Source organism: Saccharopolyspora oryzae, from assembly GCF_027853915.1.
In the GTDB taxonomy this organism is placed as follows: Bacteria; Actinomycetota; Actinomycetes; order Mycobacteriales; family Pseudonocardiaceae; genus Saccharopolyspora; species Saccharopolyspora oryzae.
Genome location: NZ_JAQGLA010000016.1, coordinates 56,150 through 112,820, shown reverse-complemented (window position 1 = coordinate 112,820; position 56,671 = coordinate 56,150). Strand labels below are relative to the sequence as shown.

Annotated in this window: 54 protein-coding genes and 2 riboswitches (1 of these 56 only partly in view); of the genes, 29 read left to right on the top strand and 25 right to left on the bottom strand. The window is 69.3% G+C overall.

Annotated elements, in window-relative coordinates; translation table 11 throughout:
• Positions 1-1,222, bottom strand: partial view of a transglycosylase domain-containing protein gene (locus OU415_RS13970; RefSeq protein WP_270949149.1) — the 5' portion only. The gene continues 884 nt to the left of window position 1, outside the view; only the first 1,222 of its 2,106 coding nucleotides appear in the window; it begins with the start codon at positions 1,220-1,222; its stop codon lies off the left edge, out of view.
• A 279-nt stretch (positions 1,223-1,501) separates the two neighbouring features.
• On the opposite strand from OU415_RS13970, the gene OU415_RS13965 reads away from it, so the two are divergent.
• Positions 1,502-1,882 (top strand): hypothetical protein, encoded by a 381-nt coding sequence (locus OU415_RS13965; protein WP_270949148.1) that lies wholly within the window; start codon positions 1,502-1,504, stop codon positions 1,880-1,882.
• Here the strand turns inward: OU415_RS13965 and OU415_RS13960 are convergent.
• Together OU415_RS13960 and OU415_RS13955 are read right to left on the bottom strand one after the other, a co-directional pair.
• Positions 1,875-2,273: a hypothetical protein gene (locus OU415_RS13960; protein ID WP_408641847.1), complete on the bottom strand. Its 399-nt coding sequence runs from the start codon at positions 2,271-2,273 to the stop codon at positions 1,875-1,877. The two genes, OU415_RS13965 and OU415_RS13960, sit on opposite strands and share 8 nt — an antisense overlap.
• A 108-nt stretch (positions 2,274-2,381) precedes the next feature.
• Entirely contained in the window at positions 2,382-3,533 is a 1,152-nt protein-coding gene (locus OU415_RS13955) for an MFS transporter (RefSeq protein WP_270949146.1), read from the bottom strand.
• A 146-nt stretch (positions 3,534-3,679) separates the two neighbouring features.
• Between OU415_RS13955 and OU415_RS13950 the strand changes: the two genes are divergently transcribed.
• Complete coding sequence (locus tag OU415_RS13950) at positions 3,680-4,924, top strand: M14 family zinc carboxypeptidase (protein ID WP_270949154.1); 1,245 nt, start codon at positions 3,680-3,682, stop codon at positions 4,922-4,924.
• A gap of 85 nt (positions 4,925-5,009) precedes the next feature.
• Here the strand turns inward: OU415_RS13950 and OU415_RS13945 are convergent, their stop codons facing one another.
• Positions 5,010-5,765, bottom strand: coding sequence for a DUF6319 family protein (locus OU415_RS13945; protein ID WP_270949145.1), 756 nt, complete (start codon positions 5,763-5,765; stop codon positions 5,010-5,012).
• An 82-nt stretch (positions 5,766-5,847) separates the two neighbouring features.
• Positions 5,848-7,344: a flavin-containing monooxygenase gene (locus OU415_RS13940; RefSeq protein WP_270949153.1), complete on the bottom strand. Its 1,497-nt coding sequence runs from the start codon at positions 7,342-7,344 to the stop codon at positions 5,848-5,850.
• Positions 7,345-7,428: 84 nt separating this feature from the next.
• Between OU415_RS13940 and OU415_RS13935 the strand changes: the two genes are divergently transcribed.
• Positions 7,429-8,040, top strand: coding sequence for a TetR/AcrR family transcriptional regulator (locus tag OU415_RS13935; RefSeq protein WP_270949144.1), 612 nt, complete (start codon positions 7,429-7,431; stop codon positions 8,038-8,040).
• Positions 8,041-8,196: 156 nt separating this feature from the next.
• Positions 8,197-9,000: a hypothetical protein gene (locus tag OU415_RS13930; protein ID WP_270949143.1), complete on the top strand. Its 804-nt coding sequence runs from the start codon at positions 8,197-8,199 to the stop codon at positions 8,998-9,000.
• 66 nt (positions 9,001-9,066) lie between these two features.
• Here the strand turns inward: OU415_RS13930 and OU415_RS13925 are convergent, their stop codons facing one another.
• Both OU415_RS13925 and OU415_RS13920 read right to left on the bottom strand, forming a co-directional pair.
• Positions 9,067-11,280, bottom strand: coding sequence for a 3-hydroxyacyl-CoA dehydrogenase NAD-binding domain-containing protein (locus OU415_RS13925; protein ID WP_270949142.1), 2,214 nt, complete (start codon positions 11,278-11,280; stop codon positions 9,067-9,069).
• Between the two features lie 14 nt (positions 11,281-11,294).
• Positions 11,295-12,509 (bottom strand): acetyl-CoA C-acetyltransferase, encoded by a 1,215-nt coding sequence (locus OU415_RS13920; RefSeq protein ID WP_270949141.1) that lies wholly within the window; start codon positions 12,507-12,509, stop codon positions 11,295-11,297.
• Positions 12,510-12,732: 223 nt separating this feature from the next.
• Between OU415_RS13920 and OU415_RS13915 the strand changes: the two genes are divergently transcribed.
• Together OU415_RS13915 and OU415_RS13910 are read left to right on the top strand one after the other, a co-directional pair.
• On the top strand, positions 12,733-13,290 hold the full coding sequence (locus OU415_RS13915) for a type IV toxin-antitoxin system AbiEi family antitoxin domain-containing protein (protein ID WP_270949140.1): 558 nt from the start codon (positions 12,733-12,735) through the stop codon (positions 13,288-13,290).
• 241 nt (positions 13,291-13,531) lie between these two features.
• Positions 13,532-14,020: a hypothetical protein gene (locus OU415_RS13910; protein ID WP_270949139.1), complete on the top strand. Its 489-nt coding sequence runs from the start codon at positions 13,532-13,534 to the stop codon at positions 14,018-14,020.
• A gap of 94 nt (positions 14,021-14,114) precedes the next feature.
• Here OU415_RS13910 and OU415_RS13905 read toward each other — a convergent pair whose 3' ends face one another.
• From OU415_RS13905 to OU415_RS13880, 6 genes are all read right to left on the bottom strand, one after another.
• Entirely contained in the window at positions 14,115-14,504 is a 390-nt protein-coding gene (locus OU415_RS13905) for an HIT family protein (protein ID WP_270949138.1), read from the bottom strand.
• Positions 14,505-14,709: 205 nt separating this feature from the next.
• A complete protein-coding gene (locus OU415_RS13900; RefSeq protein ID WP_270949137.1) occupies positions 14,710-15,312 on the bottom strand; it encodes an HAD family hydrolase in 603 nt (200 codons plus the stop codon).
• Between the two features lie 81 nt (positions 15,313-15,393).
• Positions 15,394-15,588 carry a DUF397 domain-containing protein gene (locus tag OU415_RS13895; protein WP_270949136.1) on the bottom strand — a complete coding sequence of 65 codons (195 nt, stop codon included), beginning with the start codon at positions 15,586-15,588 and terminating at the stop codon, positions 15,394-15,396.
• On the bottom strand, positions 15,585-16,433 hold the full coding sequence (locus OU415_RS13890) for a helix-turn-helix domain-containing protein (protein WP_270949135.1): 849 nt from the start codon (positions 16,431-16,433) through the stop codon (positions 15,585-15,587). Before OU415_RS13890 ends, OU415_RS13895 begins: the two co-directional genes overlap by 4 nt.
• A gap of 12 nt (positions 16,434-16,445) precedes the next feature.
• The gene (locus OU415_RS13885) at positions 16,446-16,976 is read right to left on the bottom strand and encodes a DUF6879 family protein (protein ID WP_270949134.1); all 531 of its coding nucleotides are present in this window, start codon (positions 16,974-16,976) and stop codon (positions 16,446-16,448) included.
• 2 nt (positions 16,977-16,978) lie between these two features.
• Complete coding sequence (locus tag OU415_RS13880; protein WP_270949133.1) at positions 16,979-17,179, bottom strand: hypothetical protein; 201 nt, start codon at positions 17,177-17,179, stop codon at positions 16,979-16,981.
• Between the two features lie 153 nt (positions 17,180-17,332).
• On the opposite strand from OU415_RS13880, the gene OU415_RS13875 reads away from it, so the two are divergent.
• From OU415_RS13875 to OU415_RS13855, 5 genes are all read left to right on the top strand, one after another.
• Complete coding sequence (locus OU415_RS13875; RefSeq protein WP_333777767.1) at positions 17,333-17,611, top strand: zinc finger protein; 279 nt, start codon at positions 17,333-17,335, stop codon at positions 17,609-17,611.
• On the top strand, positions 17,608-17,832 hold the full coding sequence (locus tag OU415_RS13870) for a hypothetical protein (protein WP_270949131.1): 225 nt from the start codon (positions 17,608-17,610) through the stop codon (positions 17,830-17,832). The genes OU415_RS13875 and OU415_RS13870 overlap by 4 nt, the downstream gene beginning before the upstream one ends.
• A complete protein-coding gene (locus tag OU415_RS13865) occupies positions 17,829-18,164 on the top strand; it encodes a hypothetical protein (protein ID WP_270949130.1) in 336 nt (111 codons plus the stop codon). Before OU415_RS13870 ends, OU415_RS13865 begins: the two co-directional genes overlap by 4 nt.
• 53 nt (positions 18,165-18,217) lie before the next feature.
• On the top strand, positions 18,218-19,267 hold the full coding sequence (locus OU415_RS13860) for a phosphotransferase family protein (RefSeq protein ID WP_270949129.1): 1,050 nt from the start codon (positions 18,218-18,220) through the stop codon (positions 19,265-19,267).
• Positions 19,268-19,451: 184 nt separating this feature from the next.
• The gene (locus tag OU415_RS13855; RefSeq protein WP_270949128.1) at positions 19,452-19,733 is read left to right on the top strand and encodes an HU family DNA-binding protein; all 282 of its coding nucleotides are present in this window, start codon (positions 19,452-19,454) and stop codon (positions 19,731-19,733) included.
• Positions 19,734-19,802: 69 nt separating this feature from the next.
• Here OU415_RS13855 and glcF read toward each other — a convergent pair whose 3' ends face one another.
• The 8 genes from glcF to OU415_RS13815 form a co-directional block, all read right to left on the bottom strand.
• The gene (glcF, locus tag OU415_RS13850) at positions 19,803-21,119 is read right to left on the bottom strand and encodes a glycolate oxidase subunit GlcF (protein WP_270949127.1); all 1,317 of its coding nucleotides are present in this window, start codon (positions 21,117-21,119) and stop codon (positions 19,803-19,805) included.
• Positions 21,119-22,351, bottom strand: coding sequence for an FAD-binding oxidoreductase (locus tag OU415_RS13845; protein WP_270949126.1), 1,233 nt, complete (start codon positions 22,349-22,351; stop codon positions 21,119-21,121). The genes glcF and OU415_RS13845 overlap by 1 nt, the downstream gene beginning before the upstream one ends.
• Positions 22,351-23,823, bottom strand: a complete 1,473-nt coding sequence (locus OU415_RS13840) for an FAD-linked oxidase C-terminal domain-containing protein (RefSeq protein ID WP_270949124.1) — start codon at positions 23,821-23,823, stop codon at positions 22,351-22,353. The genes OU415_RS13845 and OU415_RS13840 overlap by 1 nt, the downstream gene beginning before the upstream one ends.
• 229 nt (positions 23,824-24,052) lie before the next feature.
• Entirely contained in the window at positions 24,053-24,895 is an 843-nt protein-coding gene (locus OU415_RS13835) for an oxygenase MpaB family protein (RefSeq protein WP_270949122.1), read from the bottom strand.
• 1 nt (position 24,896) lies between these two features.
• Positions 24,897-26,045 carry an alkaline phosphatase family protein gene (locus OU415_RS13830; protein WP_270949121.1) on the bottom strand — a complete coding sequence of 383 codons (1,149 nt, stop codon included), beginning with the start codon at positions 26,043-26,045 and terminating at the stop codon, positions 24,897-24,899.
• A 288-nt stretch (positions 26,046-26,333) separates the two neighbouring features.
• On the bottom strand, positions 26,334-27,476 hold the full coding sequence (locus tag OU415_RS13825; protein WP_270949120.1) for an acyl-CoA dehydrogenase family protein: 1,143 nt from the start codon (positions 27,474-27,476) through the stop codon (positions 26,334-26,336).
• Positions 27,477-27,507: 31 nt separating this feature from the next.
• Entirely contained in the window at positions 27,508-28,638 is a 1,131-nt protein-coding gene (locus tag OU415_RS13820) for a CaiB/BaiF CoA transferase family protein (protein WP_270949119.1), read from the bottom strand.
• 372 nt (positions 28,639-29,010) lie between these two features.
• Complete coding sequence (locus tag OU415_RS13815; protein WP_270949118.1) at positions 29,011-30,186, bottom strand: MFS transporter; 1,176 nt, start codon at positions 30,184-30,186, stop codon at positions 29,011-29,013.
• Between the two features lie 345 nt (positions 30,187-30,531).
• Between OU415_RS13815 and OU415_RS13810 the strand changes: the two genes are divergently transcribed.
• From OU415_RS13810 to OU415_RS13790, 5 genes are all read left to right on the top strand, one after another.
• The gene (locus OU415_RS13810; protein ID WP_270949117.1) at positions 30,532-31,233 is read left to right on the top strand and encodes a flavin reductase family protein; all 702 of its coding nucleotides are present in this window, start codon (positions 30,532-30,534) and stop codon (positions 31,231-31,233) included.
• A gap of 108 nt (positions 31,234-31,341) precedes the next feature.
• On the top strand, positions 31,342-32,121 hold the full coding sequence (locus tag OU415_RS13805) for a hypothetical protein (protein ID WP_270949152.1): 780 nt from the start codon (positions 31,342-31,344) through the stop codon (positions 32,119-32,121).
• Positions 32,122-32,219: 98 nt separating this feature from the next.
• Positions 32,220-32,936 (top strand): MerR family transcriptional regulator, encoded by a 717-nt coding sequence (locus OU415_RS13800; RefSeq protein ID WP_270949116.1) that lies wholly within the window; start codon positions 32,220-32,222, stop codon positions 32,934-32,936.
• 220 nt (positions 32,937-33,156) lie between these two features.
• The gene (locus tag OU415_RS13795; protein WP_270949115.1) at positions 33,157-34,860 is read left to right on the top strand and encodes an AMP-dependent synthetase/ligase; all 1,704 of its coding nucleotides are present in this window, start codon (positions 33,157-33,159) and stop codon (positions 34,858-34,860) included.
• A 157-nt stretch (positions 34,861-35,017) separates the two neighbouring features.
• Positions 35,018-35,374 (top strand): VOC family protein, encoded by a 357-nt coding sequence (locus OU415_RS13790; protein WP_270949114.1) that lies wholly within the window; start codon positions 35,018-35,020, stop codon positions 35,372-35,374.
• Between the two features lie 35 nt (positions 35,375-35,409).
• Here OU415_RS13790 and OU415_RS13785 read toward each other — a convergent pair whose 3' ends face one another.
• The gene (locus OU415_RS13785) at positions 35,410-36,726 is read right to left on the bottom strand and encodes an MFS transporter (RefSeq protein ID WP_270949113.1); all 1,317 of its coding nucleotides are present in this window, start codon (positions 36,724-36,726) and stop codon (positions 35,410-35,412) included.
• Between the two features lie 286 nt (positions 36,727-37,012).
• On the opposite strand from OU415_RS13785, the gene OU415_RS13780 reads away from it, so the two are divergent.
• From OU415_RS13780 to OU415_RS13770, 3 genes are all read left to right on the top strand, one after another.
• Positions 37,013-37,423: an SSI family serine proteinase inhibitor gene (locus OU415_RS13780; protein ID WP_270949112.1), complete on the top strand. Its 411-nt coding sequence runs from the start codon at positions 37,013-37,015 to the stop codon at positions 37,421-37,423.
• Between the two features lie 75 nt (positions 37,424-37,498).
• Positions 37,499-37,891 carry a YidH family protein gene (locus tag OU415_RS13775; RefSeq protein ID WP_270949111.1) on the top strand — a complete coding sequence of 131 codons (393 nt, stop codon included), beginning with the start codon at positions 37,499-37,501 and terminating at the stop codon, positions 37,889-37,891.
• Positions 37,892-37,893: 2 nt separating this feature from the next.
• The gene (locus tag OU415_RS13770) at positions 37,894-38,226 is read left to right on the top strand and encodes a DUF202 domain-containing protein (RefSeq protein ID WP_270949110.1); all 333 of its coding nucleotides are present in this window, start codon (positions 37,894-37,896) and stop codon (positions 38,224-38,226) included.
• A gap of 18 nt (positions 38,227-38,244) precedes the next feature.
• Here OU415_RS13770 and OU415_RS13765 read toward each other — a convergent pair whose 3' ends face one another.
• The gene (locus OU415_RS13765; RefSeq protein ID WP_270949109.1) at positions 38,245-38,856 is read right to left on the bottom strand and encodes a TetR/AcrR family transcriptional regulator; all 612 of its coding nucleotides are present in this window, start codon (positions 38,854-38,856) and stop codon (positions 38,245-38,247) included.
• A 124-nt stretch (positions 38,857-38,980) separates the two neighbouring features.
• Here OU415_RS13765 and OU415_RS13760 point away from each other — a divergent pair, with 124 nt between their 5' ends.
• Both OU415_RS13760 and OU415_RS13755 read left to right on the top strand, forming a co-directional pair.
• Positions 38,981-39,721: an SDR family NAD(P)-dependent oxidoreductase gene (locus tag OU415_RS13760; protein ID WP_270949108.1), complete on the top strand. Its 741-nt coding sequence runs from the start codon at positions 38,981-38,983 to the stop codon at positions 39,719-39,721.
• Between the two features lie 17 nt (positions 39,722-39,738).
• Positions 39,739-40,056, top strand: coding sequence for a DMT family transporter (locus OU415_RS13755; protein WP_270949107.1), 318 nt, complete (start codon positions 39,739-39,741; stop codon positions 40,054-40,056).
• Positions 40,057-40,092: 36 nt separating this feature from the next.
• Here the strand turns inward: OU415_RS13755 and OU415_RS13750 are convergent, their stop codons facing one another.
• Complete coding sequence (locus OU415_RS13750; protein WP_270949106.1) at positions 40,093-41,445, bottom strand: L-serine ammonia-lyase; 1,353 nt, start codon at positions 41,443-41,445, stop codon at positions 40,093-40,095.
• A 26-nt stretch (positions 41,446-41,471) separates the two neighbouring features.
• Positions 41,472-41,843 (bottom strand): glycine cleavage system protein GcvH, encoded by a 372-nt coding sequence (gene gcvH / locus OU415_RS13745; protein WP_270949105.1) that lies wholly within the window; start codon positions 41,841-41,843, stop codon positions 41,472-41,474.
• Between the two features lie 56 nt (positions 41,844-41,899).
• A riboswitch (glycine riboswitch) is annotated at positions 41,900-41,997 on the bottom strand.
• Positions 41,998-42,092: riboswitch (glycine riboswitch) on the bottom strand.
• A gap of 97 nt (positions 42,093-42,189) precedes the next feature.
• Between gcvH and OU415_RS13740 the strand changes: the two genes are divergently transcribed.
• The 8 genes from OU415_RS13740 (at position 42,190) to OU415_RS13705 (ending at position 56,417) form a co-directional block, all read left to right on the top strand.
• On the top strand, positions 42,190-43,743 hold the full coding sequence (locus tag OU415_RS13740; protein ID WP_270949104.1) for a PucR family transcriptional regulator: 1,554 nt from the start codon (positions 42,190-42,192) through the stop codon (positions 43,741-43,743).
• A gap of 115 nt (positions 43,744-43,858) precedes the next feature.
• Positions 43,859-44,971: an alanine dehydrogenase gene (gene ald / locus OU415_RS13735; protein WP_270949103.1), complete on the top strand. Its 1,113-nt coding sequence runs from the start codon at positions 43,859-43,861 to the stop codon at positions 44,969-44,971.
• Between the two features lie 489 nt (positions 44,972-45,460).
• Positions 45,461-45,994, top strand: a complete 534-nt coding sequence (locus tag OU415_RS13730) for a hypothetical protein (RefSeq protein ID WP_270949102.1) — start codon at positions 45,461-45,463, stop codon at positions 45,992-45,994.
• A gap of 104 nt (positions 45,995-46,098) precedes the next feature.
• Positions 46,099-47,088, top strand: a complete 990-nt coding sequence (locus tag OU415_RS13725; protein WP_270949101.1) for an ABC transporter ATP-binding protein — start codon at positions 46,099-46,101, stop codon at positions 47,086-47,088.
• Positions 47,088-47,942, top strand: coding sequence for an ABC transporter permease (locus OU415_RS13720; protein WP_270949100.1), 855 nt, complete (start codon positions 47,088-47,090; stop codon positions 47,940-47,942). The genes OU415_RS13725 and OU415_RS13720 overlap by 1 nt, the downstream gene beginning before the upstream one ends.
• A 402-nt stretch (positions 47,943-48,344) precedes the next feature.
• Positions 48,345-51,986 (top strand): ABC transporter ATP-binding protein, encoded by a 3,642-nt coding sequence (locus OU415_RS13715; RefSeq protein ID WP_333777743.1) that lies wholly within the window; start codon positions 48,345-48,347, stop codon positions 51,984-51,986.
• A gap of 452 nt (positions 51,987-52,438) precedes the next feature.
• Positions 52,439-56,068 (top strand): multifunctional oxoglutarate decarboxylase/oxoglutarate dehydrogenase thiamine pyrophosphate-binding subunit/dihydrolipoyllysine-residue succinyltransferase subunit, encoded by a 3,630-nt coding sequence (locus OU415_RS13710; RefSeq protein WP_408641848.1) that lies wholly within the window; start codon positions 52,439-52,441, stop codon positions 56,066-56,068.
• A gap of 172 nt (positions 56,069-56,240) precedes the next feature.
• Positions 56,241-56,417 (top strand): DUF6104 family protein, encoded by a 177-nt coding sequence (locus tag OU415_RS13705; protein WP_270949096.1) that lies wholly within the window; start codon positions 56,241-56,243, stop codon positions 56,415-56,417.
• Positions 56,418-56,671: the final 254 nt, after the last annotated feature.

The following is a 56,671-nucleotide window of genomic DNA, read 5'->3' as shown; positions in this document are numbered from 1 at the left end:
AGACCGAGCCCGCGCCGAACGGCTGCACCCGGCTCACGATGTCGTAGGCGGTCTGCCCCTTGCTGGCGTCGTTGCCGTAGTCGCGGTTGGCGACCAGCGCCCGCACCTTGTGCTTGTCCTTGCCCGGTTCGACGACCGCCATCGCGTTGGCGATGCCTTCGGTCTGGGTCGGCACCTGGGCCTCGGCGGCGGCCTTGGCCGCTTCGGTGGACTTGCGGTCGAGCGTGGTGCGGATGGTGTAGCCGCCGGTCTGCAGCTGCTTGCTGTCGATGCCCATCCGGTCGAGGTAGTCGGTGACGTAGGTGCAGAAGAAGCCGTCGGTGGTGCCGTCGCCGACGCCGACGCAGCCGTTCGGCGGACGGCCCAGCGGGGACAGCGTGTTGAGCGGCTCGTTCTTGGCGATCTCGGCGTCTTCCTTGGTGATGAACTTGTTGTTCATCGGGTCGGTCATCAGGTCGATGACGAGGTCGCGCCGCCGCTTCGCGTCTTCCGGGTTGCTGTTGGGGTTCAGCGATCCCGGCGCGTTGACGATCGCGGCCAGCAGCGCGGACTGGGCGATGGTCAGCTTGTCCGGGGTGGTGCCGAAGTAGGTCTGCGAGGCGGCGCCGACGCCGAAGGTCTGGTTGCCGAAGGGCACCACGTTGAGGTATCCGGTGAGGATCTCCTCCTTGGTCATGGTGCGCTCGAGCTCGGTGGCGATCTTGGCCTCGCGCAGCTTCCGCGCGATCGTGGTCTCCTTGGCCTTCTCGGCCTCGACCGGGTTGTCGGAGCCGGCGACCACGTGCACGAGGTAGTTCTTCACGTACTGCTGGGTGATCGTCGACGCGCCCTGCGCGGCTTCACCGCTGCTGACGTTCTTGGCCAGCGCGCGGACCGTGCCGTGCCAGTCGACGCCGCCGTGGTCCCAGAAGCGCTTGTCCTCGACCGCGGTGATCGCGGCCTTCATGTACTCGGAGATCTGCTCGGGACGGGTGTCGACGCGGTAGTCCCGGAAGAAGTAGGCGATCGGTGCGCCGTCCTTGTCGGTGACCGTCGAGACCTGCGGCATGTCCTGCCGCGCCAGCGAACCCGACATCTTCGACATGGCGTCGCTGGTCTGGTTGACCATCGCCCCGGCGCCGGTCGCCATCGGCAGCAGCAACGCCGCCACCAGCACGCCGGCCAGGACGCACAGCCCGAACATCTTCAACAGCACGCCGCTGCGCACGCCTGCCCCAATCATCAAGTGTCCACCCGGCTCGACCACCGACCGCAGGTCGAAACCCCCACCTGGAATCCGTCTCGCCGGTTCACCGACCGGCCGGAGAACATCCCGTCGACGGCCGCATCAGCAGCACCGGACGACGCCTCGTTCTCTCCACGGCCAACCAGTTCCGTTGATATCACACCGCCCGGTTGGAGCGACGATGCACCGAACGGTCCAGCAGCCCGGATCACGCCCACCGCGAGGGCGCTGATCACTACACTTGGTGACCAGCCGAGCCGATCGCGTGGAGGAGAAATGACCGATCCTTTCCTGGATTCGCTGGCCACCGCACTCGCCGGGCAGGCGGCGACCGCGTTGGGCGCGGCGGGAAAAGCGGCGCTGGTGAAGGTCCGCGATCTGCTCAAGCGGAGGTCGGAACGCGATCCTGAGACGAAGGCCGCACTCGAAGCCGCCGAAGCGGACACCGCGGACCGACCGCAGATCAAGGCGCTCGCCGAGCGGCTGGACCAGGTGTGCGCGGAGGACGCGGAGTTCGCCGAGGAGCTGCGGTCGGAAGGCGCTGCGGTGCACAACGACGTCTCGGCTGCCGACGACAGCGTCGTCAACATCAACCACGGGCAGGTCAAGAACCTGGTTCAGACCCGCGAGTTCAACGGCAACATCACGTTCAACTAGCGCGGGAGTCGGATTCGTTCAGCTCGGCGAGGTACCTGTTGTACTCGGCGAGTTCCGGATCTTCGTCGGCCTCGACGCGCGGCGCCGGCGGCGGCACGAGCGGCCGCTTCCGGCGCACTTCGGGCTGCTCCGCGGGCTTCTCCTCGGCGACTTCGGGATCGGCTTCCTCGCGCTCCCGGGCGAGGTCCATGCGCATCACGCGGATCCACAGGAAGATCGTGAACGCGCCGAACAGCGGCCACTGCAGCGCGTAGCCGAGGTTCTGGAAGCTCCCGCCGGCTTCGTGCGCGCGATCCCACTGCCACACGGCCAGGAAGACGGTGCCGATGGTGGCCGCGATGAACAGGGCGTGCAGAAGCAGCCAACGCGGGGTCAAGAGGCTGCGGAACACACTTCGCATTCTAGGCGCTCGCGCCCCGCCGCAACCTCCGGCTTCATCACGCACCGCGCACGGCACCGATCCGAACTCCTTTCGGCACCACCGGGAATGTGCGCTCAATCACAACTGCTGGCGGCGGCCGAAGGCGAGCGGGGTGCAGAGCCCGATCAGCACGGCCATGATCACGAAGGTGACCGGATATCCGGACAACACGATCAGAACGCCGAAACCGAGCGAACCGAGCCCCTGGCCCGCGTCGTAGGCGATGTTCCAGGCGGTGCTGGCCACCCCGGAGTCGGTCCGGTCGAACATCATCACCAGCGTCGTGTTCTGCACCGCGCCGAACCCGCCGCCGAACGCTGCCGCACCGACCAGCGCCACCGGATCCGCGTTCGACGCGGCGACCGCGAGCAGCGCGGCACCGAGACCGGACAGCAGCACCGACGGGACCAGGATGCGGCGCTGGCCCAGCCGGTCGCCGAGCTGCCCCGCTCCCCATCGGCCGAGCATCGTGGCGGCACCGAAGGCCATCAGCGCTGCCGGCGCCAGCGATTCGTCGATGGCCAGCGGCAGGAAGGCGACGATGCCGCCGGCGCCGATGGCCACGGTGGTCATGACCGTCCAGGACGGCACCAGCGCGAGCGGGAAGGTCGTGGTGCGCGAGCCGCCCGCCGGTTCGCGCGACCGCACGCGGGACATGCCGAACAGCGCGGCCGTGGCGGCGACCGGCAGGGCACCCGCGATCCAGAACAGCGGAGCGAAACCGATCTGCTGGGTCAACCACACCCCCACCGGCAGGAAGGCGACGTTCGGCAGCCCGACCGACAGCCCGTACAGCCCGGCGGCCCGACCGCGCTGCTCGACCGGCACGAGCTCGGCCACCAGGGCGGCGCCGGTCACCGTGAGCAGCCCGAAGCCGATGCCCCGCACGCTCGACACCCCGAGCAGCAGCCACATGTCGCTGGACAGCGCGTACAGCGGCGTGGGCAGGCCGATGAACAGCGTGCCCAGGCCGAAGGCGATCCGGTGGTCGATGCGCTTGAGCAGCCACGGCATGCACAGCTGCGTGATGACGGTGATGAGCATGAACACGGCGTTGGTCGCACCCGCCGCGACCTCACCGGCACCGCCGGCCACCGCCCACAGCGGCAGCACCGGCATCAGCAGGATGTACCCGGCGAAACCACCGACGGTCGCTACCAGCAGCAGCCGGAACGAGCTGCGCTGCAGGGGTGTTCTGTTCCGCTCACGTGGTTCGACCGAGACTCGCACTGGTCTTTGATAGGCCCGGACCGCTCCCCCTGTCCAGCCTGTCCACTCCCTGCGCGGACGTCCGAGATGCCCACTGCTGGCCGATTGTCGCCTTTCGTCCGATCGGTTTGGCTGTGATCCGTTCCAGCAACGGCAAGGAGTCCTGCATGCACCGGATGCGAGTACTGGCACTGGCCGCCGTGGTCGCGGGGTCGGCGTTCATCCCCGCGACGGCCACCGCCCCACCGACGGCGGCCGCGCCACCGCCGTGCAGCGAGGAGCCGCGCGAGAACCCGATCTCGGAGTTCACCAGCTACGACGAACTGCTGGTCGAGCTCGACCGGATCGAACGGGTCAGCGCGGGCCGGGTCGCGGTGGAGAAGGTCGGCGAGTCCAACCGGGGACGCGACATGCTGGCCGCTCGCGTCGGCACCGGCCCGAAGGTCGTGCTGATCACCGCCGAGATCCACGGCAACGAGAAGACCGGCCCGGACGCGGCGCTGGACCTGCTGGACTACCTCGGCACCTCGGATTCCGCGCACGCCGAGCAGATCCGCGAACAGCTGACCGTGGTGGCCATGCCGAAGATCAACCCCGACGCGGGCGCCCTGGACCGGCGCGGCAACGACATGACCTGGGAGGAGGCGCAGTCGCGCTTCCCGCAGCTGGCGACCGCGGAAGCACCGTGGAACTACTACACCGGCCAGCGGCAAGGCGACGACTACTCGCAGCGCCCCGGTTTCGACGTCAACCGCGACTACAACCCGGACCTGGACTACCAGCCGCAACCGCAGGACTTCCCCGGCGCCAGCGAGAAGCCGGGCTGGTTCCTCAGCCCGGAGACGCAGACCGTGCGCGACGTCTACAAGTCGCTGCAGGCCGAGTTCGGCGCGGTCGACACCTACGTCGACCTGCACCACCAGGGCGCCTGCTACACGGTTCCGGGCACCGACCGCTTCGTGACGATGAGCCTGTCCGGCAAGTTCGTGGCCGACCCGAGCACCCCGGCGGGCGCGGCGCACGCCGACTTCGCCGACACCTTCCGGCCGGAGTACTCCAAGCAGCTCAACGTGGCGGCCTACAACGCGCTGCAGGAGGCGGCGAAGAAGAACCCCGACTTCGGCAACATCACGCTGTACCCGCAGGACATCGACCTGCCCGGCACGGGTTTGGGCGCGTTCCAGCTCAACGGCAGCGGCGCGGTGCTGTTCGAGGTGCGCGGCCAGACGCAGAACCTCGGCGAGCAGCACCGGGGAATGCTGACCCGGACCGTCTACATCGGACTGGACGGGATCCTGTCCTCGATCGCCAGCGGGCAGGTGGAGAACCTGGATCCGGCGGCGTACGACCAGATCCCGCCCACCGACCGAGGTCCGCAGACCAAGAGCTCGATCACCGAGATCGAGAACTGATCGACTGACGGAACGAGCGGAGTTCGCGCCGGGTCGTGGCGCGGACTCCGCTCGCCGGTTCAGCTGGTCGCACCGAGAAGTCCGCTCAGGAACGCAGGTCGTCCAGGGCGGCTTCGGCCGCGGCGAGCTCCGCGCGGAGCTGCTCGACCTTGGCCTTCTGCTGCTCCCGAGCAGCCTCGATCAGCGGCTCCACCGCTGCCGCGACGTCGTCGTGCAGGACCTTCGCCGCCTGCGCCACCGCACCGGCCTGCACCTGCGTCGGCTTCAGCACCCGCTTCTTCGGCGTGCTGACCTCGACGCTCCACTGGCCGTCTTCGTCGGCCGTGAGCGTCACGGTCGCTCCGCCGACTGCCTTCGGCGGGCGCGGCTTCCGCTTCGCCGCCGCCGTCCCGGCGCCCGGCTTCGCCGTGCTCGGCTGCGCTCCGCCTGCGCTCGGCTTCGCCGTCGCTCCGGACTCCGCGGCCGGCTTCGCCGCGGTCCCCGCGGGCTTCGCCGGGGAGGCGGGCTTCGCCGCCATCATGGCCGAGCTCCGCGGCAGCGTCGCTCCCGCTGGCTTGGGCTTGGGTTCCGGCTTCGCCGGTTTCGCGGGCTCCGCCGCTGCGCGCTTGCGCGGCGGTTTGACCTTCGTGACTTCCGCTGCGGAGAAGGACAGCACGTCCTTCGAACCGGCCGGCCGGACCTGGATGAAGTCGCCTTCGGCCGGTTCGTCGAGCGAGATCACCTTGCCCGAGCGCCCTTCCGGGACGCCGACGGCGGAGCCGGTGAACCACACCGTCGGCGTGGTCCCGGAGTTCAGCTCGTCACGGATCTCGCGCAGTTCGTCGGAAGTCAGCGGTGACATGGCCATTCCCTGCTCAAGGGTGAGCCCGGTGGGGGCTGCTCGGCAACAACGCCGCCACTATATCGAACGTCCGTGCGAACTCTCAACGACCCCGCGCGGCGGTGATCTCGAAATCCGCAGGATCGGCCTTTCGGGTGCGCAGCCAGTACTTCCACGTGAAACCGGGCCACACCGTGCGGTTGACGCCGTTCTCGTCGAGGTACCAGCTGCGGCAGCCGCCCGCCGACCACACCGCGTCGCCCAGCTCGGACTGGATCTCGCTGTTGAAGTCGTCCTGCACGGACTGGCGGACGTCGAGCTGCCCGATCTCGCCGCGGCAGATCTTCTTCAAGCACCCCACCGCGTAGTTGAGCTGCGACTCGATCATGAACACCACGGAGTTGTGGCCGAGCCCGGTGTTCGGCCCCAGCAGGAAGAACAGGTTCGGGAAGCCGGAGACCGTGATGCCCAGGTAGGCCTCCATCCCGTTGCGCCACACGTCCTGGAGCTTGCGGCCGTCGCGGCCGACGATGCTCAGGTCGTCGAAGGCGTCGGTGACGTGGAAACCGGTGCCGTAGATGATCGCGTCCACCGGGTGCTCCTCGCCGTCACCGGTGACCACCGAGTTCTTCCGGACCTCGGCCACGCCGCTGGTCACCAGGTCCACGTTGGACCGGTTCAGCGCCGGGTAGTAGTCGTTGGACAGCAGGATCCGCTTGCAGCCCATGGAGTAGTCGGGGGTGACCGCTTCGCGCACCTTCGGATCCTTGACCACCGAGCGGATGTAGCGCTTCGCCAGGTGCTCGGCGATCCTGCCGAGACGCTTGTTGAACACCGCGAAGTAGCGCGCTTCCAGCGTCCAGTAGAGCGCGTTGCGGACGGCCCGCTGCGCGAACGGCACGCGGCGGAAGATGCGCTGCACGGATTCGGGGACGGGGTGGTCCGGCTTGGGCTGGACCCACGGGGGCGTCCGCTGGAACAGGTGCAGCCGCTCGACCTCCTTGGCGATCTGCGGCACGAACTGGATCGCGCTGGCGCCGGTGCCGATCACCGCGACGCGCTTGCCGGCCAGGTCGTAGTCGTGGTTCCACTCGGCGGAGTGGAACACCTCGCCCTCGAAGTCCGCCACGCCCGGCAGTTCCGGGTAGCTCGGGATGTGCAGGGCGCCGACGCCGGAGACCAGCGCCTTGCCCAGGTACTCGGTGCCGTCCTTGGTGGTCACGGTCCAGGTCTGGGCGGACTCGTCGTACTCGGCGCCGGTGAACTCCACGCCGTAGTGGATGTGGTCGCGGACCCGGTACTTGTCCGCGCAGTGCTGCAGGTAGTCCTCGATCTCGCCCTGCCTGGCGAAGGTCCGCGACCAGTTCGGGTTCTGCTCGAAGGAGAAGGAGTACATCATCGACGGGACGTCGCAGGCGCAGCCCGGGTAGGTGTTGTCGCGCCAGGTGCCACCGAGGTCTTCGGCCTTCTCCAGGACGATGAAGTCGTCGATCCCGGCCTGCTTGAGCTTGATGGCCATGCCCAGGCCGGAGAACCCGGTTCCCACGATGACCACCGAGGTTCGGTAACTGCGCTGGTCCTTCGACTGCCGTTGCGCCATCAGGGCCTCCTCGGACACCGGCACGAGTGTATCTACTCCGCAGTAGGCTACTACGAGTAGGTTACTTGCGGTAGGGTTGTTTTCGTGCAGATCCAGCAGGCATCGACCCCCCGCCGCAAGCGGATGTCGCGGGCCGAGCGAGAGCAGCAGATCCTCGACGTGGCCGAAGGGGTGTTCGCCGCCGAGGGCTACCAGGCGACCTCCATGGACGACATCGCCGCGCGGGTCGGCCTGTCCAAGCCGATGCTCTACGAGTACTTCGGCTCCAAGGAGGGCCTGCTGCTGGCCTGCCTGCAGCGCTGCAAGCGCGAGCTGATCGAGGCCAGCACCGTCGCGGCCGCGGGAGCCGACAGCCCCGAGCAGCTCATGCACGACTGCCTGCTGGCGTTCTTCAAGTTCGGCGACGACCACGCGCAGTCCTGGGCGCTGCTGCGCAACGAGTCCGCCGTGCCGAGTGCTTCGGTGAACTCCGAGCTCGAGGGAATCCGCTTGCAGCAGCGGGACTTCACCGCGGGCCTGCTCGCGGCGGCCCGCCCCGACCTCGACCAGGAGCAGCTGGAGGCCTACGCCGAAGCGATCATCGGCGCCTGCGAACGGCTCGCGCTGTGGCGGGAACACCGCCCCGAGGTGACACCGGAGAAGGCCACCGAACACCTGATGGCCCTCTTCGCCCCAAGCCTCACCCCGGGCCCCTGATCAGCGCCTGAAGTCACTCGTTCGGGTCGTTTGTCGCTCGGCAGGGTCAAGGTCGTCTTTCTGATCTCCGATGACGATTCCGCCGTACCAACGCATCCGACCCTAGGAGAACAGACCTTGCGCCCCTGGACCACGCGCACAGTAAAGGCAGCCGTTGTGGCCGCGGGGTTCGCCGCAGTCGGTACCGGTGCCGCCTCCGCTGCGGAGACCACCGACCTGCCGAAGCCGGACCTGTCGTCGATTCCTGACCAGGTCGGTATCACCGCCCCGGTCAACGCCTGCCAGATGCAGAAGGGCCCCGGGTTCAGCCCGGTCAAGGCCCCGTGCGCGGACGCGCAGCTGCAAGCCACATCCCCGAACCTGATCAAGCAGGTCGGGACCGAGATCACCGAGGCCGGTCACGGCGTCGCCGGTGAGCTGCAGGACGGTCGTCCGCCGCTGGCCCCCGGCAAGGCGAACCGGGCGCTGAGCCACGTCTTCGCCGCCGGCAACGACGTGACCGGGAAGATGACCAAGGAGCGCCCGACCATCGGCGTTTCGGCCGCCCCGGAGAACATCGGCGTGCTCCACGAGAAGAACGCCGACTCCACCCTGCTGGACGCCGAGGTCGGTCCCCGCAAGCCCGACCACCAGGGCGTGTCCGCGGCCGACACCGCCGTCGACGTGACCGCCGCGCAGGGCTTCGAGTCCGAGCCGGTGGCCAGCCCGGTCGGCGTGGTCGCCCCGACGCTGCAGCGCAACCCGCTCAACGCGCCCGGCGAGGTCATGCCGCTGCCGAAGCCGGACCAGCTCGTGCCCGCGGTGGGCAAGATCCCGCCGCTGGCCGCGCTCGACCAGGGCCTGGGCAGCGGCGCCGACCAGCTCTCGGGCGAGCTCACCAGCCGCGTCCCCGCGAAGCCGGTGCACCAGATCACCGGTTCGCTGGACCCGGCGGTCCAGAAGGTCAAGAACCTCCTCTGAGACCGGCTGCTGCACGAAAGCGGCCCCGGATCAAACAGATCCGGGGCCGCTTTCTCTTGCAGCTGATCAGGCAGCCGTGGCGGAGACGATTCCGCTGTCCGGCTCACCGATGTCGAGCGGTTCGCCCGCCTCGGCGCGCTTCACCAGGGAAGCCGGCGGGTTGAAGCGGTCGCCGTAGCGCTCGGCCAGTTCCTTGGCGCGGGCCACGAATCCGGCCAGGCCACCGGGGTAGCCGTTGACGTACTGCACGACGCCGCCGGTCCAGGCCGGGAAGCCGATGCCGAAGATCGAGCCGATGTTGGCGTCCGGCACCGAGCGCAGCACGCCCTCGTCGAAGCACTTGACGGTTTCCAGCGCCTCCACGAACAGCATCCGCTCCTGGAGGTCCACGATGTCCACTTCGGACGGATCGCGGTCGGTGCCGAAATGCTCGACCAGCCCCGGCCACAGACCGGTGCGCTTGCCGTCGGCGTAGTCGTAGAAACCGGCGCCGCTGGAGCGGCCCTTGCGGTCGAACTCGTCGATCATCCGGTCCAGCACCTGCTCGGCCGGGTGCGGCGTCCAGGTGCCGCCCGCCGCCTCGACCGCGCGCTTGGACTCGTCGCGGATCCGGCGCGGCAGGGTGAAGGTCAGCTCGTCGAACAGCTGCAGCACCGGCGCCGGGAAACCGGCCTGCGAGGAGGCCTGCTCGATCGACGACGGGTGGATGCCCTCGGCCAGCATCGACACGCCCTCGTTGAGGAAGGTGCCGATGACCCGGCTGGTGAAGAAGCCGCGGCTGTCGTTGACCACGATCGGCGTCTTCTTGATCTGCTGCACCACGTCGAACGCGCGGGCCAGCGCCTTGTCGCTGGTGTGCTCGCCGCAGATGATCTCCACCAGCGGCATCTTGTCCACCGGCGAGAAGAAGTGCAGGCCGATGAAGTCCTCGCGGCGCCGCACGCCCTCGGCCAGGCCGGTGATCGGCAGCGTCGAGGTGTTCGAGGCGATCAGCGCGTCACCGTCGACGACGTCCTGGATCTCGCCGTAGACCTGGTGCTTGAGCTTGGTGTCCTCGAAGACCGCCTCGATCACCAGGTCGCAGCCGGACAGCGGCTCGACCTGGTCGGTGGGCGTGATGCGGGCCAGCAGCGCGTCGGACTTCTCCTGGGTGGAGCGGCCGCGGGCGACGGCCTTCTCCTCCAGCTTGACCGAGTAGTCCTTGCCCTTCTCGGCCGCTTCGAGGGAGATGTCCTTGAGCACCACCTGCATGCCGGCCTTGGCGCAGACGTAGGCGATGCCCGCGCCCATCATGCCGCCGCCGAGGACGGCGACCTTCTTGGCCTTCCAGGTCGGCTCACCGGACGGGCGGCTGCCGCCGGAGTTGATGTGCTGCAGGTCGAAGAAGAACGCCTTGCTCATGTTCTTCGCGGTCTGCCCGCACACGAGTTCCACGAAGTAGCGGCCCTCGATGGTCAGCGCGGTGTCGAAGTCGACCTGCGAGCCCTCCACCGCGGCGGCCAGGATGTTCTTCGGCGCGGGCAGCGGGGCGCCCTTGAGCTGCTTGCGCAGGTTCGCGGGGAACGCGGGCAGGTTGGCGGCGAACTTCGGGTTCGACGGGGTGCCGCCGGGGATCTTGTGGCCGGGCTTGTCCCACGGCTGGGCCGCCTCGGGGTTGGCCTTGATCCACTCCTTGGCGCGCTCCAGCAGCTGCTCGGGGGTGTCCACGAGCTCGTCGACGATGCCGACCTCGACGGCCTTCTCCGGGCGCAGCCGCTGCCCCTGCAGCAGCACGTTGAGCAGCGCGTCGGCGATGCCCAGCAGCCGGACCGAGCGGACCACGCCGCCCGCACCGGGCAGCAGGCCCAGGGTGACCTCGGGGAACCCGAAGCGGGCCTTGGGGTCGTTGAGCGCGATGCGGTGGTGGCAGGCCAGCGCGATCTCCAGGCCGCCGCCGAGCGCGGTGCCGTTGAGCGCGGCCACGACCGGCACGCCGAGGGTTTCCAGGCGGCGCAGCTGCTGCTTGACGCCGGCGGTGCTCTCGGCGACCTGCGCGGCGTCGGCCTTGCGGGCCTGGACGAGTTCGCGCAGGTCACCGCCGGCGAAGAAGGTGCTCTTCGCGGAGGTGATGACGACGCCGGTGATGTTCTCGCGCTCGGACTCCAGTCGCTGCAGGGTTTCGTCCATGCTGCGCTGGTAGCGCGTGTTCATGGTGTTGGCCTGCTGCTGCGGGTCGTCCAGGGTCAGCACGACGATGCCGTCGGCGTCGGAGGACCAGCGGATGGTGTTCTGCTCGCTCATGTGTCGTACGTCCTTCAGCCGATGCGTTCCACGATGGTCGCGATCCCCATGCCGCCGCCGATGCACAGCGTGGCCAGGCCGTAGCGCTGGTTGCGGCGTTCCAGCTCGTCGATCAGGGTGCCCAGGATCATCGCCCCGGTGGCGCCCAGCGGGTGGCCCATGGCGATGGCGCCGCCGTTGACGTTGACCTTGTCGTGGCTGACGCCGAACTCCTTCATGAACTTCAGCGGGACGGCGGCGAACGCCTCGTTGATCTCCACCAGGTCGATCTGGTCGATGCTCATCTCGGCCTTGGCCAGCGCCTTGCGCACGGCCGGGCCGGGACCGGTCAGCATGATCGTCGGGTCCGCACCGCTGAGCGCAGCGGAGACGATGCGGGCGCGCGGGCGCAGACCGGTGCGCTCGCCGAGCGATTCGCTGCCGATGAGGGCGAGCGCGGCGCCGTCGACGATGCCGGAGGAGTTGCCGGGCGTGTGCACGTGGTCGATGCGCTCGACCCAGTGGTACTTCTGCAGCGCGACGGCGTCGAACCCGCCGAGCTCACCGATGTCGGCGAAGGACGGCTTCAGGCCGCTGAGGCTGTCCACCGTGCTGCCGGCGCGGATGTGCTCGTCGCGGTCCAGGACGACCTGGCCGTTGCGGTCGTTGACCGGCACCACGGAGCGCGCGAAGCGGCCGTCGGCCCAGGCCTTCGCGGCGCGGGTCTGCGACTCCGCGGCGTAGGCGTCCACAGTGGTCCGGTCGAAGCCCTCGAGGGTGGCGATGAGGTCGGCACCGATGCCCTGCGGCACGAAGGCGGTGTCGAAGTTGGTCTCGGGGTCCATCGCCCAAGCGCCGCCGTCGGAACCCATCGGCACCCGCGACATGGACTCGACGCCGCCGGCCAGCACGGCGTCCTCCCAGCCGGAGCGCACCTTCTGCGCGGCGATGTTGACGGCTTCGAGGCCCGAGGCGCAGAAGCGGTTGAGCTGCACGCCGCTGACCGTCTCCGGCAGCCCGGCGGCCAGCGCGGACGTCTTGGCGATGTCACCGCCCTGGTCGGACACCGGCGAGACGACGCCGAGCACGACGTCGTCGATCAGCGCGGGATCCAGCTCGGGATGGCGGCGCTGCAGCTCCTGGATGAGCCCCACGACCAGGCTGATCGGTTTGACCCCGTGCAGCGATCCGGTTTTCTTGCCACGACCCCGCGGTGTGCGGATCGCGTCGTAGACGAACGCCTCGGACATGTGCGGCGTGCCTCCTCGTTGCGGCAGGTACTCCACCCAGAGTGTGACACCAAAGCTGTCACAGTCAATGGCCGAACCGCAGGCATCACGATCAGTTCCAGCCGACCGTGGCACGCCACCCCCGAGCCCAACCGCACAGAGTTGGCAGCGAGGACGTGGTGATACGAACCGTACACAGATATGATTAGCTGTACACATTTTGCCCCAGAGGGAGGTGGCGAAGGTGGAGACGCTGCGCCCGAAGGACGCGCAGGACCTGGGCATGTCCAAGAGCAGCCTCTACCGAGCGACCCAGTCAGGGCAGTACGAGCGCATCGCGCGCGGCATCTACCGACCGGCCGATGCTCCCGCCGCGGACTGGGACTGGATCGAGGCCGCGACCCGCCGCCCTGACGCGACGATCTGCCTGACCTCCGCACTGGCCTTCCACGATCTCACCGACGCCATCCCGGACGCCCTCGACGTCGCCATCCCGCGCGGCGCCCGCATCCCCGCCACCGAGGCCGCAATCAACTGGCACCTGTTCGCCAAGACGACGTTCGACCTCGGTCGCACCGAGATCCCGATCCCCGGATCCGACCTCCACATCGGCCTCTACTCACCCGAGCGATGCATCGCGGATGCGTTCCGCCTCCGAGGGGACCTCGGATACGAACTCGGCAGGGACGCACTGCGCGAGTGGATCCGCCGAGGGGGCAAGCCCGCCGAACTCATGGCGACCGCCGCCCGGCTCCCGCGAGCCAAGGGCCCGATCCTTCAAGCACTGGAGATGCTCACGTGACCGATCGCGATGCCCAGATCGACTGAGGCGCAGCAGTGCTCACGCCAGTGTTCAAGCGCAACTGAAGGCCGTCTCTCCACTGTGCACCTTTGACGCCTGGACAACTTCAACCACCCGCCGCAGGAGCGGTGGTCTTTGATGTCCGCCGCCATGCCGAAGCGGTACCGGAGGCAACCAGTGCGGTCCCCGGACGTCTTTCCGTTTGAGGAGTCGGAAAACTTCCCGATCGCAGGAGAAACGAATGCGCAAGATCAATCGCATGGCCGTTCTGATCCCTGGTGGGCTGCTGGCCGCAGCTGTGTTCGTGGGCGGGTGCACGTCCATGGCCGAGCAGCCGCCGCCCGCACCTGGATCGGCGGTGGGCGCCGCGAACGTCATGGACTCGAACGTCCACGCCGTCGACATCGCCGTCGATCTCGAGTTCGCCAGGAACGGCAGCAGTTGGATGGTCTCCTACGTCGAAGGCAAGTGGGACGACTCCACCAACGGGGCACCCCACACGGTTCCCGGGGGCGGGCCCACCCAAGTCGCCGCACTCGCTCCGGACGTCCAGTTCCTCAGCCCGTTCGCAGGTGGCACGCCGACCGCCGAGCCCCAGCTCGACTCGGAGGGACTGGGAGTAGTTCCGATCAGCAGGGACGACTTCATCCAGCAGCACAACCAGTCGGCCAAGATCTGGCTCGACGACAACGGCCAGGTCACCAAGATCGCCGCCCGCTACCAGCCCTGATCCGGACCTCACTCGGAGTCGACCACCAACCTGCACGACCGCCACTGCCGATCCGGGTCACCGCAGTCCTGCACTGAAACCGGCGGTGGCGGCGTCAGGAACCGAGAACCGCGCGGTACCGGTCGCAGATCGCCGCCACCGCAATTTCGTCCGGCACTTCGCCTGCGCCGAACATCGCCACCTGCAGCGCAGGCCCGTACGCGCCGAACCGAGCCATCAGATCACGGGTGGCGGGCTGCACCACGAAGTGGACGTGCCCCGGAACACCGCCCGAATGCGACCACAAGCACGTGTACACCTGCTCCGGGCGCACGACCTCCTCGACCGCCGCAGCCACGCGTTGCAACAGCGGCCCGAGCTCAGCGCTTTCCCCCGCGCTCACCTCCGCGAGGTGCAGAACATGCCGAAATGGCTTGACCAGCAACGTGCCCACCCCTAGCGGCCCGACGCAGTGCTCGACCACCCAATGCCGGGTCTCGTGCACCCGCCCGCCAGGAACCCGAACCGCCCCGGATGTCAGATCGCAGGCCAAACAACCGGATTCCCCTGCCCCACCGGCCAAAACCATCCTCCTCGCAACCTTTTCCTCACCGGGCTCGACGTGGACGCTACAAGTGCTGCTCGGTACTCATTCTCGGCTCGCGATGTCCAGGTGCCTCCGCAGCCACCCGACGGCTGACCGCGCGGTATCAGCCCGGCTGTACGAATTCCTGGATCCGGGCGAGGGTGTCGCTAGTGCTTGTGTGCACGTGTCCGGCCATGCCGAGCGACCTCGCGGTCGCGACGTGTCCTGGAGTGTCGTCGATGAAGAGGGTCTCCGAGGGACGGGCATCCAGGCGTTGGAGGGCAGCGAGGTAGCTACGCGGATCGGGCTTGGCGTACCCGATCTCACAGGACAGGACGATGGCGTCGACCACGTCGAGGAGGCCGGCGTTCGACATTCGGGTGCGCATCTGGGGCCAGGTGTTGCTGAGGATGGCAGTCTTCGCCGAACCGCGAAGGCTGCGCAGGCACTCCACGAGGGTGCCGTCCCACACCTCCCTGGACGCCAGGTCGCAACGGATCGCCTCGATCAGGTCAGGACCGATGCCGAGCCGGTCCCGGACGATGTCCCACCAAGCTTCCTCGCTGGTGCGGCCGATGAGCACCTGATCGTCGTTTCCACCGAAGAGCGCGGAGCGGAAGGCGGGTTGGGACACCCCGAGCCGGGTGCTCCACTCCGCAGCGGCTGCGGTCAGGTGGTCGGGGACGAGGACACCGCCGATGTCGATCAGGATCGCGGGCCGGTTCACCCGACCACCACCTCGGAACAGGCTTCGCGAGCATTACCGAAGCTGATCCCCATCACCGCCAGCTCTTCGCCAAACGCGCGTTCAGTAGCCGAACTTGTCCGTCTTTACCGCGGCGAGGAAATCCGACCACCGCTCGCGGTCAACGGTCAAGTGTCCCGCAGAGCGATCCTTGGTGTCCCGAACTGCAGCACCGTCGCCACACCGCCCGACTTCGACGCAGTTGTGAGTCCCGCTACGACTGGACTTCCGCCAGTTCGTGATCGTCACGCCGATCATTCCTCGATCTGGCGCCGGTACTCTGCGGCAAGCCCCTGCAGGATGGCGCGGGCGTCCTCGCCCTCGCAGGCCACCTGCCACAGTCGGTCCATGAGCCTGTTGTAGATGGCGACCTGTTCAGGGTCGTCGATGGTGAGTTCAGCGGAGACGTGCTCAACCTGAACCAGGTCGTCGAGCACGACGAATCCGTTCATCGTGATATTGGGCAGTCGTCGAAACTCGGGCAGCACTCCGAACCGCAGACCTGGAATGTCAGCGGCGGACCCAAGCCTGTCAAGCTGGCCGAGCATGGCATCCGGCGGCGCTACCGGGTGCCGCAGCGCGTGCGCGGACACGATAATTTCGATGTCTTTGCCCTGGTAGAGCACTTGCTGCCGTTGCAGACGAACCCGCACTGACGCCTCGACGTCTGAATCGGGTACCTGGAGGAGTTCCGCTTGAGTTCGGAACACCGCACGGGCGTAGTCGGCTGTCTGAAGCAGCCCAGGCACGACCCCGAATTCAACGTTGCGAATGCGAGTCGCGGCGTGCTCATTGTCGAAGCTTTGCTGCTGCCGTGCACGGTGACCGGCGCGCAGCTGCGCTCTCCACGCGGCTTTGCTGATCCGCAGTTCGGAGAGCGCTTCGAGCATCTGCTCAACCGAGGACTCGGACGCCCCAAGGGCATCGAGCCACTGGCGAACGTCCGAATCCTCAGCTGTCTGCTTACCGTTCTCCAGCTTGGAGATCTTCGAGTGTGGCCAGCCCAACGCCGACGCCAGTTCGCGGCCGGTCATGCCCGCTTCATCTCGGAAGCGGCGCAAGCGCTCGCCGAATTCCTGCCGTCGCTGCTCGAAACTGGTCACGTCTCCTCTTCCTCACTGCACCAGCACTGCCCATTCCTCAGCTGGCGCCGCAGCACTCCAAGCCCGGTCCCGCCACCGCTGATACTGCTCGATCCTGGCGGCATCAGTGATCATCTCAAGTCCGAGCATGCCCCGGTCCCCGAAATGCATCACGCCGACCTGCTCCTCATCGAACATCCAGAAGTCGGTTCCCAGGGGCAACCCGAGAGACTCGGCTTCTGACATCGACAAGCTTCGGATCTCCTCACCTGCCGGTAGGTTCGCGCGCAGCGCCAGATCCATCTCGAACCGCAGGTAGTCCGTCAACGGCTCGGTGAGAACCCGCACCCGTTGAAACCTGCGCCCTTCACTCGTCGCGGCACGGACGTTGTCGATCCACGGGGTCAACCACGCATCGTCCGGGGGTTCGCCGTTCAGAAAGCGCCGCAGCGGCTCGTCCTCGACCGGTTCCCGGTAGACGCCTTGGGTCTCCAAGCGGAATGCCGTGGCACGGAACGACTGGAACAGTCTGTCGAACTCCGAACCTGAAACAAGTTCCACCATGATCAGTCCCTCGCGAAACGCAGCAGGGCCTTGGGAATCTCGACTGCGGTTTCGTGGTCCGGCAGCCCGCGCTCGCGCAGCGCCGCCAACGCATCCGCGTCGGTGATCCGGGTTCCCTGCACGACGTAAGTGCCCCGGTCGGTTTCGTACAGCTCCGGGCAGCCTCCGCCGCCGCTCGTGGTGCCGAGGTGGGTCAGTCGCATTTCGGTCTCCTTGCCAGTGAGCAGTGAACCAAGTGCGCACCGTTCGCGCAAGCACTAGCTAACGACACGAACCATAGTCCTTGCTTGCCTCGCAAGGGTGGTCTTTTCGAGAAATCTTGCTTTTGTTTCTTGTTTGGTTCTCGAAACCTCGACATGCTCGCCGTGGCCAGATCACCGCAGGAGGTCACCATGAGCAACTACCAGCCTCACCCGTTCCACTGGGTTCCAGCTGAGGGGCAGCGGCACGCAAGCACTGACGAGCGTCCATCTGGCTCGTCGATCTATCCGGACGGCATCGAGGTCACGACCCTGTGCGAGCAGACCGTGATGGCATCTACCGGTGAGATGGCGTGGTTGTGGCCAACCTGTCCCGGCTGCAACGCGGCGGCTCGAGCGCGCGCAGGACTTCCGCCGATGGCAGGTGCGCGGTGACTCCACAAGATCGGCAGAAGTTCGCGACGCTCGCGACCATGATTCGGGGCGCGATCCTGGCTCTCGGGTACGCCGTCGACGACATCGAGCAAGGCCGTTGGAGCCCTGCTGAGCTGCGGAACTTGGCCGCTTCCGTCGACAAGCTCGGCGAGCAGCTGCGCGGCAGCACTGCCAGCGGGAACAACCGCGTTGTCGTCGACTCGGTGAGGGCTGACCGGTGATCGCCGCGTTGATCGCTACGGCCGTGCTCGGCGTTGGCGGAGTCGCGCTGTGGGCCACGTTCTACTTCGCACCGGCTCGCCACGCTGGCGGCGAGGGCGCGTTGACGGTCGCTTACCTGGTGGCACGGGTGGAAGCCGAGACACGCGGCCAAGGTCGGCACCGGTTGCGCGATCCCGTCGTGCTGCACGACAACTTGGCCGACGAAGCAACCCAACGCATACCCGTGGTCGAGCCCGAATCACCGGAAGACGACCGGGAACTCGAGTCGATGCAGCGACATCCGGTGATGCTGCGTCGACTTCTGGACGCGCTTCGCGACCTACCCGTCTGAACTCGGTGGGGACGCTGCTGCTTCCCCCCGACCAACGTCCCCACCGTCTCCACGTGCCTGAGCGCCATCGCCCCCAACGGCAGCCGGGCACGCAGGCGGGGCTGGGCTGCGTAACCCCTCCCGACACAGCCCAGCCCCGCCTCCTCAACCCGCGGATCAGCACGACCACTGGCGGAACAACCAACGGAGGTACGGCACATGACCGAAGTCGTTTCCGACTGCGTGCAGGCGCGGCCGTCGTGACCACCTTGATCGAGCTGCCGTCCGGGGTGCGGGAGGCGGTCGAGAGGCACGTCGGGCCCGTCTCAACCGCCACCGAGGTCACAACGGGTTGCAACAGCGATCTCGCCGCAGTGTTGAGCACCAGGGCTGGACAGGTTTTCGTCAAGGGAGTCGAGGGCGTTTCCCGGCGAATGCGGTTCCTGCGCAACGAAATCACCGCCGGTGAACTGGCCACCGGGCTAGCCCCCGAAGTGATGTTCTCCGAGGATGTCGACGAATGGCTGGTCGTCGGGTTCGAGTACCTGCCCGGTCGATCTGCCGACCTCTCCCCCGGTTCGCCCGACCTGTCGCGCGTTGCCGACGTCGTCCGCCGCATCGGCGAACTGCCGGCACCTGGACTGCGGCCGATCCGGGCGAGGTGGGGCGGCGTCGACTGGTGGGCCGAACTCGCCGCCGACGCACCCCAGCTCGCCGCCGGCTGGGACGTCGACGCGATGTCGGCACTTGCGTTGGCGGCGCCCGAACTCGCGGATGGCGACCGCCTGGTGCACAGCGATCTGCACGGCGAGCAATTCCTGCTCGGATCCGACGGGGATGCACACGTCATCGACTGGGGCTTTCCCGGCGCAGGCGCACCTTGGGTGGACCCCGCCTACCTGGTGTTGCGGCTGGTCGAAGCGGGACACGAGCCGAGCGGCGCCGAAACCTGGGCGCGCCGCGAGCTACCTGCATTCGCCGCGGTCGACGACCAGACCGTGACGGCTTTCGCCGCATACATCGCAGGCATGTGGACCCATTGGGCCGTCACCGACGACGAACCGGGCAAGCAGCACCGAGCTCGACTCGCACGCAACTACGCGACATGGCGTCTGCACCGCTGAAGCTGGTTGATCGAGCCTGGCCCGCGGCCGGGATGTGTCGGATTTGTGCGGTGGTTGATCGCTCGTTCGAATGAATCTGGGTGGTGTGGGCGCGGTTCGGGTTTGTTGGTGTTGGTCGGGGGCGGTAGGGATGTTGCGCGATCGGTGATCACCGGTCTGCGCAGAGCACGGAGGGGAAGAGGACATGGCCCTGACCAAGGACCAACTGGTCACTGACATCGCCGAGAACGTGGACGTCCCCAAGGCGACGGCCCAGCGCGTTCTCGAAGCCGTTGGTCTCATCGTCGGCGAGCAGTTGGAGAACGGTGACGAGATCGCGCTGCCCGGCATCGGGAAGTTCAAGGTCGCGGAGCGTCCTGCGCGGACCGGCCGCAATCCCTCCACCGGCGAGTCGATCGAGATCGCGGCGAAGAAGGTCGTCAAGTTCGCCCCCGCCAAGGCCCTCGGCGAAGCCGTGAACAAGTAAGCGGCACACCGCACGAACGCCCCGCACCCCACCGGGATCCGGAAGGGTGCGGGGCGTTTCGCTTGCAGGTCAGTCCAGCAGGGAATCCACGGGGAGGCCTCGGATCGAGGCGTCCAGGACCTGGACCGTGTGGGCCATCGACATGCGTTCACCCTGGCGTTCCAGGGCCGTGCGGATCTGCATCGAGCAGCCCGGGTTGGCCGTGACCAGCAGGCGCGCGCCGGTGGCCAGGACGTTCTCCGCCTTGCGGTCGCCCAGCTCGCGGGCCGGTTCCGGCTGGAGGAGGTTGTAGACGCCCGCCGAGCCGCAGCACAGCTCACCGCGGTTGATCTCGCGGAGCTCCAGGCCCGGGATCGCGCGCAGCAGTTCTCGCGGTTGGGAGCGGATGCCCTGGCCGTGCGCGAGGTGGCAGGCGTCGTGGTAGGCGATCTCCACCGGGAGCGGGTGGCGTTCGGCGACCGGCCCCAGCTCGACCAGCAGCTCGGCGATGTCGCGCACCCGGGACGAGAACTTCTCCGCCTTCGCCGCGTATTCCGGGTCGTCCTGCAGCAGCCGCGGATACTCCTTCAGCGTCGAGCCGCAGCCTGCGGAGTTGATGACCACGTAGTCCACGCTGGACCGTTCGAAAACGTCGAGCAGGTCGCGGGCGAACTTCACCGCTTCCTCCTCGCGGCCGGAGTGCTCGCTGAGCGCGCCGCAGCAGCCCTGCGACTGCGGGATCACGACGTCGCAGCCCTCGGCGGAGAGGATGCGGGCCGTGGCGGCGTTGACGTCGGGGAAGAACGCGCTCTGCACGCACCCCGTGATCATGCCGACGGTCGCGCGCCGCTTGCCCCGGGCCGGGACGCGGTGCCCGAGCTTCGGGGCGCGCTTGATCGGCGGCGCGAGGGATTCCATCGTCTGCAGACCCTCGGGCAGCTTCGCCATCAGACCGGACTTCTTGACCAGCTTGCCCAGGCCGAGGCGCTGGTAGAGGGCCAGCGGTCCGCGCAGGGCGTTGAGGCGCTTCGGGTACGGGAAGATCGTGAAGATCGCCGCGCGCATCAAGCGGTCCCAGCGGCTGCGCTCGTGGTGCCGCTCCACCTGCGCGCGGGTTTCAGTGATCAGGGTGCCGTACTGGACACCGGACGGGCAGGCCGTCACGCACGCCATGCAGCCCAGGCAGGCGTCGAAGTGCCCGACCATGGTGTCGGTCATGGGCTCGCCCTCGAGGCCTTCCTTCATCAGGTAGATGCGGCCGCGCGGCGAGTCCATCTCCTCGCCCCACAGGTCGTAGGTGGGGCAGGTCGGCAGGCAGAAGCCGCAGTGCACGCAGTCGTCGATGAGTTCGCGCTGCGGCGGGTGGTGGGCGTCGAAAGCACCTGGGCGGGCCGGGGTGTCGGTCATCAGATTCCTCCCACGTACCGGCCCGGGGCGAGCCGGTGCTCCGGGTCGAACTGGTCCTTGGTGCGGCGCATCAGGGTCAGCAGTCCCGGCGCGATCGGACCCCACGGGTCGATCTCGTCCAGGACGGGTCGCGGCGCGCGCTCCAGCACCGCGTACTCGCTACGGCTCCGCAGCGCGGTGACGAACTCCGCGGCGGCGGCCGGGTCGGTGTCGCCGGGGAGACCGACGTGCAGCACGCCCAGCCCGGCCGCGCCTCGGGTCGTCACCGGGAGGCCGTTGGCGGATTCTCGGATCGCGGCCAGCAGCTTCGGCAGGTCAGCGGGTTTGGCTGCCACGCGCAGGCCGATCCCGTCGGGGTCGAACGGGTGGCTCCCCCACCACGTCGGGGCCTGGTCCAGGACCTCGGCGCCGAGCACGGCCGCCAGTTCGGCGGCGCGGGCGTGGGTGGCTTCGGGGCGGCCTTCCAGCTGCCCGCACACCGTGATCGGGCCGTCCCCGACGCGGTTCAGCTCGATCGCGGTGGGCATCGCCTGGGAGTGCCGGATCGCATCGGCCACCGCGGCGGCGCTCGACGGATCTGTTGCGGTGGCCGAGATCCAGCGGTGCTCGGCCGAGACCGGGTGCAGGCGGAACACCGCCTCGGTGATCACCCCGAGCGTGCCGAAGGAACCCGTGTAGAGCTTGCCGATGTCGTAGCCCGCGACGTTCTTGACGACCTTGCCGCCGGCGATGGTGATCGTGCCGTCGGCGCGCACTACCGTGATGCCGATGAGCAGGTCGCGGACCCCGCCGAACAGGTGCCGGCACGGACCGGAGGTGGCCGTGGCGACCACCCCGCCCACGGTCGCGGTCGGCAGCGGCTGGTCGATCGCGAGCTGCTGGCCCGCCGCCCGCACGACCTCGTTGACCTGCGAGATCGGTGTTCCGGCCAAGGCGTGCACGACCAGGTCGCCCGCCGCGTGCTCGACGATCCCGGTGGCCGGCGACATGTCGAGCACCAGGTCCACCGCGGTCGGCGCGGCACCCCAGTCGAGCTTGCTGCCGGAGCCCTTCGGCACCACCTTCAGCCCGTGCTCGGCAGCGACCTCCATCGCCGCCGACGCGCTCTCCGTACCGTCCACAGTGGCCACCCACTGTGGACGGACGCCGCAGATCGCGTCGGATTCGTCGGCGTCGCGCACGTGTTGCTCGCCCAGTGCTGCGATCAGGGCGTCCTTGCTCGTGGTGGGCATCAGAACTGGTCCGCCAATCCCGCTTCGGTCAATGGGTGCACACCGCGCCGCGGCCCCGGGACCTCGCCGCAGAGCCTCGGCGTCGGGAAGACCTTGCCCGGGTTGCAGATCCCCACCGGGTCGAAGGCGCAGCGCAGGCGCTGCATGGTGTCCAGGTCGTCGGCGGTGAACATGCGGCCCATGTACTTGACCTTGTCCGCGCCGACGCCGTGCTCCCCGGTGATCGAACCACCGTGCTCGATGCACAGGTCGAGGATCGCGCCGGAGACCTGCTCGGCGCGCTCGTTGGCGCCGGGCTCAGAGTCGTCGAAGAGCACCAGCGGGTGCAGGTTGCCGTCACCGGCGTGGAAGACGTTGGCGACCCGCACCCCGGATTCGGCGGACAGCCGGGAGATGCGGCCGAGCACCTCGGGCAGCGCCGTCCGCGGGATCACCCCGTCCTGCACGATGTAGTCGGGGCTGATCCGGCCGACCGCGGCGAACGCGGATTTGCGGCCCTTCCAGATCATCGCGCGCTCGTGGTCGTCGGCGGCGACGCGGATCTCGAACGCGCCGTGCGCTTCGCAGTGCCGCTCGACCTCGGAGAACGTGTGCTCGACCTCGGACGCCGGGCCGTCCAGCTCGACGACCAGCACCGCGCCCGCGCCTTCCGGGTAGCCGCAGTGCACGGCCTGCTCGGCGGCTTCGATGGCCAGCGCGTCCATCATCTCGATCGCCGCCGGGGTGACGCCGTCAGCGATGATCGCCGACACGGCCGCGCCTGCCTCGTCGGTCGACGGGAACCCGGCGAGCAGGGTCTGCACGGACTCCGGTTTGCGCAGCAGCCGCACGGTGATCTTGGTGACCACGCCGAGCGTTCCTTCGCTGCCGATGAACGCGCCGAGCAGGTCGTAACCGGCGGATTCCCGCGCCGCACCGCCGAGTTCGACGACGTCGCCGTCGGGGGTGACGACTTCGAGGCCGAGGATGTGGTTGGTGGTGAACCCGTACTTCAGGCAGTGCGCGCCGCCGGAGTTCTCCGCGACGTTGCCGCCGACCGAGCAGACCTGCTGGCTGGAGGGGTCCGGGGCGAAGTAGTAGCCCTGGCCGGACACCGCCCGCGTGACGTCGAGGTTGATCACGCCCGGTTCCACCACGGCGCGCTCGTTAGCCAGGTCGATCTCCAGGATCCGCCGCATCTTCGCGGTCACGATCAGCACGCCGGACGCGTGCGGCAGCGCCCCGCCGGACAGGCCGGTGCCGGAACCGCGCGCCACGAAGGGAACTCCGTGCTCGGCGCAGATCCGGACGACGTCCCGGACCTGCTCGGCGGTCTCGGGCAGCACCACGACGGCTGGTACGACCCGGTGGCTGGCCAGACCGTCGCACTCGTAGGTGCGCAGCTGCTGCGGATCGGTGATCACCAGATCCGGCGGCAGCGCCGTGCGGAACCGCTGCGCGACTTCGTCGAGCGCGGTGCTGGTCGACTGCATTGCTCAGCCTCCCGAGATATTCCGTCGTGCGGAAAACCCGTTCCGTTCCAGCCGGAACGATATGTTGTTCACAACATAGATACAAGAGGTGGACAAGATGCCACCTCGTCGCACACGACCAGCATCGTCCGCCGCGCCTGCCGTGACCAGAGCAGGGAACCTCCTCGCCGGCCCGCCCGCAAGATGGCGGCCGCGAACGTTCCGTCGTTGATCAAGTGGTGACCGGGCGTCACCGGCCGGTGAGGGCCGCGGGGTTCGGCAGGGCTTCCCGGCCGAGGCGGTCGACAGCGCGTTGCACGTGGCCACCGGGGTAGCGGAAGCGCAGTTCGTCCGGGACCGCCAGCATCGCCGCGCGGAAGCTGCGCAGGCCCAAAGCGATCGCCGGCGGCGAGTACGCCGGGCGGCCGTGGATCCGGCGGGCCCAGTCCGGCAGCACCGAGTACGCCAGGTGCCCGAGCGGCAGGTAGCCGAGGTTCACCGGCAGCAGCCACCAGGGCGCGAACGGGCGGTGCAGGAAGCGGTAGATCAGGTCGGAGTCCTCGGTGCGGCGCAGCTGCGGGCGCATCCGGGCGAAGTAGGCCGCCATCTCCCGGCTCGATCCGGGAACCGCCGCGGGGTCCAGGCCGACGAGCGCGGCTGAACGGCGCTGCTCGTCGAAGTAGCGGTCCAATTGTGCTGCGGTCAGCGGGAATCCGGCGCGGCGGACGACACCGGCGAACGACGAGACCTCCGCGCAGTGCACCCACAGCAGCAGCTCCGGCTCGTCGAGCCTGATCTCCGCACCGGTCTGCCGGTCGGTCCCCCGCAGCTTGCGGTGCACGGCGCGGACCCGCTCCGCCGCCTTCTCGGCTTCGGCGGTGGTGCCGTAAACCGTTGTCCCGACGAAGTTCCCGGTGCGCATCAGGCGGCCCAGCGGATCGTCCTGGAACCGCGAGTTCTGCACCACCGCGGCAACGGCCCGCGGGTGCAGGGCTTGCAGGTAGAGGCTGCACACGCCGGCGATCCACATCGCCGGGTCGGCGTGCAGGTGCCAGGTGACGGTCCGCGGCCCGAACAACCCCTCGTCGCCCATCTCAGCCGCCCAGCACCAGCAACGGGATCAGCTGCTCGGCCGCGGTCAGGGAACCGTGCTGACCGCGCAGCGCGGCCTCCCCCGGCTCGGCCGCCGACCGGACCACCCCGGACACGCGCATGATCGCCAGCACGTCGCCGATGCGCGGGCGCACCGCGTCGGACACCACCGGGCCGAACCAGCCGTCGTCGATCGCCTGCTCACCGGTCAGCACCAGGCCGTGCTCGCCGATCCGCTCGCGCCACGCGGCGAGCACGTCCTCGCGCGCACCGGGTTCGACGTAGACGTGCCGGGCGCGGACTTCCCCGCCGAGGAGCCGGACCCCGCCGCTCAGCGCGGGATCGGTGTCGGCGTCGAACGCGGTGTCCGGATCGACTTCGACCATGCCGTGATCGGCGATCACCGCGAGCACGGCGCCGGACGGCAGTCGTTCGGCGAGCGTCGCCACGAGCCGGTCGAGCTGGGTGAGCTGCAGCCGCCACGGCAGCGAACCCGGGCCGTGCACGTGGCCCAGGAAGTCGAGGTGGCCGTGGTAGCCGTAGCAGAGGCCGGGCCCGTCGGCGTCGAGCGAATCCAGGATCTCGGCGGCCAGATCGCCCAGCGCGCGTTGCCCGCGGAACTCCCCGCCCCGCAGCGCGGCGCGGGTCAGGCCGCTGCCGGCGAACTCGGCCGGCACCGCGGTCCGGACGTCGACCCCGGCCGCCGCGGCCCGCTCCAGCACCGTCTCCGTCGGCTGCACCAGCTCCGGCGGCCAGCTCTCCAGCATGCTCGGGCGGTCCGGCAGATCGCGGGACGCCCAGGTCAGCGGGTGCAGCAGACCGCCGGACGGTTCGGCGAAGGTGTAGCCGACGATCCCGTGCTCACCGGCGCAGCGGCCGGTGCCGAGCGAGGTGATGCTGGTGACCGTGGTGGTGGGGAACCCGGCTGTCAGCGGCGGCCTGGTCAGCAGGCTCGCCAGGAACGGCGCGTCCGCGGCGTGCTCGCGCAGCAGGTCGCTGCCGAGCCCGTCGACGAGCAGCGCCGCCGCGCGCCGGGACTCCGGGAGCCCGAGCGTGTCGGTGAACCCGGCCACCCCCATCGAGCCCAGCAAGGACGGCAGGACGTCGGGCAGCGCCCGCCCGTTCCCGTCCGGAGCGACGATCCAGTCCATGCCACCGAACCTGCCACGCAAGTGCGCCGACGGCTAGAGCCCGACGGCGCACTCGCGGTCATTCAGCGCCGGTTCTTGTTCCTCGTTTTTGATCTTTTGTCTTGATGCGCCGCAGGCGCATAGCCCACCCTCGGCGCTGGCACCGCCGCGGGTTCTCAGACGTCGTCTGGCGAGGACAGCCCTTTTGCCGTGTATTGGCATACATAAAAAAGGGATCCCGCAGCCAGGCGGCGTCTGAGGTTCTGCCACCCGCACCGCCACGCAAAACGAGTTCTTCAGACAATTCTTTCAGAAGCCCATGGAGCGGCCGATGATCTCCTTCATGATCTCGGTCGTTCCGCCGTAGATCGTTTGAATTCGGGAGTCCAGGAACGCCTTGGCGATCGGGTACTCCGTCATGTAGCCGTAGCCGCCGTGCAGCTGGAGGCAGCGGTCCACCACTCGCTTGTTCAGCTCGCTGAGCCACCACTTGGCCATCGCCGCGTGCTCGATGTCGAGTTCGCCGCGCACGTGGTCCTGCACGCAGCGGTCGGTGAACACCCGGCCCACCTCGACCTCGGTGGCCATCTCCGCCAGCTCGAAGCGGACGTGCTGGAACTTGCCGATCGGGCGGCCGAACGCGGTGCGGTCCTTGCAGTACTCCTTGGTGATGCCCAGGACCTTCTCGGCGATGGCCGCCGAGCTGACCGCGATCGACAGGCGCTCCTGCGGCAGGTTCTCCATCAGGTAGATGAAGCCCTGGCCCTCCTCGCCGAGCAGGTTGGCGGCGGGCACCCGCACGTCGTTGAAGAACAGCTCCGCGGTGTCCTGCGACTTCAGGCCGATCTTGTCCAGGTTGCGGCCGCGCTCGAAGCCCTCCATGCCGCGCTCGACCACCAGCAGGCTGATGCCCTCGTGCCCGGCGTCGGGGTTGGTCCGGGCGACGACGATCACCAGGTCGGCGAGGATGCCGTTGGTGATGAACGTCTTCTGCCCGTTGAGGATGAAGTCGTCGCCGTCGCGCACCGCGGTCGTCCGGATGCCCTGCAGGTCGCTGCCCGCGCCCGGCTCGGTCATGGCGATCGCGCTGATGGTCTCGCCGGAGCAGAAGCCCGGCAGCCAGCGCTGCTTCTGCTCCTCGGTGGCGAGCTTGGTCAGGTAGGGCACGACGATGTCGTTGTGCAGCGGGGATCCGAAACCGGAGATGCCCGCGCCGACCAGCTCCTCGTCGAAGACGACGTTGAACCGGAAGTCGTCGACCCCGCCACCGCCGTAGCGCTCGTCGACGGCGAAGCCGAGCAGCCCCTGCGACCCGGCCGCCAGCCAGGCCTCCCGGCTGACCATCCCGGCCGCTTCCCACTCCTCGGTGTGCGGCACGAGTTCCTTGTTCACGAACGTGCGCACCGTTTCGCGGAACGCCTCGTGCTCGGGCTCGAACAACTCCCTGCGCATCCGGTTCACGCCTCCATTCGATCCGTGCTGGTCAGTGCTTCGCGCCGAAGGCGCCCGAGTCGAGCAGTTCGCGCGAGATCTTCCAGTCCCGCACCACGACTTCGGTGTCCGAACCCGGCGTGGCCACCGGCCCCGGCTCGGGGTTGGGGGTGCGGCTGAACCGCGGCGCCGGGGCGGGCTGCAGCACGCCGTCGCGGCGCACCAGTGTTTCGCGGGCGGCGACGTGCGGGTGCTCCTCGGCTTCGGTCATGGACAGCACCGGGGCCACGCACGCATCGGATCCGTCGAACACCTCGGTCCACTCCTGGCGGGTGCGCTGCCGGAACGTCTCGGCGAAGATCTCGCGCAGCCGCGGCCAGTTCGCCGGGTCGTCGCGGTCGGGCACCTCGTCGGCCAGGCCCAGCTTCTGCACCAGTTCGGCGTAGAACTGCGGTTCCAGCGCGCCGACGGAGACGTACTCGCCGTCGGAGGTTTCGTAGACGTCGTAGTAGGGGGCGCCGGTGTCCAGCAGGTTCGTGCCGCGCTCGGTCTTCCACCCGCCGCTGCCCAGGAACCCGAACAGCATCGCGCCGAGGTGCGCGGCACCGTCCACGATGGCCGCGTCGACGACCTGCCCGCGACCGCTGGTGCGCGCTTCCAGCAGCGCCGCCAGCACCCCGACGGCCAGGTACATCGCGCCGCCGCCGAAGTCGCCGAGCAGGTTGGCCGGCACCTGCGGCGGACCGCCTTCTCGACCGATGACGTGCAGCATGCCGCTGAGCGAGATGTAGTCGATGTCGTGGCCCGCGGTCGGCGCCAGCGGACCTTCCTGGCCCCAGCCGGTCATCCGCCCGTAGACGAGCTTCGGGTTGACCGCCCAGCAGTCCTCCGGGCCGACGCCCAGCCGCTCGGTGACGCCGGGGCGGAGTCCTTCCAGCAGCACGTCGGCCCGTTCAGCGAGGGCGAGCACTGCTTCGGCACCGCGCTCGTGCTTGAGGTCCACCTGCACGGACCGCTTGCCGCGATTGAGCAGGTCCCCTCCCCCACCGGACGCCGTCGGCCGGTCCACCCGCACCACGTCGGCGCCCAGGTCGGCCAGCAGCATCGCGCAGAACGGCGCCGGACCGAGCCCGGCGAGTTCCACGACCTTGACCCCGGCAAGCGGTCCACCTGTACGCGTCACGCCACACCTCTCCACGGCCTGTGTCGCGCAACACACGAAGCACGACGCTCTTAGTGTTACATCGCTGGTGTAACGCAAGTCAAGGTCGCCGGGATACCGACCGGCACCACCGCACTGCTGTACGTCGCTGCCCGCCTGCTGCGCCGCGCCGACATGGGCGATCACCCCGAACTCGCCGACCCACTACGCCGCCTGGTCGACGAGCTCGCACACTAGCCGGAAGCGACGAACGCGCCCCGCGCCGAACCCGATCAGGGGTCCGACGTGGGGCGCTCATGTTGAGCTTTCCGGACTGGGGAGTCATAACGCGGCTGGACGACGTGCGCGGGAGTTCGGCACTCCCCCGGCTGCGCGTGACCGGCAGAACGTCCTCTATGCGCCCGTGCTGAGAGCGGAATGCGACGTCACCCGGTGCGCGATCTCGGAAAGCCCCAACGCTACGAGCGCCATCGTCGACGCGAGAGCCCCGAGCCAACCAGTCCCCCAGGCTGTGATCGCGATTCCACCGATTACACCGGACAGCGCGATCGCGAGGTACAGCGCTGCACCGTTGAGCGCCACTGCGAGCGATGCCTGACCACCCAAGCCGAGGAGCCGATAGGTCTGCGGCGCACTGACTCCGAACCCGATAAACCCGTACGCGGCCGCAGCCAGGAGCGCAGTCGGAAACGTCGTACTCCAGTACGGTGCCAGAACGAACACGATCGCCAAGCCGACAAGAGCACCAGCGACAACCGGTCGCCCCCCGAGCCGATCCGCGAGCCGGCCAGCCATCAGGTTGCCAGCTATCCCAGCGACGCCGAGAACGGACAAGACGCTGGCCAGCCGGAGGCCGTTCCCATCCGTTGCATTTACCGCAACGACCGAGATGTAGGTGTAGGGAACGTAGATCGCGGTGAACGCGACCAATGTCGTTGCCAACAACGCCAGCACTCGACGATCGACCAAGGGGGACAAACGGTGCCGCAGGCCGACCAGCTCGTCCGATGTTGCCTGCGCGGGGGCGATCCACACCAGGGCAGCCGCTGTGACAAGCAGTGCGAGCACCGCCAGCGCGACCATCGTTGCCCGCCACCCCACCAGCGCCGCAAGCGCCGTGCCGAGAGGGGCACCCGCCGCAATCGCGACCGTCATGCCCGTCGTGACGGTCGCGACTGCCCGCCCCCGGCGTTCCGGTCCGGCGAGACTCGCCGCTGTCACAGTCGCAGTCGGCAAGAACAGACCTGCTCCGCAGGCTGCCAGCACCTGTGCCGCCAACAGCAGGCCGAATGTTCCAGCCACCGCGCTGATAGCCGTCCCTGCCAGGTACGCGCCGAGCGCCAGCAGCAGAACCTGGCGACGAGCCCATCGGACGGTCGATGCTGCCAGGAGCGGACCTGAAATTGCGGCGGTTACCCCGAACACCGTCACGATTTGTCCGGCCGTCGCGACAGAGACCTCCAACGATCCACCAATTTCGGGCAGCAGCCCCGCCAGGACCAGCTCACATGTTCCGACGGTGAAAGCCCCTACCCCCAGCAGGATGGATGCGCCCGCTGAACGTTGCATACGTCTCCCAGGACCGCAGCGTGCAAAGGCCATCGCAGTCGAACATCGTGAGTCAAGCTTGTCCAACGAGTTTTTCGCGCGCTAACAGCGCGTCGTTGAACCTGCACCATTGCGATTGGTTGGTGCTGAGCGTGATTCGGGCGCTGGAAGAGATCGCGTCGGACACCGCGACGTGATCCGCCGATTGTCCGGTACTTTTCGCGCTGCCGGCCGGGTCACTCGCTTTTCCCCTGCACTGCACCGCCGAACACCGGTACCTGCAGCGGGAACTCCGGGCCGCCGTCCCGGGACGAGAGGTCTGATTGCCGCCAGCCCGGGGCAGCATCCGTCACGAGGATGGATCGCATGACGGCAACGACCTCGACGCACACCCGGATCGAACCCGGCATCCTCTACTTCGGAACGCCGGTGGTGCTCATCTCCACGATCAACGAAGACGGATCCACCAACCTCGCCCCGATGTCCTCGGCCTTCTGGCTCGGCTGGCGGGCAATGCTCGGGATGAGCGCCCGCTCGAAGACGATCCAGAACATCCGGCGCACCGGCGAATGCGTCCTGAACCTGCCGTCCGATTCGCTCGCGCACGTCGTCGACCGCCTGGCGCTGACCACGGGTTCGGATCCGGTTCCGCCCTACAAGCAGGAGCGCGGCTACCGGTTCGAGCCCGACAAGTTCGGCCGCGCCGGGCTCACGCCGGTCGCCTCCGAAACGGTGGCGCCGCCGCGAGCGGCCGAATGCCCGGTGGCGATGGAAGCGGTCGTCGAATCGGAGCACCGGGTGGCCGAGGACGACGAGGCGCAGCGCGGCGGGATCGTGGCCGTGGAGGCCCGCATCCAGCGCGTTCACGTGCACGAGGAGATCCGCATGGCGGGAACCGCCGACCGCATCGACCCGAACGCCTGGCGGCCGCTGATCATGAGCTTCCAGAAGTTCTACGGGCTCGGACCGCAGGTGCACCCGTCCAGGCTCGCGCAGATCCCGGAGGACTTCTACCGCGGCCCGGACATCGAACGCGGACGAGAAGCGCCCACCCGGCAAGCCGGCTAGGCCCGCGGATGCGGGTGGCCTGCCCCGAGAACAGGCCATCCGCGTCCAGTCGGCCGTTCGGCGGCTCCCAGGTGGCGGTCAGCCCTGGCAGACTGCTGGCAAGTGGGAATGCTGCTGCTGAAGTTGTTCCTCTCGCCCGCCCTGGTCGTCTCGTCGACGTTGGCAGGCCGCCGTTGGGGACCCGAGATCGCGGGAATCCTCGTCGGGCTTCCCGTCGTCGCCGGGCCGATCCTGTTCATCACCCACCTGCAGCACGGCGCGGACTTCACCAGCCGCGCAGCCGCTTCTTCGCTGCTCGGACTCGTGTCGATCGCCGTGTTCGCGGTCGTGTTCTCGCACGTCGCCGGCCACTTCGGATGGCTCGTCACGTTGATCGCGAGCTGGGCCGCCGTGCTGCTCTCGGACTTCGCGCTGTCGTTCGTCGACGTCACCGGGCCCGCCGCGCTCGCGTGCACGCTGGCGGCAGCCACGGTCGCGATCGTCCTCCTGCCGGAAGCCGAACCAGAACGCTTCGACGAACGGGTGCAGTCCTCGCCGTCGTGGGACCTGCCCGGCCGCGCGCTCGCTACCGGCACCTTGGTGATCACCGTGACGACGGTCTCCGGCGCGCTCGGTCCCAGCTGGACCGGGCTGCTGGCACCTTTCCCGATCGCGATCAGCGTGGTCGTGGCCTTCTCCCACGCGCAGAGCGGTCCTGCGGCGGCGATCCGAACGTTGACCGGAGCGCTCACGAGCCTTTTCAGCTTCGCGCCGTTCTGCCTCCTGCTCTCCGCGCTCGTGCGCCCGGTGGGCGGTGCCGCGTTCGTGCTGAGCGCCGCAGCGGCAGTCGCTGTTCAGCTCCTGGTCGTGCGCGTGCGACGGGCACTGCCCCTCCGCCGGACGACGTAGCAGCGCGCGAGCCCGGACCGCATTCGCGGAGGTCCTCAGCTCGCAGCGTTGATGCGACACCGTTGGTGTTACAGCGGTTGGGGGGTAACGTTGCCGGCATGCTCCGATCTGCGGACGAAGAGCTCACCATCGACGAACTGGCCGCCCGCGCCGGAGTCACCGTGCGCACCGTGCGGTTCTACTCTTCGCGCGGTCTGCTGCCGCCGCCCCGGCTGCGCGGTCGGCTCGGGCTCTACGGCGGGGACCACCTCGCCCGGCTCGACCTCATCCGGGAGCTGCAGACGCTCGGCTTCACGCTGTCGGCGATCGAGCGGCACCTGGCGCGACTGCCCGAGGACGCCTCGCCGGACGAGCTGGCCCTGCAGCGCGCGCTCATCGCCCCGTGGACCGACGAGCACGCCGAAGACCTCGACCGCCACGAGCTCGACCGCCGCACCGGGCGGCACCTGGACGACGAGCTGATCGACCTGCTCGTCGAGCTCGACATCCTGCAGCGGATCCCCGGATCCACTAAGCTGCGGGTGCCCAGCCCGGCGATGCTCGGCGTCGGGATGCAGATCCTCGAGCTGGACCTGCCGTCGGAGATGCTGATGCAGGCCAAGGCGATCGTCGAGCAGCACACCGCGCAGATCGCCGCCGACCTGCGCGAGCTGTTCGCCGCGAACGTCCTGCGCCCCTACGTCGAACGCGGCCGCCCGCAGGACGAGCGCGAACGCGTCCGCGCCGCCACCGACCAGCTGCGCCCGCTGACGATCCAGGTCCTGGTCAACGGCTTCCAACGCGCGGTCAACGACGTCATCCGCGACCACGTCTGAAATCTTGTCTGAAGCTCTCGTTTTGCGTGGCGGCGCAAGCGCCGAGACTGGGCTGTTCGGCTAGCGGCGAATACAAGATCAACGAGTCTGTCAGACGACCTCGGATTCGGCCTGCTGGGGTAATGGCGAATTCCCCACTGGCCAACGCCGCACTTGGTGGGGTTTCATCGCGTCACGGCTTTCACGTCGTACTGGGCACGTCGAGGGGAGCTCAGCAGCGATGAAGGATTCGGAGGCGTGGGCGGTCGCCGCGCTGGAAACGACGGTCCCGCAGCTGTTCTCGCGCAACGTCGCGGAGTTCCCGCAGCAGCCCGCGCTGACCGACGGAGATCGCACGCTGACCTGGGCGCAGGCCCACCACGAGGTCGAGGTGCTGGCCGCCGGGCTCGCCGGGCTCGGCCTGCAGCGCGGCCAGCCGCTGCTGATCATGGTGCCGAACCGGGTCGAGCACTGGCTGATCGACGTCGCCGCCACCCACCTCGGCGCGGTGCCGTGCACGCTCTACCCCACGCTCAGCCAGGACCAGGTGCACTACGTCGCCCACCACAACCGCGCCAAGGTGGTGCTGCTCGACGGTGCCGACCAGCTGCGGCGCTGGTCGAAGACGCTGCGCAACGCCTCCGACCTCGAGCACGTCGTGGTGCTCGACGAGGAGGCGATGGTCTCGGCCGACGAGCGGTTCCGGACCTGGGACCGGCTGCGGGCGCTCGGCGAGCGGCGGCTGCGGGAGGATCCCGAGCTGGTGCAGCGCGCTTCGGCAGCCGTCCGCCCGGCGGATCCGGCCGCGATCCTCTACACCTCCGGCACCACGGGGCAGCAGAAGGGCGTGGTGGTGACGCACCGCAACATCTGCTTCGGGGCCGCCGCCCTGCACCAGGCCACGCAGGCCGAACGGCACTCGACGCGGATCAGCTACCTGCCGCTGGCGCACATCGCCGAGCGGATGGTGGGGATCTACGCGGCCATCCACGACGTCGCCCACGTGCACTTCTGCGCCGACCAGCAGAAGCTGGCCGCGGCGCTGGGGCGCACCCGGCCGTACCTGTTCTTCGCCGTCCCCCGGGTCTGGGAGAAGCTCGCCGCCGCGTTCCGCGACGTCCCGCCCGACCAGCGCTCGCGGGCCGGGCGGCGGCTGCGGACCCGGCTCGGGCTGGACCACGCCGGATGGCCGTCCAGCGGGGCCGCGCCGATCGACCGCGAGCTGCTGGACCTGTTCAGCAGCATCGGCGTGGACATCTTCGAGCTGTGGGGCCTGACCGAGACCAGCGGCTGCGCGACCACGAACCGCGCCGGGGCGCACCGCCCCGGAACGGTGGGCCGGGCGCTGCCGGGCGTGGAGGTGCGGATCGCCGACGACGGCGAGGTGCTGGTGCGCGGTCCCCTGGTGTGCGCGGGATACCTCGAACCGGACGGTGCGATCGAGCCGGTCACCGACATCGACGGGTGGCTGCACACCGGCGACGTCGGCGTGCTCGACGCGGACGGGTACCTGTCGATCACCGATCGCAAGAAGGAGCTGATCATCTCCTCCGGTGGCAAGAACATCGCGCCGACCGCGGTGGAGAACGCGCTGCGGGCGCATCCGCTGCTGGGGCACGCGCTGGTGTTCGGCGACCGCCGGCCCTACCTGGTGGCGCTGCTGGTGCTCGACGAGGACACGGCGCCGAAGTGGGCGCGCGAACGCGGCATCACCTTCGCATCGCTGGGCGAACTCGCCGAGCACCCGGCGGTCCAGGCCGAAGTGGCCGCCGCGGTGGCGGCCGCGAACGAGCGCTTGAACCGCCCGGAACAGGTCAAGCGCTACCGGGTGCTCGCGCACCCGTGGGGCGTCGAGAACGGCGAGCTGACGCCGACGTTGAAACTCAAGCGCCGGGTGATCCACGAGAAGTACGCCGACGTCATCGACCAGCTCTACACCACCTGACGACCGATGATTTTCGGTCGCGACCCGGGTCCACCCAGACGCGACGACCGTTCGCGGAAGTCGCAGTTTCAATTGAAACTGCAGACCTCCCCCACGGAGGATCACAGTTTCAATTGAAACTGCGGTGGAACCCGCCCCGGAACCGAGAAGGATTCACATGGCCATCCAAGCGATCGTCATCACACCGGACTTGGACCGTTTGCAGAGCTTCTACCAGGAGTTGCTCGGCGCCCAGGAGATCGTGCGCATGCCCGAGGACGGGCCCACGTTCTTCATCGACCTGGACATCGACGGGGACCGGCTGGGGCTGGTCAACAACGGGGACGTGGAGGTCGGCGAGCCGGGCCGGGTCCTGCTGAGCTTCAGCGTCGACGACGTCGACGAGCTGCTCGAACGGGTCGAACCGGCCGGCGGGCAGGTGATGGGGCCGGCCAACGACATGCCGTGGGGCCAGCGCGTCGCGCACATCAAGGACCCGGACGGCAACGCGGTGAACCTGACCCAGCAGATCTGACGGGGGCGGGCGCACCGCCCGCCCCCCCGGACTCCTCACACCTGCGCGGGTTCGGGCTCGTCGGCCCGGGCCCACCGGGTGGGTTCACCGGTGATCACCAGGCAGGTCACCGTGATCAGCGCGCCGATCACCAGGTACGCGGCGATCGGCCAGGACGCCCCGCCGGACAGGCCCAGCAGTGCCGTCGCCACGACCGGCGACAAGCCGCCGCCGAGCACCGAACCGCTCTGGTAGCCCAAGGACACGCCGGTGTAGCGGACCTTCGTGGCGAACAGCTCCGCGCAGAACGCCGCCATCGGGCCGAAGACCGCCGCCGACCCCGCGTAGCCCAGGGTCATCGCCAGCACGATCAGCGCCGGGTCCGCGGTGTCCAGCAGCCAGAACATCGGGAACGCGTACAGCGCGAGGAAGATCCCGCCGCCGAGCATCACCCGCGTGCGGCCGAGGCGGTCCGAGAGGTGGGAGAACAGCAGGATCCCGGCGATCTGCGCCGCCGATCCGCACAGGCTGCCCAGCAGCATCACGTCCCGGGTCACGTCGAGCTTCTCGGTGCCGTAGGTCAGCAGGAACGTGGTCAGGATGAAGATGAACGTGTTGAAGCCCAGGTTCACCCCGGCCGACAGCAGGATCTGCCGCCAGGACTTCGAGAACGCCTCCGCGACCGGCATCCTCGCCCGCTCACCGCGCTGCCGGATCTTCGCGAACTCCGGGCTCTCGGCCAGCCGCAACCGCACGTACAACCCCACCCCGACCAGCACCAGGCTGACCAGGAACGGCACCCGCCAACCCCAGGTGAGGAACTCGTCGCCGGACAGGGCGGTCGCCCCGGCGAAAGCACCGGTGGCCAGGAACATCCCGGTCGGCGAGCCCAGGAAGGTCCACCCGCCGTACCAGCCCTGCCGGTTCGGCGGCGCGTGCTCCACCGCCATCAGCACCGCGCCGCCCTGCTCGCCGCCGAGGAAGAAGCCCTGCACCAGGCGCAACGTCACCAGCAGCAGCGGCGCCCACACCCCGACCTGCTGGTAGGTGGGCAGCAGGCCGATCAGCGCGGTGCACACGCCCGTCACGCTCAGCGTGATCACCAGCATCCGCTTGCGTCCCACCAGGTCGCCGAAGTGCCCGATGACCGCGGCGCCCAGCGGCCGGGCCAGGAACCCGGCGCCGAAGGTGGCGAACGCCAGCAGCGCGCCCACCCACGGGTCTCCGGAGGGGAAGAACAGCTTGTTGAACACCACGGCCGCCGCGGTGCCGTAGATCAGGAAGTCGTAGAGCTCGATCGTGTTGCCCACCGCGCTCGCGAACGCGGCCTTGCGCACCGCGACGCGGTCCGGACCCGCGGGTGCCGATGCCATCTGGTCTCCTGTCCCTCGCGAAAGCGCCCCGGGAGCGATCGCCGCGGGGTCCGCGCCTCACGATGGCGCAGAGATCGTCGAAAGGTCCACCACCTTTTCGCGCAGCGCCGCTCGGTCGAGCGATGCCGGATCTCGTCAACGACGTCCGTTCTGTGACGGTTCGTGCAGCAACCCTGGCCGGGCGAACCCCTTTCCGGTGGTCCAGGTGCGCTTGGTGCCGCACTTCGAAGGGCCGCGGCGATAAAGGGAAGCGGAATGTCTCTCCAAACCCAGGAGGATCGACGAGATGGTTGACACACGGCTCACCGGCCGCACCTTCCTCGCCGCAGCGACCCTCGCAGGCGCTGCACTCGTCCCGGCGATGGCCAACGCGGAACCCGCGGCGGAGCAGGCCGGGAGCACGCTGCACCTCACCGTCAGCGGCCAGAACCGCGACGAACTCCCGCGGAACGTGGTGCTGAGCTGTCATCCGGCAGGCGGCACGCACCCGAACGCCGGCTCGGCGTGCCAGACGCTCGAGGCGGTCAACGGCGACCTGAACCAGCTGACGGCAGGCCAAGCGATCTGCAACCTGAACTACCAGCCGGTGACCTACAGCGCGCGCGGCACCTGGCAAGGACGACCGGTGACGTTCGAGAAGACGTACTCGAACCAGTGCGTGGCGGACGCGTCAACGGGCAAGGTGTTCGCCTTCTGACCTGCGACGTCGGGCCCCGCAGCTCGCGGGGCCCGACGGCGCGGTCACGCTCCGCGCTCGGGTTACCGTGAGCGCATGGAGACCGACCGGGAAGCTGACGATCCGCGCTGGCCGAAGCGGCTCTACGAGCAGGGCGAGGAACCGGATCCCCGGTTCACCCTCGCCAACGAGCGCACCTTCCTGGCCTGGATCCGCACCGCGCTGGCGCTGATGGCCGGTGGCGTCGGACTGGAGGCGCTCAACGCGGTCGTCGACCGCCCGAATCCACTCCGGACCGCTCTCGCGGTGATGCTGCTGCTCGCCGGAGTGCTGTGCAGCGCAACGGCTTTCGCCCGGTGGATGTCCACCGAGCGCGCCTTGCGGCAGGGGCGTCCGCTGCCCGCGCCGCGCTTCGCGCCGGTGCTCGGGTACGGGCTCGGCGTGATCGGCGTGGCCGCCTGCGTCCTGCTGTTCGTCACCGGGATCTGATCGTGGCGGACCGGCCGGACGGCCCGTGGGATCCGGGCCTGCAGATCGAGCGCACCACCCTGGCCTGGTTGCGGACGACACTCGCGTTCATCGTGGGGATGTTGGTGCTGCTGCGCCTCGTGGGGCACGAGAACCTCGTGGCCGCGCTGATCTTCGCGGTGCTGGCGCTGCCGCTCGGGCTCGCCATCACCTGGCTGGTCTGGCGTCGACACCTGACCAGCGAACGACGACTGCACGCCCGCGCTCCGCTCCCCGGTGGCGCCCTACCTGCCGCGATGACCGCGCTCGCCGTGCTGGCGGGCTGCACCGGCCTGGCCTACATCCTGTTCGCCTGACCCGGCGTCCAGTGTGGACTATCCCGATGCGCCGACCAGGCCGGGCCACGCCACCATCGCGCAGTCGATGATCGCGTGCGCGGTTTCGCGGGAACAGCCGTCTCGGGCCTGGATCGACAAGCCCTGCAGCACGGTCAGGTAGAACGAGGCGATCGCCGCGATGTCCGCACCGGCCGGCACGTCACCTTCGGCGACCGCGCGTTCCAGCCGCGAGTGCACCGCCCGGTAGTCGCTTTCGCGGCACTCGGCCAGGAATTCCTGGACGCGCTGGTTGTCCGGGCCGCAGTTGGTCGCCGAGAGCACGACCATGCACCCCCTCGGCGTGCTCGGGTCCACATAGGCGTCGGCGTTGTCGCGCAGCATGGCTTCGATCGCCTGGCGCGCGGTCGGGTGCTTCTGGAGCGAATGCTCGCCCACTGCTTCTTCGGCGCTGTTGTAGAGCGCGATCGCCTCGCGGAACAGCGCCTCCTTGGAGCCGAATGCCGCGTAGAGGCTCGGTGAGCTGATGCCCATCGCCCTGGTGAGGTCGCTCAGCGCCGTCGCCTCGTAACCCCGCTCCCAGAACAGCAGCATCGCGGCCTGCAGCGCGGCTTCGCGGTCGAAACTGCGCGGGCGACCTGGCGGCGGCATCGCACCCTCCTCCGATCTCGGCGCGGTCATCATCCCGGTCGACGCCGCAGTTCCCTCCGTTGACGCCCAGGGTAACCCGTGCTAGCCATTTATATATCGTTCGATATAGAAAAATGAGGTGCTCATGGGGTCTCTAACAGGCAAGGTCGCACTGGTGACCGGCGGCGGGCGCGGGATCGGCGCCGGTATCGCCGAACGACTGGCCACCGACGGCGCCGACGTCGCGATCACCTACAACACCGCTGCCGAACGGGCCGCTGCCGTCGTCGGGAAGATCGAGGAGACCGGTCGCCGAGGCCTGGCGATCGCCGCCCCGGCCTCCGACGTCGACGCGGTGGCGCGAGCGGTGCGGCGGACGGTCGACGAATTCGGCCGGCTGGACGTCCTGGTCAACAACGCCGGGATCTTCACCTACGCACCGATCGACGAGCTGAGCCTCGAGCAGTTCGACGAGACCGTCGCGGTCCACGTGCGCGCGGTGTTCGTGGCCGTGCGGACCGCTGTCGAGCACCTGCCCGAGGGCGGCCGGATCATCAACATCGGGAGCAACCTCGCCGAACGGGTTCCCGGCCCCGGCCTGAGCCTGTACTCGCTGAGCAAGTCCGCGTTGACCGGCTTCACCAAGGGCCTCGCCCGCGACCTGGGCCCGCGCGGCATCACGGCCAACGTGGTCCACCCCGGCTCCACGGACACCGAGATGAACCCGGCCGACGGGGCGGATGCCGACGCCGAGCGGGCGCTGACCGCGCTCGGCCGCTACTCGACCCCCGCCGACATCGCGGCCACCGTCTCGCACCTGGCCGGCGAATCCGGCCGGAACATCACCGGCACCTCGATCACGGTCGACGCCGGCGCCAACGCCTGAGGACGGGAGGAACCGCGATGCCCTGGGTCGTCCTCGTCGTCGCCGGACTGCTCGAGATCGTCTGGTCGCTGGCGTTGAAGCACGCCGAAGGCATGACCCGGCTGTGGCCCGCGGTCGTGGGGATCGGGGTCGCCATGATCAGCCTCGGGATGCTGTCAGTGGCGTTGAAGCACCTGCCGGTCGGCAGCGCCTACGCGATCTGGGTCGGCATCGGCACGGTCGGCGTCGCCGTCGTGGGCATGCTCGCGCTCGGCGAACCCGCGACGTGGCCGCGCCTGGCGTTCCTGGCGCTGATCGTGGTCGGCATCGCCGGCCTGAAGTTCGTCGAAGCCTGAGCGCGGGCGCGGGAAAGTCCCCGCGCCCGCGCCGGTTCAGCATTCGATGACGTTGACCGCGAGTCCGCCGCGGGCCGTCTCCTTGTACTTGACCTTCATGTCCCGGCCGGTCTCCCGCATCGTCTTGATCACCTTGTCCAGCGAGACGAAGTGGTTGCCATCACCGCGCAACGCCATCCGCGCCGCCGTGATCGCCTTGACCGAGGCCACCGCGTTGCGCTCGATGCACGGGATCTGCACCAGACCGCCGATCGGATCGCAGGTCAGCCCCAGGTTGTGCTCCATCGCGATCTCGGCTGCGTTCTCCACCTGACGCGGCGTCCCGCCGAGCACCTCGGCCAGCCCGGCCGCGGCCATGGAGCACGCCGAACCGACCTCGCCCTGGCACCCGACCTCCGCGCCGGAGATCGAGGCGTTCTCCTTGAACAACACCCCGACAGCCCCGGCCGCCAGCAAGAACCGCACCACACCATCATCGTCCGCACCGGGCACGAACCGGGTGTAGTAGTGCAGCACCGCCGGGACGATGCCGGCCGCACCGTTGGTCGGCGCGGTCACCACCCGCCCACCGGCCGCGTTCTCCTCGTTCACCGCCAGCGCGAACAGCGTGACCCACTCCAGCGGATCGTCCTGCGCGGTCAACGACCCGGCCAGCTCCGCGGCCCGCCGCTTGACCTTCAACCCGCCCGGCAGCTCACCGGTGTTGCGGCAGCCGTTGTCCACGCACTCCCGCATGACGTGCCAGATCTCCAACAGCTCCTTGCGCACGGCATCCTCGCCACGCCAGGACAACTCGTTGGCCAGCATCACGCCGCTGATCGACAAACCCGACTCCGCGGTGCGCTCGAGCAGCTCCACACCGGTGCGGAACGGCAGCCGCAACTCGGTCTCGTCCGGTTTGATCCGGTCGGACCCCGTCGCGTCCTCGTCGACGACGAAACCACCACCCACCGAGTAGTACACCGCGCTGTCCAGCTCGACGTCCCCGGCGAAAGCGGTGAACCGCATGCCGTTCGGATGCACCGGCAACGACCTGCGCCGGTGCATCACCAGATCCCGATCACCGTTGAACCGGATCTCATGCGTCCCGTCCAGGCGCAACCGCCCCGTCGCACCGATCTCGACCACCCGGTCCGCCACCGCGGCCGGATCCACGACCTCCGGGCTGTGGCCCTCCAAGCCCAACAGCACCGCCTTCGGGCTGCCATGCCCGTGACCGGTCGCCCCCAACGAACCGAACAACTCCGCCTTGACCCGTGTGACCTGCAGCAACCGGCCCTCATCGCGCAGTCGCCGCGCGAACCGCTTGGCCGCCCGCATCGGCCCCACGGTGTGCGAACTCGACGGCCCGATGCCCACCGAGAACAGGTCGAAGACACTGATCGCCATTGATCGCCTCCGCTGCTGCCCTGGTCCTACTGCTCGATCAATTCGGCGTACTGCTCCGCGGTGAGCACAGCACCGGTACCGGTGGCGCGCACCTCCAGCAGCCAGCCGCCCGCGAACGGCTCGGCGTTGACCAGCGCCGGGTCGTCCACGACGGCCTCGTTGACCGCCACGACCTCGCCGGTCACCGGCGCGAACAGGTCGCTCACGGACTTGGTCGACTCCAGCTCACCGCAGGTCTGACCGGCCTCGATCTGCTCGCCGACCTCGGGCAGCTGCACGAAGACGATGTCGCCGAGCGCCTCGGCGGCGTGCTCGGTGATGCCGACGCGGACCAGCTCGTCGCGGTCCTCGATCCACTCGTGCTCTTCGGTGTAGCGCAGGTTCTGCGGCAGGGACATGGTGGGAGGCTCCAAGGCTGCTCGGAGGGCGCGGGCGCGCCCGGAAAATGTGCTGGGCCTCCCCCTCTGTTTCGGGACCTGAGAGCTTCGCCGCAGACCTGCGGCTTGCACCGTGGGTGGCGCGCCAGCGGTGGCGCGCGCTTTCCAGAGTTGCCTCGCCCGAACGGTCATGGGTGCCTGAGAGTTTGTGGGGAGTCTTGCTCCTTCGGCGCCCCGCAGCTGGTGCGAGGTCTCTCCCGCACGGGGTCGACGGCCGGTATGCGATTGTCAGACTGCTCAGCAACGATAAACGTGCCCGTCCAGGCGTCACAACGCCCCCGGCGGCCGCTGCTCCAGGAGGCCGGTGATGCTCGACGTCCGAGCGCTGGTCGAACGGGTCGGCCCGACCCTGCTGCGCTCGGTGGTCGTCCCGGAATCGACCGCGTGCGTCGGCGACGTGGTCATCGCCGAACCCGACCAGCACCTGACCGTCGTCGACGGCGACCTCGTGCTGGGCGTGGCCGTCGCGGACCGCGAGCAGGCGGCGGCGCTGGTGCGCGTCTGCGGCGACCGGGGTGCTTCCGCGGTGCTGCTGAAACCGCCGGTCTCCGCTGACGAGCGCATCGTCGCCGCGGCTGAGGCCGCCGGGGTCGCGCTGGTCGAGGTCCGGGCGGAAACCGCGTGGGCCCAGCTGGTCTGGCTGATCAGGGCGGCGCTGGCCAGGACCGACATCGACGAGGCGGGCGCGCGCAGCCCCGGCGTCGGCGATCTGTTCCGGCTCGCCGACGCGGTGGCCGACGTGGTGGACGCACCGGTGACGATCGAGGACGCGCACTCGCAGGTGCTGGCCTACTCGGCCCAGCAGGACCTCACCGATCCCGCGCGGGTCTCGACGATCATGGGGCGCAGGCAGCCGGACGACGTGCTGGCCAAGTTCCGGGCGCACGGCACCTTCCGCAAGCTCAGCAAGGGCAGTTCGGCGATCTTCGTGCCCGCCCAGCAGGACGGCACGCTGCCCCGGCTGGTGGTGCCGATCAGGATGGGCGGCGAGCTGCTCGGATCCATGTGGGCGGTGGTGCCCGAGGAGGTTTCCGAAGAGCGCGCGACGGCGTTCGCCGACACCGCTCCCCTGGTCGCGCTGCAGCTGCTGCGCTGGCGCGCGGTCGCCGACGCCGAACGGCGGCGCAGCGCGGAGCAGGTGCAGCTGCTGCTGGACGGCGGTGAGGGCTGGCGGGCCGCGGCCAACGAGCTGGCCGTCCCGAACGAGCAGCACCGGGTGATCGCGATCGAGATGCCCGCCTCCGCCGGACCGGCCGAAGGGCACCGGCTGGCGCTGTGGGAGTGGATCACCCGCGGGATCGGCCGACGCCCGCTGGTCACCGAGATCGGCACGATGCTCTACGCGGTGGTGCCGGACCGCGACCGCGGCGGCTGGCAGGAGCTGCGCAACGCGCTCGCCTCGCACGACATGTCACCGCGCCCGCTGATCGCGGTGGGCACCTCGGTGTCGGTGGCCGACCTGCACCAGTCGCGGTCGCAGGCCGAAGAGCTGGTCAGCCTGCTGCGCACCGGCCAGCTGCAGGAACGGGTCGCGGTCTACGAGGACTACTGGCACCTGCTGGTGCTCAGCCGCATGGCGGGCGCGGCGACCGACGCGGGCATCGGTGCGCTGGGACCGCTGCAGGTCCTGCGCGAGCACGACCGCACCCAGGGCACCGAGTACCTGGCGACGCTGCGCGCGTGGCTGCGCCACCCCGGCGACCCGCGGCAGGCGAGCCAGGAGCTGAACGTGCACCCGAACACCTTCCGCTACCGGATGAAACGGCTCACCCAACTCGTCGACATCGACCTGGACGACCCGGACGTCCGCTCCGCGCTGCTGGTCCAACTGCTCGCCGAACGCTGGGCGCAACACGGCTGATCCTTTGTGCTGCGAGCACAAAGGGACCGGGGCAATCTCATCGCGCGGGAATGATGCGCCCCCGGCAGCGGCGGCGGATCGTTGTGCGCGACACAGGTGACGAAAGGATTCCGCCGTGAAGATCGCCGTCCCGCGGGAGATCAAGAACAACGAGTACCGGGTCGCGCTCACGCCTGCGGGCGTCCACGAGCTGAGCAGCCGCGGGCACGACGTCTTCGTCGAGGCCAACGCGGGCGCCGGCTCTTCCATCCCGGACGAGGACTACCTCGCCGCGGGCGCGAAGGTCCTGCCCAGCGCCGACGACGTGTGGGCGGAAGGCCAACTGGTGCTCAAGGTCAAGGAGCCGATCGCCGAGGAGTACCCGCGGCTGCGCCGCGACCAGGTGCTGTTCACCTACCTGCACCTGGCCGCCGACGCCGCGCTGACCGACGCGATGCTGGACTCCGGCGTCACCGGCATCGCCTACGAAACGGTGCAGACCGCCAACGGCAGCCTGCCGCTGCTCGCGCCGATGAGCGAGGTCGCCGGCCGGCTCGCCCCGCAGGTCGGCGCCTACTCGCTGATGCGCCCGAGCGGCGGTCGCGGCGTGCTGCCGGGCGGTGTTCCCGGCGTGCACCCGGCGCGGGTCGTGGTGATCGGCGGCGGTGTCGCAGGCCTCAACGCCGCGCGCGTCGCGATGGGCATGGGCTCCGACGTGGAGCTGCTGGACACCAACGTCGACAAGCTGCGCGAGATCGACCGCGACTTCCACGGCCAGATCCGCACGGTGACCTCCAACCGCTACTCCGTCGAGCAGGCGGTGCGCGCCGCCGACATGGTCATCGGCGCGGTGCTGATCCCGGGCGCGAAGGCGCCGAAGCTGGTCTCCAACCACCTGGTGTCGGAGATGAAGCCGGGCAGCGTGCTGGTGGACATCGCGATCGACCAGGGCGGCTGCTTCGCCGACTCCCGCCCGACCACCCACGACGACCCGACCTACCGGGTGCACGACTCGGTCTTCTACTGCGTGGCGAACATGCCGGGCGCGGTCCCCAACACCTCGACCCACGCCCTGACCAACGTGACCCTCCCCTACGTCCTGCGCATCGCGGACCTGGGCTGGCGCGAAGCCTCCCGAGCGGACGCGGCCCTGGCGGCGGGCCTCAACACCCACGACGGCCACCTCGTCAACGCCCCGGTCGCCGAAGCCCACAACCGAACCAGCACCCCCCTCACCGAAGTCCTCTGACCTCGGAACACCAACGGCCCCTCCACCGCACCCGGTGCAGGGGCCGTTGCCATGCCCGCAAATTCAATGGAAATCGGGCATGCGATTTCAATGGAAGTTGCGGCACGTCGGCGTGTCGGCACCCGACACACCGACACCTGTGGACAACTCGCGCAAATTCAATGGAAATCGGATGTCCAAATTCCATTGAATTTTGATGCCGGACCAGACGGCTGCGCAGAACGAGTCTGGGAGAGATCAGAGCGGGGCGGCCCGCTCAACCAGCCTGGGGGTCACCGGGAGCAGGCCGCCACCGTCAGTGTAGGGCACGCTGGGCCGTTTGCCGACGACGCGAGAGGCCGCTCGGCGGGCATTTTGGAGCCGAATCGATAACCACTCGATGGAGTGAGCCCTGGGGCCTGGCCGTGCAGGCGTGGACACCGCCTGCCGATGTCACCCGTTGGGGGCAGCCCGGGAACGGGTTGCCGAACCACTGCGACGGGAGGCGATGTGGCGGACACGGCGTTGCGCAAGGCGGTGCTCGACCGGCTCGACAACCTGGACCGGGTGGTGGACGACGACGCCGCCGAAGTGCTGCTCCCGGTCGCCCGTTCCGAGCTCTACCGGCTCACCGCCGGGTTCCGGGCGCTGCTCGACGAGCACCAGCCCGACGAGGACGGCCGGTGTCCTTCCTGCCAGGGCACGCTGCGCAGCCGGCCTTGGCCGTGCACGGTGTGGCTGACCGCGCACCGGCAGCTCATCGGCGACCACTCCGGCACCCCGACGCGCACCAAGCGGATGGACGCGCTGCGCCGGAAGTTGCGCCGCAAGCCCGCCCAGCGGGAAGCCGGCGTCGAGGTCATCCCGGAGCCGATCGTGTCCTCGGTCGGCAGCGGCCCCAGCGACTGGGACACCAACGAGTTCACCCGCCCCGACCTGACCGTCGGATCGCCGACCCCGCCACCGGCCGGCGGCCACCTCGAAACCGATCACCGCAAGATCCACCGGGCCTCGGTGGTCGACCGCGGCATCCAGTGGCCTTAGAACCAGCTGTGAGCTGGTCGGGAAAACCGCCACTCCGCACATTCACCTCGCTTCGTCCGGCAGGATGGGCGGCGATCCAGTGAACGGGTGATGTTGGAGGGCGTGTGCACGACGGCAGCGGCCGGATCATCGTGCAAGGTCTCAGCAAGCGCTACGGACCGCTGAGCGCGGTCCAGGACCTTGACTTCGCGGTGCGGCCAGGCACGGTTACCGGGTTCCTCGGGCCCAACGGGTCCGGGAAGACCACGACGCTGCGCATGATCCTCGGCCTGATCACGCCCACCTCGGGCACCGCCACGATCAACGGCCTGCCGTTCCACCAGCTGCCGAACCCCGCTTCGGTGATCGGCGCCGTCCTCGACGCGCAGAGCTTCCACCCTGGCCGCACCGCGCAGAACCACCTGCGCTGCTACGCCGCGGCGATGAACGTGCCGGACGAGCAGGCCGATCGGGCGCTGGAGCTGGTCGGGCTGGCGCCTGCCGCCAAGCGCAAGCCCAGCGGGTTCTCGCTCGGCATGCGGCAGCGGTTGTCGCTGGCCACGGCACTGCTGGGCGATCCGCAGGTGCTGGTGCTGGACGAGCCGGCCAACGGGCTGGACCCGGAGGGCATCGCCTGGCTGCGCAACTTCCTGAAGGCCTTCGCCGCCAGCGGCCGCACCGTGCTCATGTCCAGCCACTTCCTGCGGGAGATCGAGCACACCGTCGACCAGCTGGTGGTGATCAGCCGGGGCCGCTGCGTCTACGACGGCAGCATCGACCAGCTGCGCTCCGCCCAGCAGTCCCGCGCCCTGGTGCAGGCCGCGGACCCGGGTGCGCTGGCCGCCGAGCTGCAGGCGTCCGGGTACCGGGTCGAGTCCCTGCCGGACGGCCGGCTGGCCGTGCTGGGCGCGGATTCCCGCCAGGTGGCCGACATCGCGCTGGCCGCCGGGGTCGCGCTCTACGGCATGCAGGACGAGCGGATCGGTCTGGAGCAGCTGTTCTTCCAGCTCACCAGCGGCCAGTACACCGGTGTCCCGCAGGCCGGTCCCGGTGCCGAGGTGTGGGCACGACCGGCGCAGAGCGGCGACCAGCGCGGACTCGGGGGGAGCGTGTGATGGGCGCGCTGATCAAGGCGGAGTTCCGGAAGATCTTCACGACCAACCTGTGGTGGGCGCTGCTCATCCCGGTGGCGCTGATCGGCTTCGGAGCCGGGTGGATGGGCACCGCGTTCGTGTCGATCATCAACGGCTTCGCGGTGCTGGACCGGCCGGTGCCGCTGGCGCTGCTGTCGGTGACCACCTCGGCGAACTTCAGCACCGTCTTCGGCATGCTGTTCGGGGCGCTGTCGATCTCCGGCGAGTACCGGAACAAGACCATCACGACCAGCTTCCTGACCAGCAACCCGCGCAGTGCCGTGCTGGCCGCGAAGCTGATCACGGCTGCGGCCATCGGCGCCGGGTACGGGCTGGTCAACGCGCTGTGCGCGAGCCTCGGCGGGCTGATCGGCGCGGTCCAGGACATCGGGAGCTTCGGCGACGTCGCCGACTGGTTGAGCGTGGGCGGCGCCAGCGTCCTGTCGATGACGCTGTGGACGCTGGCCGGCGTCGGGTTCGGCGCGCTCGTCTCCAACGCCGTGCTGGCGATCATCCTGCCGCTGGCCTACAAGTTCGTCGTCGAGTTCATCATCTCGATGGCGCTGGTGGGCTCCAACGTCTCCGGCATCGGCCCGTACCTGCCGGGGTCGGCGGGCAACGGGATCGTGTCCAACCTGGCGGTGCCGCTGTTCGTCGCGGCGGTGGCCGGACCGGACGAACCCGAGGTGCCGAAGGTCGCCTTCGACGCCCTGCACCTGGTCTTCGGCGGCAGCTACGGCCACGCCTGGTGGGCGAGCCTCCTGACCTTCCTCGGCTACACGGCCCTGTTCGTCGCGGGTGGCTGGTGGGCCAACCAACGCAGAGACATCGCCTGATGCCTGTCTTCGAACCTGGTTCTTGATCTTTTGCTTGGATTCGCCGCCAGGCGAATAGCCCACCCCCGCAACTCGCACCGCCGCGGGTTCTCAGCGTTCGCCTGGCGAGGACGGCCAATCCGCCGTGTATTGGCGCATACATCAGGGTTGGCACCCGCAGTCCAGGCGGGCGCTGAGGTTCCGCCACCGGCACCGCCACGCAGAAGGAGAGCTTCAGACAAGCTCGGAAATCTTGATCCGCCGGTTGGCGGGGTCACACCGGAGGTTCGGGCGCGGTGCAGGGTCGGTGGTGCGTCCTAGTCTGGCTAGGTGAGCGACTCCGGCAATCCCGCGTCATCTGGTGGTTGGATCCGTCGCCTCTTCGCCGCTTGTCGACGGCACCCTGTCGCCCTCTCCTTGGCGATGGGTGCGTCCGTCACAGCGGTCGGGTTGGAGGCGCTGGTTCCGCTGCTGACCAAGGTGGCGGTGGACGACGCCGTCGCGCGCACCACCGACCAGCTGTGGTTGATCGTGGTCGCGCTGCTGGTGCTCGGCGTGTTCCGCTTCGGCGCGGCGTTCGTGCGCCGCTACAGCGCGGGTCGGTTGGCGCTGGACGTGCAGCACGACTTGCGCCGCGCGGTGTTCGGCGCGATGCAGCGGCTGGACGGCGGCAAGCAGGACGCGTTGCGCACCGGGCAGGTGGTGTCGCGGTCGATCAGCGACCTGCAGCTGGTGAACTCGCTGCTGGCGATGCTGCCGCTGGCGGCCGGGACCGCGGTGCTGGCGCTGTTCGCGATCATCGCCATGCTGTGGCTGTCACCGCTGCTCACCGTGGTTTCGCTGGTCATCGCGCCGCTGATCGCGGTGGTCACCGCGCGCAGCAAGAAGCGGTTGTTCCCGGCGACCTGGTCGGCGCAGCAGCGCGCCGCCGACATCGCCCAGCACGTCGAGGAAACCGTCACCGGTGTTCGGGTGGTCAAGGGCTTCGGGCAGGAGGAGCGCGAGGTCGGGCGGCTGCGGACCCGCGCGCGGCGGTTGTTCGGCGAGCGGCTGCGCGCCGCGCGCATGACGTCCACACCGGCGGCGAGCCTGGCCGCGCTGCCCTCGGCCGGACAGGTCGGGGTGCTGGGCCTCGGCGGCTGGATGGTGCTGAACGAGCAGGTGAGCCTGGGCACGTTCGTGGCCTTCGCCGGGTACGTGGCGATGCTGTCCGGGCCGGCCCGGATGTTGTCCAGCGTGGTGATCCAGGCGCAGCTGGCGCGCGCTGGTGCCGAGCGGATCAACGAGCTGATCGACTCGCAGCCCGAGGTGCAGGAGAAGCCGGACGCGGTGCGGCTGCCGGAGGGCCCGCTGGAGGTCCGGTTCGACGACGTGACCTTCGGCTACACCCGCGATCAACCGGTGCTGTCGGAGGCATCGCTGCAGGTCCGACCGGGTGAGACGGTGGCGCTGGTGGGCCCGGCGGGCTCGGGCAAGTCGACGGTTTCGCTGCTGCTGCCGCGCTTCTACGACGTGCACTCGGGCGGCGTCTCGATCCGGCCCGCCGCCGACGGCGCGGCCGCGCACGACATCCGCGACCTGCGGTTGGACTCGCTGCGCAGCGCGGTGGGCGTGGTGTTCGAGGAGGCGTTCCTGTTCTCCGACACCATCCGCGGCAACATCGCCTACGGCCGTCCGGACGCCTCGGAAGCCGACGTGATCGCAGCGGCCGAGGCCGCCGAGGCGCACGAGTTCATCACCTCGCTCCCCCAGGGCTACGACACCGAGGTCGGCGAGCGCGGTCTCACCCTCTCCGGCGGGCAGCGCCAGCGGGTGGCGCTCGCGCGGGCGCTGCTGTCGAACCCGCGGATCCTGGTGCTCGACGACGCCACGTCGGCCGTCGACCCGGCGACCGAAGCGGCGATCCACGACACCCTGCGCTCGGTGACCGCCCAGCGCACGACGCTGCTGATCGCGCACCGCCGCTCGACGCTCGCGCTGGCCGACCGGATCGCCGTGCTCGACGAGGGCCGGGTGGTCGACGTCGGCACCGAGGAGGAGCTGTCGCAGCGCTGCGAGCTGTTCCGGTCGCTGCTGGCCGGGCCCGGCGAGTCCATCGACAACCGCCGCAGCGCCCTCGCCCCGAGCGACTCCGACATCACCCCCGAGCTGTGGCCGGAGCCGGAGGAGCCCGAACCCGTCGCCGCCGCTCCGATGGCGGGGTCGCGCGGCATGGCCGGCACGTCGATGCCGCCGACTCCGGAGCTGGTCGAGGGCATCCGGAAGCTGCCGCCGACGACCGACGAACCGGACCTGCGCGGCGAGGACCCGACCGCGCCCGACCCCGACTTCAAGCTGTCCCGGCTGCTGCGGCCGATCCGCTGGGGCCTGCTGCTGACCGTGCTGCTGGTCGCCGGCGACGCGCTGACCTCGGTCACCCTGCCGTCTCTGGTGCGCCAGGGCGTCGACGGCGGTGTCGGCACCGGGAACGCCGACGTCCTGTGGTGGGCGACCGGCGTGGCCGCGGTGATCGTCGGTTTCGGCTGGCTGGTGGTCAAGCTGCAGACCGTGGTCACCGCCCGGACCGGTGAAACCCTGCTCTACCTGCTGCGGTTGCGCAGCTTCGCGCACCTGCAGCGGCTCGGCCTGGACTACTACGAGCGCGAGCTGGCCGGCCGGATCATGACCCGGATGACCACCGACGTCGACGCCCTGTCGACGTTCCTGCAGACCGGTCTGGCGACGTTCGTGGTCAGCGTGCTCACCCTGTTCGGCATCGCGGGCGCGCTGCTGATCACCGACGCGTCGCTGGCGCTGGTCGCGATGGCCGTGCTTCCGGTGCTGCTGGTGGCGACGGCGATCTTCCGCCGGGTCTCCTCGATCGCCTACGCCGAAGCGCGGGAGCGGGTCAGCACGGTCAACGCCGACCTGCAGGAGAACGTCTCGGGCATGCGGGTGGCGCAGGCGCACCGGCGCGAGGGGCACGCGGCGAAGGTGTTCGCGCAGCGCAGCGACGCCTACCGCCGGTCGCGGCTGCGGGCCCAGCGCTACATCGCCACCTACTTCCCGTTCGTCGCGCTGCTGTCCGAGATCGCCCAGGCCGCGGTGCTCGGCGTCGGCGCCGCGCGGGTCGCTTCCGGCGACCTGACGGCTGGTGTGCTGGTCGCGTTCCTGCTCTACCTCGGGTTGTTCTTCTCACCGGTGCAGCAGCTGTCCGGCGTCTTCGACGGCTACCAGCAGGCGATGGTCGGGTTGCGGCGCATCGGTGACCTGCTGCGCACGCCGACCTCGGTGCCCGCGCCGGACGATCCGGCGCCGGTGCCCGAGCGCTTCAGCGGCGAGGTCGAGCTGCGGTCGGTGTCGTTCCGCTACCCGGGCACCGAGCAGTACGCGCTGCGCGACGTGTCGCTGCGGGTGCGCCCCGGCGAGACCGTCGCGCTGGTCGGCGCCACCGGCGCGGGCAAGTCGACGCTGATCAAGCTGATCGCCCGGTTCTACGACGTCACCGACGGCGCGGTGCTGGTCGACGGGGTGGACGTCCGCCACTACGACCTGGCGGCGTTCCACCAGCGGCTGGCGGTGGTGCCGCAGGAGGGGCACCTGTTCACCGGCGACGTCGCGGACAACATCGCCTACGCGCGGCCGGACGCCGAGCCGGTCGAGGTGGAGGGCGCGGCGCGGGCCGTCGGCGCGCTGCCGGGGATCGCGATGCTGAACAGCGGGTTCCGCCAGCAGGTCGGCGAGCGCGGCCGGGGGCTGTCCGCCGGTCAGCGGCAGCTGGTCGCGCTGGCGCGCGCGGAGCTGGTCGATCCCGACGTCCTGCTGCTCGACGAGGCGACCGCGGCGCTGGACCCGGCCACCGAGTCGATGGTGATCGCGGCCAGCGACCAGCTCGCCGCGCAGCGCACCACGTTCGTCGTCGCGCACCGCTTGGCGACGGCGGCCCGCGCGGACCGCATCGTGGTCGTCGACGACGGCCGCATCGTCGAGCAGGGCTCCCACGCGCGGCTTCTCGCCGAAGGCGGTCACTACACCCGCCTCTGGCACGCAGCGGACCCCAGTACCCAAACCTCCAACATCGCCTGAACCGGACACGCTCCGCAGTCGGGTGAACACTGCGAGATGACGCATCAGTGCTGGTGAGACGGGTGGTTTCACGCTGTCTGGGATTCGGGAGAGCAGGTCACGGCCCGGGAACACAGCGTGTCGTTGAAACGTCATACTGGTTGTGGGCGACAACCCAGATGGAGTACTAGCAAGCGACGCTGAACCGCAAGTGAGGCAGCCAGGGTGCGGCCGTTGATCGTTCGCGCGAGCCGAACCGGGTCGATCCCGGCGCAAGCTGGGCTTTCCTGATCGATTTTGTGACCGAGCTCGTCAGCCGAACGGCCGTCCTGTGTGCCAACCTCGCGAATCGGACCGCTAGCCTGGTACCCGAGTGTGTCTGTAAATCACGAGCATATGGATCGAGGCGAACGCCAGCCGTGTCCAGCAGCCCTGCGTCACAGTTCGGCCCCAACGAGTGGTTGATCGAGGAGATGTACGAGCAGTACCTCCAAGATCCCACTTCCGTAGACTCGGCGTGGCACGAATTCTTCGCCGACTACAAGCCGGGCCAGGCAGCCACCGACAACACCGCTGCTGCGGCCGCTGCTGCAGCGGCCCCGACCACCACCGCGACGGCGACGCGCGTCGGCGAGACCAACGGTCAGGTCCCGCCGCCCACCGCGACCGCCGCCCCGGCGGCGAGCAAGCCCGTCGCCGCCCCCAAGCCTTCCCCGCAGCAGGCCGCCAAGGCCGCCCCGGTCAAGCCACCGCAGGCCGGTGAAGAGGTCAAGACGCTGCGCGGTGCCGCGGCTGCGATCGCCAAGAACATGGACCAGTCGCTGACCGTGCCGACGGCCACCAGCGTGCGCGCGGTCCCGGCGAAGCTGCTGTTCGACAACCGCATCGTCATCAACAACCACCTGAAGCGGAACAAGGGCGGCAAGATCTCGTTCACGCACCTGATCGGCTACGCGCTGGTCCGTGCGGTCCGGGACTTCCCGAACATGAACCGCCACTACGGCGAGGACGCCAAGGGCAAGCCCGCGGCCGTCACGCCGGAGCACGTCAACCTGGGCCTGGCGATCGACCTGCCGGGCAAGGACGGTTCCCGCAACCTCGTGGTCGCCTCCATCAAGGGCTGCGAGGACATGACGTTCTACCAGTTCTGGCAGGCCTACGAGGACATCATCCGCAAGGCCCGCGCCAACGCGCTGACCGCGGACGACTTCGCCGGCACCACCATCTCGCTGACCAACCCGGGCCCGTCCGGCACCAACCACTCGGTGCCGCGGCTGACCAAGGGCCAGAGCGCGATCATCGGCGTCGGGGCGATGGACTACCCGGCCGAGTTCCAGGGCGCCAGCGAGAAGACCCTGGTCGACATGGGCGTCAGCAAGATCGTGACGCTGACCTCGACCTACGACCACAGGGTCATCCAGGGCGCCGAGTCCGGCGACTTCCTGCGCCGCGTCCACCAGCTGCTGCTGGGCGAGGACGGCTTCTTCGACGACATCTTCGCCTCGCTGCGCATCCCGTACGAGCCGGTGCGCTGGACGAAGGACATCCCGGAGGGCGCGGTCGACAAGACCGCCCGGGTGCTCGAGCTGATCGACGCCTACCGCACCCGCGGTCACCTGATGGCCGACATCGACCCGCTGAACTACCGGCAGCGGCGGCACGAGGACCTCGACGTCCTGTCGCACAGCCTGACGCTGTGGGACCTGGACCGGGAGTTCGCCGTCGGCGGGTTCGCCGGCAAGGAGCACATGCCGCTGCGCGACGTGCTGGGCGTGCTGCGCGACTCCTACTGCCGCACCGTCGGCGTGGAGTACATGCACATCCTCGAGCCGGACGAGCGCGAGTGGCTGCAGCAGCGGGTCGAGAAGAAGCACACCAAGCCGGACCCGACCGAGCAGAAGTACATCCTGTCGAAGCTCAACGCGGCCGAGGCGTTCGAGACCTTCCTGCAGACCAAGTACGTCGGCCAGAAGCGCTTCTCGCTGGAGGGCGCGGAGACCGTCGTGCCGCTGCTGGACGCGGTGCTCGACACCTCCGCGGCGCACGACCTCGACGAGGTCGTCATCGGCATGCCGCACCGCGGTCGGCTCAACGTGCTGGCCAACATCGTCGGCAAGCCGATCTCGCAGATCTTCCGGGAGTTCGAGGGCAACCTGGACCCGGGTCAGGCGCACGGCTCCGGTGACGTCAAGTACCACCTGGGTGCCGAGGGCAAGTACTTCCGGATGTTCGGAGACGGCGAGACCAAGGTGTCGCTGACCTCGAACCCGTCGCACCTGGAGGCCGTGGACCCGGTGCTGGAGGGCATCGTCCGCGCCAAGCAGGACATCCTGGACAAGGGCCAGGAGGGCTTCACCGTCCTGCCGGTGCTGCTGCACGGCGACGCCGCCTTCGCCGGTCAGGGCGTGGTGGCCGAGACGCTGAACCTGTCGCTGCTGCGGGGCTACCGCACCGGCGGCACGGTGCACGTGATCGTCAACAACCAGGTCGGCTACACCACTGCGCCGGAGCACTCCCGCTCCAGCAAGTACTGCACCGACGTGGCGAAGATGATCGGTGCGCCGGTGTTCCACGTCAACGGCGACGACCCCGAGGCCTGCGTCTGGGTCGCGAAGCTGGCCGTGGAGTACCGCCAGGCGTTCGGCAAGGACGTCGTGATCGACATGGTCTGCTACCGGCGCCGCGGTCACAACGAGGGCGACGACCCGTCCATGACCCAGCCGAAGATGTACGACGCCATCGACAAGATGCGCAGCGTCCGCAAGGTCTACACCGAATCCCTGATCGGCCGCGGCGACATGACCGTCGAAGAGGCCGAGAAGGCGCTGAAGGACTACGCGGCCCAGCTGGAGCACGTGTTCAACGAGGTCCGCGAGCTGGAGAAGCACCCGCCGGCGCCGAGCCCGTCGGTGGAGTCCGAGCAGCAGGTGCCGCGCGGTCTGGCGACCAAGATCTCCAAGGAGACCTTGGAGCGCATCGCCGAGGCGCAGATCAACCTGCCCGAGGGCTTCACCCCGCACCCGCGGGTCAAGCCGGTGCTCGAGCGCCGCGCCAAGATGGGTCGCGAGGGCGGCATCGACTGGGCGTTCGGCGAGCTGCTGGCGTTCGGTTCGCTGGTGATGGAGGGCCGCGGGGTCCGCCTGACCGGTCAGGACAGCCGCCGCGGCACGTTCGGCCAACGCCACTCGGTGCTGATCGACCGCAAGACCAACAGCGAGTACACGCCGCTGCAGAACCTGTCGGACGACCAGGCGAAGTTCCTGGTCTACGACTCGGCGCTGTCGGAGTACGCGGCGCTGGGCTTCGAGTACGGCTACTCGGTGGCCAACTCCGAGGCGCTGGTGCTGTGGGAGGCGCAGTTCGGCGACTTCTTCAACGGCGCCCAGTCGGTCATCGACGAGTTCATCTCGTCCGGTGAGGCCAAGTGGGGCCAGCGTTCCGACGTGGTCATGCTGCTGCCGCACGGCCACGAGGGCCAGGGTCCGGACCACACCTCGGGTCGCATCGAGCGCTGGCTGCAGCTGTGCGCCGAGGGTTCGATGACGGTCGCGATGCCGTCGACCCCGGCGAACTACTTCCACCTGCTGCGGCGCCACGCGCTGGACGGCATCCAGCGTCCGCTGGTGGTGTTCACGCCGAAGTCGATGCTCCGCCTGAAGGCCGCGACCAGCCCGGTCGAGGACTTCACCGAGGGCAAGTTCACCTCGGTGATCGACGACCCGGCGCAGCCGAACCCGGCCGACGTCCGCAAGATCGTGATGTGCACCGGCAAGCTCTACTACGAGCTGGCCGCGCACCGCGAGAAGGAGGGCATCACCGACACGGCGGTGGTCCGGCTCGAGCAGCTCTACCCGCTGCCGCACCGGAAGCTGGGCGCGCTGCTGGAGCGCTACCCGAACGCCACCGAGGTCCGCTGGACCCAGGAGGAGCCCGCCAACCAGGGTGCCTGGCCGTTCCTGGGCCTGGCGCTGCCGGAGCTGTTCCCGCAGCTGGTCGGCAAGCTCAAGCGGGTCTCGCGTCGTCCGATGGCCGCCCCGGCCACCGGTATGGCCAAGGTCCACGAGGTCGAGCAGGCCGAGATCGTGCGCAACGCGTTCGCCTGATCTGATCGGCTGGAGCGGGCCGTCGGTTCCACCTGGAACCGGCGGCCCGTTTTCGCACTTCGGGGCGATGATGAGGTTCCGCTTCGCAGCCCCCTCGGGACGTTTCGTACCCTGCTGTTCTGGTCGCGCTGATTCCACGCGCCAGAAAGCGAAAACCCCCAAGGAGGAAGCGGTGTACTTCACCGACCGCGGCATCGAGGAGCTTGAGGACCGTCGCGGTGACGACTCGGTCACCCTGTCCTGGGTGGCCGACCGGATGCGCGCCTTCGTCGACCAGAACCCGGACTTCGAGGACGCCACGGAACGCCTGGCCACATTCCTCGCCCGAGACGACGCCGACGACGAGTAACGGGCGCAAGCCGCTGCCGGAAGAGCCCCGACCTGACCACGCGAGTGGGCGGCGGGGCTCGTTCCGCTCCCGATCGCGCCTGCCCCGCAGCGCTTTCCGCGCTGCCTCCTGATCGCGGCACGTTCGCAGAACCGATTGCACTCCGCTATCGGACGCTGCTAGCCTCCGAGCGATTGCACTTTGCAATCAGTCTTCTGCCCGGCTCCGCAGGGCGGGGTCGCCGAACGACGCTGCACGACAGGGAGACCGCTTTC

Excerpts from the sequence above, each read along its gene's own strand:
- OU415_RS13965 (WP_270949148.1), top strand. The coding sequence starts at position 1,502 with ATGACCGATCCTTTCCTGGATTCGCTGGCCACCGCACTCGCCGGGCAG.
- OU415_RS13950 (WP_270949154.1), top strand. The coding sequence starts at position 3,680 with ATGCACCGGATGCGAGTACTGGCACTGGCCGCCGTGGTCGCGGGGTCG.
- OU415_RS13945 (WP_270949145.1), bottom strand. The coding sequence starts at position 5,765 with ATGTCACCGCTGACTTCCGACGAACTGCGCGAGATCCGTGACGAGCTG.
- OU415_RS13940 (WP_270949153.1), bottom strand. The coding sequence starts at position 7,344 with ATGGCGCAACGGCAGTCGAAGGACCAGCGCAGTTACCGAACCTCGGTG.
- OU415_RS13925 (WP_270949142.1), bottom strand. The coding sequence starts at position 11,280 with ATGAGCGAGCAGAACACCATCCGCTGGTCCTCCGACGCCGACGGCATC.
- OU415_RS13920 (WP_270949141.1), bottom strand. The coding sequence starts at position 12,509 with ATGTCCGAGGCGTTCGTCTACGACGCGATCCGCACACCGCGGGGTCGT.
- OU415_RS13910 (WP_270949139.1), top strand. The coding sequence starts at position 13,532 with ATGCGCAAGATCAATCGCATGGCCGTTCTGATCCCTGGTGGGCTGCTG.
- OU415_RS13895 (WP_270949136.1), bottom strand. The coding sequence starts at position 15,588 with ATGATCGGCGTGACGATCACGAACTGGCGGAAGTCCAGTCGTAGCGGG.
- OU415_RS13885 (WP_270949134.1), bottom strand. The coding sequence starts at position 16,976 with ATGGTGGAACTTGTTTCAGGTTCGGAGTTCGACAGACTGTTCCAGTCG.
- OU415_RS13880 (WP_270949133.1), bottom strand. The coding sequence starts at position 17,179 with ATGCGACTGACCCACCTCGGCACCACGAGCGGCGGCGGAGGCTGCCCG.
- OU415_RS13875 (WP_333777767.1), top strand. The coding sequence starts at position 17,333 with ATGCTCGCCGTGGCCAGATCACCGCAGGAGGTCACCATGAGCAACTAC.
- OU415_RS13855 (WP_270949128.1), top strand. The coding sequence starts at position 19,452 with ATGGCCCTGACCAAGGACCAACTGGTCACTGACATCGCCGAGAACGTG.
- glcF (WP_270949127.1), bottom strand. The coding sequence starts at position 21,119 with ATGACCGACACCCCGGCCCGCCCAGGTGCTTTCGACGCCCACCACCCG.
- OU415_RS13845 (WP_270949126.1), bottom strand. The coding sequence starts at position 22,351 with ATGCCCACCACGAGCAAGGACGCCCTGATCGCAGCACTGGGCGAGCAA.
- OU415_RS13840 (WP_270949124.1), bottom strand. The coding sequence starts at position 23,823 with ATGCAGTCGACCAGCACCGCGCTCGACGAAGTCGCGCAGCGGTTCCGC.
- OU415_RS13835 (WP_270949122.1), bottom strand. The coding sequence starts at position 24,895 with ATGGGCGACGAGGGGTTGTTCGGGCCGCGGACCGTCACCTGGCACCTG.
- OU415_RS13830 (WP_270949121.1), bottom strand. The coding sequence starts at position 26,045 with ATGGACTGGATCGTCGCTCCGGACGGGAACGGGCGGGCGCTGCCCGAC.
- OU415_RS13825 (WP_270949120.1), bottom strand. The coding sequence starts at position 27,476 with ATGCGCAGGGAGTTGTTCGAGCCCGAGCACGAGGCGTTCCGCGAAACG.
- OU415_RS13815 (WP_270949118.1), bottom strand. The coding sequence starts at position 30,186 with ATGCAACGTTCAGCGGGCGCATCCATCCTGCTGGGGGTAGGGGCTTTC.
- OU415_RS13810 (WP_270949117.1), top strand. The coding sequence starts at position 30,532 with ATGACGGCAACGACCTCGACGCACACCCGGATCGAACCCGGCATCCTC.
- OU415_RS13805 (WP_270949152.1), top strand. The coding sequence starts at position 31,342 with ATGCTGCTGCTGAAGTTGTTCCTCTCGCCCGCCCTGGTCGTCTCGTCG.
- OU415_RS13800 (WP_270949116.1), top strand. The coding sequence starts at position 32,220 with ATGCTCCGATCTGCGGACGAAGAGCTCACCATCGACGAACTGGCCGCC.
- OU415_RS13795 (WP_270949115.1), top strand. The coding sequence starts at position 33,157 with ATGAAGGATTCGGAGGCGTGGGCGGTCGCCGCGCTGGAAACGACGGTC.
- OU415_RS13790 (WP_270949114.1), top strand. The coding sequence starts at position 35,018 with ATGGCCATCCAAGCGATCGTCATCACACCGGACTTGGACCGTTTGCAG.
- OU415_RS13785 (WP_270949113.1), bottom strand. The coding sequence starts at position 36,726 with ATGGCATCGGCACCCGCGGGTCCGGACCGCGTCGCGGTGCGCAAGGCC.
- OU415_RS13780 (WP_270949112.1), top strand. The coding sequence starts at position 37,013 with ATGGTTGACACACGGCTCACCGGCCGCACCTTCCTCGCCGCAGCGACC.
- OU415_RS13775 (WP_270949111.1), top strand. The coding sequence starts at position 37,499 with ATGGAGACCGACCGGGAAGCTGACGATCCGCGCTGGCCGAAGCGGCTC.
- OU415_RS13765 (WP_270949109.1), bottom strand. The coding sequence starts at position 38,856 with ATGCCGCCGCCAGGTCGCCCGCGCAGTTTCGACCGCGAAGCCGCGCTG.
- OU415_RS13760 (WP_270949108.1), top strand. The coding sequence starts at position 38,981 with ATGGGGTCTCTAACAGGCAAGGTCGCACTGGTGACCGGCGGCGGGCGC.
- OU415_RS13755 (WP_270949107.1), top strand. The coding sequence starts at position 39,739 with ATGCCCTGGGTCGTCCTCGTCGTCGCCGGACTGCTCGAGATCGTCTGG.
- OU415_RS13750 (WP_270949106.1), bottom strand. The coding sequence starts at position 41,445 with ATGGCGATCAGTGTCTTCGACCTGTTCTCGGTGGGCATCGGGCCGTCG.
- gcvH (WP_270949105.1), bottom strand. The coding sequence starts at position 41,843 with ATGTCCCTGCCGCAGAACCTGCGCTACACCGAAGAGCACGAGTGGATC.
- OU415_RS13740 (WP_270949104.1), top strand. The coding sequence starts at position 42,190 with ATGCTCGACGTCCGAGCGCTGGTCGAACGGGTCGGCCCGACCCTGCTG.
- OU415_RS13720 (WP_270949100.1), top strand. The coding sequence starts at position 47,088 with ATGGGCGCGCTGATCAAGGCGGAGTTCCGGAAGATCTTCACGACCAAC.
- OU415_RS13715 (WP_333777743.1), top strand. The coding sequence starts at position 48,345 with ATGGGTGCGTCCGTCACAGCGGTCGGGTTGGAGGCGCTGGTTCCGCTG.
- OU415_RS13710 (WP_408641848.1), top strand. The coding sequence starts at position 52,439 with ATGTACGAGCAGTACCTCCAAGATCCCACTTCCGTAGACTCGGCGTGG.